50 protein-coding genes (2 of these 50 cut by a window edge) are annotated in these 57,671 nt (G+C 42.5%); 39 read left to right on the forward strand and 11 right to left on the reverse strand.

Annotation, left to right across the window (positions count from 1 at the left end; translation table 11 throughout):
* Together BS636_RS08310 and BS636_RS08315 are read left to right on the forward strand one after the other, a co-directional pair.
* Window positions 1–1,090: the 3' portion of an NADH:flavin oxidoreductase/NADH oxidase gene (locus BS636_RS08310; RefSeq protein ID WP_099338332.1), read on the forward strand. The gene continues 35 nt to the left of window position 1, outside the view; 1,090 of the gene's 1,125 nt are visible here — the last part of the coding sequence; the start codon falls outside the window, past its left edge; the stop codon is at window positions 1,088–1,090.
* An 80-nt stretch (window positions 1,091–1,170) separates the two neighbouring features.
* Window positions 1,171–2,106 carry an AEC family transporter gene (locus BS636_RS08315; protein WP_099338333.1) on the forward strand — a complete coding sequence of 312 codons (936 nt, stop codon included), beginning with the start codon at window positions 1,171–1,173 and terminating at the stop codon, window positions 2,104–2,106.
* Between the two features lie 48 nt (window positions 2,107–2,154).
* Here the strand turns inward: BS636_RS08315 and BS636_RS08320 are convergent, their stop codons facing one another.
* Entirely contained in the window at window positions 2,155–2,973 is an 819-nt protein-coding gene (locus BS636_RS08320) for a tetratricopeptide repeat protein (RefSeq protein WP_099338334.1), read from the reverse strand.
* 227 nt (window positions 2,974–3,200) lie between these two features.
* Between BS636_RS08320 and BS636_RS08325 the strand changes: the two genes are divergently transcribed.
* Complete coding sequence (locus BS636_RS08325) at window positions 3,201–3,452, forward strand: hypothetical protein (RefSeq protein ID WP_099338335.1); 252 nt, start codon at window positions 3,201–3,203, stop codon at window positions 3,450–3,452.
* 43 nt (window positions 3,453–3,495) lie between these two features.
* On the opposite strand, the gene BS636_RS08330 is transcribed toward BS636_RS08325, so the two are convergent.
* Window positions 3,496–4,221, reverse strand: coding sequence for a YgfZ/GcvT domain-containing protein (locus BS636_RS08330; RefSeq protein ID WP_099338336.1), 726 nt, complete (start codon window positions 4,219–4,221; stop codon window positions 3,496–3,498).
* Between the two features lie 116 nt (window positions 4,222–4,337).
* Complete coding sequence (locus tag BS636_RS08335; RefSeq protein WP_099338337.1) at window positions 4,338–6,485, reverse strand: multicopper oxidase family protein; 2,148 nt, start codon at window positions 6,483–6,485, stop codon at window positions 4,338–4,340.
* Between the two features lie 760 nt (window positions 6,486–7,245).
* On the opposite strand from BS636_RS08335, the gene acnD reads away from it, so the two are divergent.
* The 16 genes from acnD to BS636_RS08415 all read left to right on the forward strand — a co-directional run bounded on the left by acnD (window position 7,246) and on the right by BS636_RS08415 (window position 21,049).
* Window positions 7,246–9,852: a Fe/S-dependent 2-methylisocitrate dehydratase AcnD gene (acnD, locus tag BS636_RS08340; protein WP_099338338.1), complete on the forward strand. Its 2,607-nt coding sequence runs from the start codon at window positions 7,246–7,248 to the stop codon at window positions 9,850–9,852.
* Window positions 9,853–9,949: 97 nt separating this feature from the next.
* Window positions 9,950–10,843, forward strand: a complete 894-nt coding sequence (locus BS636_RS08345; protein ID WP_150128995.1) for a hypothetical protein — start codon at window positions 9,950–9,952, stop codon at window positions 10,841–10,843.
* Window positions 10,844–10,954: 111 nt separating this feature from the next.
* Entirely contained in the window at window positions 10,955–11,089 is a 135-nt protein-coding gene (locus BS636_RS16475; RefSeq protein WP_228206890.1) for a zinc ribbon-containing protein, read from the forward strand.
* Between the two features lie 125 nt (window positions 11,090–11,214).
* Window positions 11,215–11,793, forward strand: a complete 579-nt coding sequence (locus BS636_RS08355) for a DUF4126 domain-containing protein (protein WP_099338341.1) — start codon at window positions 11,215–11,217, stop codon at window positions 11,791–11,793.
* Window positions 11,794–11,980: 187 nt separating this feature from the next.
* A complete protein-coding gene (locus tag BS636_RS08360; RefSeq protein ID WP_099338342.1) occupies window positions 11,981–12,193 on the forward strand; it encodes a hypothetical protein in 213 nt (70 codons plus the stop codon).
* A gap of 143 nt (window positions 12,194–12,336) precedes the next feature.
* Entirely contained in the window at window positions 12,337–13,035 is a 699-nt protein-coding gene (locus tag BS636_RS08365) for a hypothetical protein (protein ID WP_099338343.1), read from the forward strand.
* Window positions 13,036–13,163: 128 nt separating this feature from the next.
* Window positions 13,164–13,421 (forward strand): hypothetical protein, encoded by a 258-nt coding sequence (locus BS636_RS08370; RefSeq protein ID WP_099338344.1) that lies wholly within the window; start codon window positions 13,164–13,166, stop codon window positions 13,419–13,421.
* A gap of 544 nt (window positions 13,422–13,965) precedes the next feature.
* Window positions 13,966–14,205 carry a DUF6868 family protein gene (locus tag BS636_RS08375; protein ID WP_099339633.1) on the forward strand — a complete coding sequence of 80 codons (240 nt, stop codon included), beginning with the start codon at window positions 13,966–13,968 and terminating at the stop codon, window positions 14,203–14,205.
* A 139-nt stretch (window positions 14,206–14,344) separates the two neighbouring features.
* Window positions 14,345–15,058, forward strand: a complete 714-nt coding sequence (locus BS636_RS08380; RefSeq protein WP_099338345.1) for an SIMPL domain-containing protein — start codon at window positions 14,345–14,347, stop codon at window positions 15,056–15,058.
* A 740-nt stretch (window positions 15,059–15,798) separates the two neighbouring features.
* Window positions 15,799–16,257 carry a hypothetical protein gene (locus BS636_RS08385; protein ID WP_099338346.1) on the forward strand — a complete coding sequence of 153 codons (459 nt, stop codon included), beginning with the start codon at window positions 15,799–15,801 and terminating at the stop codon, window positions 16,255–16,257.
* A 90-nt stretch (window positions 16,258–16,347) separates the two neighbouring features.
* Window positions 16,348–17,013: an RluA family pseudouridine synthase gene (locus BS636_RS08390; protein WP_099338347.1), complete on the forward strand. Its 666-nt coding sequence runs from the start codon at window positions 16,348–16,350 to the stop codon at window positions 17,011–17,013.
* Between the two features lie 588 nt (window positions 17,014–17,601).
* Window positions 17,602–18,534, forward strand: a complete 933-nt coding sequence (locus BS636_RS08395) for a DUF4041 domain-containing protein (protein ID WP_099338348.1) — start codon at window positions 17,602–17,604, stop codon at window positions 18,532–18,534.
* A 258-nt stretch (window positions 18,535–18,792) separates the two neighbouring features.
* A complete protein-coding gene (locus BS636_RS08400; protein WP_099338349.1) occupies window positions 18,793–19,179 on the forward strand; it encodes a ribonuclease E inhibitor RraB in 387 nt (128 codons plus the stop codon).
* A 244-nt stretch (window positions 19,180–19,423) separates the two neighbouring features.
* A complete protein-coding gene (locus tag BS636_RS08405; protein WP_099338350.1) occupies window positions 19,424–19,762 on the forward strand; it encodes a zinc ribbon domain-containing protein YjdM in 339 nt (112 codons plus the stop codon).
* A 139-nt stretch (window positions 19,763–19,901) separates the two neighbouring features.
* On the forward strand, window positions 19,902–20,264 hold the full coding sequence (locus BS636_RS08410; RefSeq protein WP_099338351.1) for a 5-carboxymethyl-2-hydroxymuconate Delta-isomerase: 363 nt from the start codon (window positions 19,902–19,904) through the stop codon (window positions 20,262–20,264).
* A 314-nt stretch (window positions 20,265–20,578) separates the two neighbouring features.
* Window positions 20,579–21,049: a YybH family protein gene (locus BS636_RS08415; RefSeq protein ID WP_099338352.1), complete on the forward strand. Its 471-nt coding sequence runs from the start codon at window positions 20,579–20,581 to the stop codon at window positions 21,047–21,049.
* Between the two features lie 102 nt (window positions 21,050–21,151).
* Here the strand turns inward: BS636_RS08415 and BS636_RS08420 are convergent, their stop codons facing one another.
* On the reverse strand, window positions 21,152–21,922 hold the full coding sequence (locus BS636_RS08420; protein ID WP_099338353.1) for a hydroxymethylpyrimidine/phosphomethylpyrimidine kinase: 771 nt from the start codon (window positions 21,920–21,922) through the stop codon (window positions 21,152–21,154).
* A 93-nt stretch (window positions 21,923–22,015) separates the two neighbouring features.
* Between BS636_RS08420 and BS636_RS08425 the strand changes: the two genes are divergently transcribed.
* The 5 genes from BS636_RS08425 to BS636_RS08445 all read left to right on the forward strand — a co-directional run bounded on the left by BS636_RS08425 (window position 22,016) and on the right by BS636_RS08445 (window position 32,555).
* Window positions 22,016–22,663: an HAD-IA family hydrolase gene (locus BS636_RS08425; RefSeq protein ID WP_099339634.1), complete on the forward strand. Its 648-nt coding sequence runs from the start codon at window positions 22,016–22,018 to the stop codon at window positions 22,661–22,663.
* A 545-nt stretch (window positions 22,664–23,208) separates the two neighbouring features.
* Window positions 23,209–25,947, forward strand: a complete 2,739-nt coding sequence (locus BS636_RS08430; RefSeq protein ID WP_099338354.1) for a GA-like domain-containing protein — start codon at window positions 23,209–23,211, stop codon at window positions 25,945–25,947.
* A gap of 416 nt (window positions 25,948–26,363) precedes the next feature.
* A complete protein-coding gene (locus BS636_RS08435; RefSeq protein WP_099338355.1) occupies window positions 26,364–27,605 on the forward strand; it encodes a carbohydrate porin in 1,242 nt (413 codons plus the stop codon).
* Window positions 27,606–27,769: 164 nt separating this feature from the next.
* Window positions 27,770–30,172, forward strand: a complete 2,403-nt coding sequence (locus BS636_RS08440; RefSeq protein WP_099338356.1) for a glucose/quinate/shikimate family membrane-bound PQQ-dependent dehydrogenase — start codon at window positions 27,770–27,772, stop codon at window positions 30,170–30,172.
* Window positions 30,173–30,422: 250 nt separating this feature from the next.
* Window positions 30,423–32,555, forward strand: coding sequence for a TonB-dependent receptor (locus BS636_RS08445; RefSeq protein ID WP_099338357.1), 2,133 nt, complete (start codon window positions 30,423–30,425; stop codon window positions 32,553–32,555).
* Between the two features lie 109 nt (window positions 32,556–32,664).
* Here BS636_RS08445 and arsH read toward each other — a convergent pair whose 3' ends face one another.
* The 3 genes from arsH to BS636_RS08460 are packed head-to-tail and all read right to left on the reverse strand — an operon-like array spanning window position 32,665 to window position 34,742.
* A complete protein-coding gene (gene arsH, locus BS636_RS08450) occupies window positions 32,665–33,369 on the reverse strand; it encodes an arsenical resistance protein ArsH (protein WP_099338358.1) in 705 nt (234 codons plus the stop codon).
* 4 nt (window positions 33,370–33,373) lie between these two features.
* Complete coding sequence (gene arsB / locus BS636_RS08455; protein ID WP_004814591.1) at window positions 33,374–34,414, reverse strand: ACR3 family arsenite efflux transporter; 1,041 nt, start codon at window positions 34,412–34,414, stop codon at window positions 33,374–33,376.
* A gap of 10 nt (window positions 34,415–34,424) precedes the next feature.
* Window positions 34,425–34,742 (reverse strand): metalloregulator ArsR/SmtB family transcription factor, encoded by a 318-nt coding sequence (locus tag BS636_RS08460; RefSeq protein WP_099338359.1) that lies wholly within the window; start codon window positions 34,740–34,742, stop codon window positions 34,425–34,427.
* 83 nt (window positions 34,743–34,825) lie between these two features.
* On the opposite strand from BS636_RS08460, the gene arsC reads away from it, so the two are divergent.
* A complete protein-coding gene (gene arsC / locus BS636_RS08465; protein WP_099338360.1) occupies window positions 34,826–35,254 on the forward strand; it encodes an arsenate reductase (glutaredoxin) in 429 nt (142 codons plus the stop codon).
* Between the two features lie 106 nt (window positions 35,255–35,360).
* On the opposite strand, the gene BS636_RS08470 is transcribed toward arsC, so the two are convergent.
* The 3 genes from BS636_RS08470 to BS636_RS08480 form a co-directional block, all read right to left on the reverse strand.
* Window positions 35,361–36,644 carry a ribonucleotide-diphosphate reductase subunit beta gene (locus tag BS636_RS08470; RefSeq protein ID WP_099338361.1) on the reverse strand — a complete coding sequence of 428 codons (1,284 nt, stop codon included), beginning with the start codon at window positions 36,642–36,644 and terminating at the stop codon, window positions 35,361–35,363.
* Window positions 36,645–36,942: 298 nt separating this feature from the next.
* Complete coding sequence (locus BS636_RS08475) at window positions 36,943–37,209, reverse strand: hypothetical protein (protein WP_099338362.1); 267 nt, start codon at window positions 37,207–37,209, stop codon at window positions 36,943–36,945.
* A 384-nt stretch (window positions 37,210–37,593) separates the two neighbouring features.
* Complete coding sequence (locus tag BS636_RS08480) at window positions 37,594–40,425, reverse strand: ribonucleoside-diphosphate reductase subunit alpha (protein ID WP_099338363.1); 2,832 nt, start codon at window positions 40,423–40,425, stop codon at window positions 37,594–37,596.
* Between the two features lie 554 nt (window positions 40,426–40,979).
* Between BS636_RS08480 and bfmR the strand changes: the two genes are divergently transcribed.
* Both bfmR and bfmS read left to right on the forward strand, forming a co-directional pair.
* On the forward strand, window positions 40,980–41,696 hold the full coding sequence (gene bfmR / locus BS636_RS08485; protein ID WP_004891693.1) for a response regulator transcription factor BfmR: 717 nt from the start codon (window positions 40,980–40,982) through the stop codon (window positions 41,694–41,696).
* A gap of 41 nt (window positions 41,697–41,737) precedes the next feature.
* Window positions 41,738–43,405, forward strand: coding sequence for a sensor histidine kinase BfmS (gene bfmS, locus BS636_RS08490; protein ID WP_099338364.1), 1,668 nt, complete (start codon window positions 41,738–41,740; stop codon window positions 43,403–43,405).
* Between the two features lie 91 nt (window positions 43,406–43,496).
* Here bfmS and BS636_RS08495 read toward each other — a convergent pair whose 3' ends face one another.
* Entirely contained in the window at window positions 43,497–43,853 is a 357-nt protein-coding gene (locus BS636_RS08495) for a hypothetical protein (protein WP_099338365.1), read from the reverse strand.
* A gap of 402 nt (window positions 43,854–44,255) precedes the next feature.
* On the opposite strand from BS636_RS08495, the gene ndhC reads away from it, so the two are divergent.
* From ndhC to nuoM, 12 genes are all read left to right on the forward strand, one after another.
* Window positions 44,256–44,801 carry an NADH-quinone oxidoreductase subunit A gene (gene ndhC / locus BS636_RS08500; protein ID WP_099338366.1) on the forward strand — a complete coding sequence of 182 codons (546 nt, stop codon included), beginning with the start codon at window positions 44,256–44,258 and terminating at the stop codon, window positions 44,799–44,801.
* Between the two features lie 6 nt (window positions 44,802–44,807).
* Window positions 44,808–45,488: an NADH-quinone oxidoreductase subunit B gene (locus BS636_RS08505; RefSeq protein WP_099338367.1), complete on the forward strand. Its 681-nt coding sequence runs from the start codon at window positions 44,808–44,810 to the stop codon at window positions 45,486–45,488.
* An 88-nt stretch (window positions 45,489–45,576) separates the two neighbouring features.
* Window positions 45,577–47,364 carry an NADH-quinone oxidoreductase subunit C/D gene (gene nuoC, locus BS636_RS08510; RefSeq protein ID WP_099338368.1) on the forward strand — a complete coding sequence of 596 codons (1,788 nt, stop codon included), beginning with the start codon at window positions 45,577–45,579 and terminating at the stop codon, window positions 47,362–47,364.
* A gap of 14 nt (window positions 47,365–47,378) precedes the next feature.
* On the forward strand, window positions 47,379–47,888 hold the full coding sequence (gene nuoE / locus BS636_RS08515) for an NADH-quinone oxidoreductase subunit NuoE (RefSeq protein ID WP_099338369.1): 510 nt from the start codon (window positions 47,379–47,381) through the stop codon (window positions 47,886–47,888).
* Window positions 47,885–49,216, forward strand: coding sequence for an NADH-quinone oxidoreductase subunit NuoF (gene nuoF / locus BS636_RS08520; protein WP_099338370.1), 1,332 nt, complete (start codon window positions 47,885–47,887; stop codon window positions 49,214–49,216). The genes nuoE and nuoF overlap by 4 nt, the downstream gene beginning before the upstream one ends.
* A gap of 11 nt (window positions 49,217–49,227) precedes the next feature.
* Entirely contained in the window at window positions 49,228–51,906 is a 2,679-nt protein-coding gene (gene nuoG / locus BS636_RS08525; RefSeq protein WP_099338371.1) for an NADH-quinone oxidoreductase subunit NuoG, read from the forward strand.
* A gap of 3 nt (window positions 51,907–51,909) precedes the next feature.
* Window positions 51,910–52,920: an NADH-quinone oxidoreductase subunit NuoH gene (gene nuoH, locus BS636_RS08530; RefSeq protein WP_099338372.1), complete on the forward strand. Its 1,011-nt coding sequence runs from the start codon at window positions 51,910–51,912 to the stop codon at window positions 52,918–52,920.
* Window positions 52,921–52,938: 18 nt separating this feature from the next.
* Window positions 52,939–53,481 (forward strand): NADH-quinone oxidoreductase subunit NuoI, encoded by a 543-nt coding sequence (nuoI, locus tag BS636_RS08535; RefSeq protein WP_099338373.1) that lies wholly within the window; start codon window positions 52,939–52,941, stop codon window positions 53,479–53,481.
* A complete protein-coding gene (nuoJ, locus tag BS636_RS08540; protein WP_171266078.1) occupies window positions 53,481–53,999 on the forward strand; it encodes an NADH-quinone oxidoreductase subunit J in 519 nt (172 codons plus the stop codon). The genes nuoI and nuoJ overlap by 1 nt, the downstream gene beginning before the upstream one ends.
* The gene (gene nuoK / locus BS636_RS08545) at window positions 53,999–54,307 is read left to right on the forward strand and encodes an NADH-quinone oxidoreductase subunit NuoK (RefSeq protein ID WP_004814693.1); all 309 of its coding nucleotides are present in this window, start codon (window positions 53,999–54,001) and stop codon (window positions 54,305–54,307) included. The genes nuoJ and nuoK overlap by 1 nt, the downstream gene beginning before the upstream one ends.
* A complete protein-coding gene (gene nuoL / locus BS636_RS08550; RefSeq protein WP_099338375.1) occupies window positions 54,304–56,193 on the forward strand; it encodes an NADH-quinone oxidoreductase subunit L in 1,890 nt (629 codons plus the stop codon). The genes nuoK and nuoL overlap by 4 nt, the downstream gene beginning before the upstream one ends.
* A gap of 1 nt (window position 56,194) precedes the next feature.
* On the forward strand, window positions 56,195–57,671 hold the 5' portion of the coding sequence (gene nuoM, locus BS636_RS08555; protein WP_099338376.1) for an NADH-quinone oxidoreductase subunit M. 137 nt of this gene lie beyond the right edge of the window; the window shows 1,477 of its 1,614 coding nt (coding positions 1–1,477); it begins with the start codon at window positions 56,195–56,197; the stop codon falls past the right edge of the window.

Consider the following 57,671-nt stretch of genomic DNA (forward strand, 5'->3'; position numbering starts at 1 on the left):
ACTGAAACTTGATAACAAAATTGTAATCGCTCCGATGTGCCAGTACTCTGCAACCGAGCAGGGCGAAGTTACCTATTGGCATGAGCAGCAATGGGCCAATTATGCCTTGTCTGGCGCCGGCTTATGTATTGTGGAAGCAACTGCTGTACAACCAGAAGGCCGGATTAGCTATGCAGATTTGGGATTGTGGAATGATACCCAGGCAGCGCAGATCAAGACTTTACTTGAAAAGGTAAGATCTCTTTCTCCAATGCCTTTTGCGATTCAGCTGGCACATGCCGGACGCAAAGCCTCTACAGATAAACCTTGGGAAGGTAAGGGGCAGATTGCGCCAGATCAGCCTTTAGGTTGGCAAACTGTTTCTGCCAGTGATATTCCTTTTCAAGCACATGAACACCCACCGAAATCATTGAGTATGGATGAAATCCAGCAAGTCATTCAGGACTTTGCTGCCAGCGCCACACGTGCTGTGGAAGCAGGATTTGAGTTGATCGAACTGCATGCAGCACATGGTTATTTGCTGCATCAGTTTATGTCACCTCTGTCGAATCAGCGCGAGGATCAATATGGTGGTTCATTCGAAAACCGGATTCGCCTGACATTAGAAGTTTTTAAAGCAATGAAAGATGCAGTGCCAGAAGGCTATCCAATTGGTGTACGTATTTCTGCAACGGACTGGATGGATGGTGTAGAAAGCTGGGATGTAGACTCTTCTGTTGAACTATCCAAAGCACTAGAAAAGCTGGGCGCAGTCTATATTCATGTTTCGAGTGCGGGTTTGCATATCGATCAAAAAATTGATGTGCATCCGAATTATCAAGTTCCTTTTGCAGAAGCGATTAAAAAGGCAGTCAATATTCCAGTGATTGCAGTTGGATTGATTACAGAAGCGCTGCAGGCAGAAGGAATTCTGCAATATGGACAGGCGGATGCTATCGCAGTTGCTCGTGCCATTTTGTATGATCCACGCTGGCCATGGCATGCAGCTGCGACACTCGGTGAAACTGTAGAAGTGACCCCTCAGTATTTGCGTTGTCAGCCACATGGTTTGCGCGATCTGCTTAAGCCTTTCTCCTCAGGGCATAAATAAAATTGCTTTATAAGAGTGGAAGTTAATCGTTCAGGGATGAACATATCAGGGAACCATGCAGTATAACTGCAGACAATTTAATGTTATTCAGTATTCTATTTCCAATTTGCGCAGTGGTATTTTTAGGTTATATCGCTGCACGTACCCAATTTATTACACCATCACTGATTACGGCGATGAGTCAGTTTGTGATGAAGATTTCCTTGCCGGCTTTTCTGTTACAAGCCTTGGCGAGCAAAAATCTTAGCGATATCTGGAGTCCGCAGTATTTTGTTGCCTATGCAGGTGGTTCACTGCTGCTGTATGCACTGGTATTTTTCTGCTGCCGCTATTTCTTTAAAGCATCTCTCACTGAGTCTAGTGTACTTGCCATGGGCGGTTCCATGTCCAATACCGGATTTATCGGCACAGCGATTCTGACCTTATTGATTGGTTCGCATTCAGCAATTTATCTTTCGTTGACTCTTATTGTCGAAAACTTGCTGATCGTGACCTTGATGCTGGTTCTGGCTGAACGTGGTCTACAAGCACCGGGTACAGCTGGTAAAAGTATCCTGACCGGAACACTACTACGGATCTTCAAAAATCCGGTGATCCTTTCAATCATGCTGGGGATTCTGTGCATATTATTAAATATTAAACTGCCAGAATTACTGACCTATACTTTGAAAATGCTGGGACAAACTGCATCGCCACTAGCCTTATTTGTGATTGGCGGAAGCCTGATTGGCATGAATCTAAGATCACTTACGACCTTTAGCTGGTTCCTGACTACAATGAAAGTCATTGTGATGCCTTTGCTGATTTTCAGTTTATTATGGGCTTTTGATGTCAGTCGAGAGATGCTCTTTATCGGCACATTGCTGGCTGCTTTACCCATGCCAATAGCCTTTGGGATCTTTGCACAGCACTATGGGGTGCAAGAAAAAGCGCTGCCGCCATTGGTACTCAGTACCTTAATGGGATTTATTGCGGTGGCCGTCATCCTGACCCAATCGGAATATTATCTGAATTAAAAATAGCAATAAAAAAGCCCCTAATTTGGGACTTTTTTATATTCGAACTTAGCTTTTCTTTTGCGCCGTTGGTTGGGCAGGTTTCTTGCCTTGTTCCGCAATCATTTTCTCTACTGCTGCCAAAGATTCTTTGGCTTGAGGAATGTTTTCCTGCGCTAAAGCACTAAAGATCTTCTTCGCTTCAGGCAGGTTTTGCGGCACGATATTGCCATTGGCAAACATATTCGCCACGGCCATCAGGGCAGGGATATAACCTTTCTTGGCAAGATCCTGAATCGAGCTTAAGCCTTGTTGAATGGGCTTCTCATCTTTATTTTTAAAGCCTAGGCTGATGTCATACAGGGCTTTGGCATGAACTGCCTGAAAATTATCTTTTTTGATCAATGGCTGGAGTTTTTTCAGCGCTTGCTGGTCAGAAGCAGGTTTTCCTTCAGCAAAAAGTAACACTGCCAGATCCACAGTGGCATCATCAAAACCTGCATTGGATGCACGTTCCAAATATTGTTTAGCTTTGGTCAGATCCTGTTTCAGACCAAGTGTACCACCCGCATAGTTTTTACCTAGTACGTAGTTGGCAACAGGATAGCCCTTGCTTGCCGACTGTTCATATAGCTGTATTGCTTTTTTCTCATTCTTCACTGTACCTTGGCCAGTCTGTGTTAAATAGCCTAAGTTATACATGGCTTGAGCATTGCCTTTTTGGGCTAGCTCATTGAGTAGGGTGTGAGCACCTTTAAAGTCATTGGCTTTGACTAAGGCTTCAACCTTGGCAAATTGAGGATCGACTGCTTCAGCTTTGGTATCTGCATTAGCAAGTGCATATTGAGATGAAACCGCGAGCATCGCAGCAAATATTATTTTTTTCATGGTTCCTGGACCTTGTTGTATGCAACACCTGATTCCGTGGTGTTTTTTAAATTATTACAGCTACATCATAAGATGATTTTATACTTTGTAAATATCCTAATTGTCACGAAATACAAATATAATTGATGATAATGAAGAGAAAATGAAGACTGTCTTGACAACAAAACTTTGAAATTCTCTCAATCTCTGATTAAATCCGCGTTCGAGCCATGAAGAAGGGTTAAACAATGTTTATTAAAGGCATTAAACGTGCATACGATCAAATCAGCAAAGATGAGAGCATCGCTGATGAAGATAAATTTGATGCGTTACTCATACGATTGGGTCAAAACTTTTTAGTCAGCAATGAAGACCGTGTATATATTTTCGAGCATGAAGGTAAAACTGCACGTTTCGATGCAAAACATGCGCGCGCTTTTCATTTTAAAGATTATGTGATTAAAGACATGAATAAACTGTTTCATGACTTTAATCTTTAATAAAAAAATCCTCCACTTAGGAGGATTTTTTTATTAAAGTGGATTACTGAGGACGAGCTACATCACCACTGAGTGCCTCAGGTAGATCAAGTACAGTTAGACCTAATTCAGTAATCGCTTCAGGTTTGGCAACCACCAGCGCTTTAAAGCCGCCCTCAACATTCACACTATTTACGACCTCTACATCATTATTCAGCTTGCTTGCGACAGCAGGTGCTTCACCTGTACCTTGAACCAGATGCAGCCAGTGTTTTGGTTTAGCTTTAAACCATAAACGTGCAATGACTTCCTGACCCAGATAACAACCTTTATCATAATGTACGCCTTCACGTTGATGCAGGCGCAGTTCCTGTGGCTGGAATTGTTCCGCAGTTGCTGCCTGAACCCAAGCCTGACCTGATTCTATTGCAGCAAGTTCCCACGCCTGAATATCCGTTGTTTCAGGACCAAACTCGGTATGAATGCCTGTAGCAACTGGATAGACTGGACCAGCTTCTTCCAGCTTCATTTTCGAGAAAGCACCAAACTTGCGAATGTGCTTGGCAAAGTCTTCGGCCTGATCAGCAGTCACAACAATTTCAAAGCTTTCAGAATCAATTTTTTTCAGCCATAAACCAAACTGAATACGTCCTTTTAAGCTACAGATCGCAGTATAACGCGTCTGATTTTTAGCCAAAGCTTCAGCATTTAAAGTCACTTGACCTTGCAGGAATTTTTGCGCATCTACACCCTTTAAAGTGAATGATGTAAAAGCAGTAGACGTTGCCATGATAAGCCTCAGTTTTAATACCACAAATCAATCAGACTATTGTGCAGCAAGGCTTATCATGAGGCAAATAAAAAAGCCCGCAATATCAATTACAGGCTTTTAGTCAAACGAGAGGATTAATGATGACTGTGATCATCACCATGGTGATCCGGTAAAGGTGAATCACAAGGAAATTCACCACCACAGACTCGTACATATTCCATCATGCCCTGATCTTCATGATCGAGGATATGACAATGCTGTACGAAGTCACCTTCAAACTTTTTATAGTGGCTCCGAACGATAACTTCATAACCCGGCTTAACAAAGATCGTATCTTTAAACTGTCCTTTTAAGCCCCGATATTGGACATCGTCCAGACCATTTGGATCTGATACAGATGCAGATATTGGCTCACTAACATCCTTTTTATCAAGATTTAAAATTTTAACAATCTGGAATGGATTGACATGGATATGGAAAGGATGTCCTAAGTTTGCACTACTAAGTACCCATTCATCGACTTTTCCTATTTCTAGCTTCCGCACATATTTTCCGCCTACGACACTGGCTCCCTCAAATGACTCACCAAAACGATAGATACCAGAATGATCACTATGACGGTAACCAAATCTAGGATTTGCGCCAAAAGCAGCATCAAAAGTAGAGAGTTGTTGAGGTCTATCCTTAATTAAATTATCTATTTCTTTAGTCATCAGTGATGAATGATCAGTAAAAGCAGATAAATCAAGTTGAGCTAATTGGTTTTGAACCTCTTTACTTAAGCCGATTTTTTGTGCTTGATCTTTTAAAAACTGAGCAGCAGTTTGGGCCTTTGATTTAGTAGATTTAACATTTACCCAGCCAAGCAGTTGCGCATTTAACTCGCTGTTAGGAGATAATTGCGGAGTGATTCTGCCAGGAGTTCCAGTATTAATTTCATCATCAATATTTAATCTTGAATCAAAAATGCAGTACTTGTTGGTCGTTGGAAAGTTGACCATAGCATCATGACGATAGCCTGGCTGGAACACGGAAAGTGTACGGGTCTGAGCCTTAGGCATAGTCAAACCATCTTGAGCAATAGTGTGTACTGGCAGGCTGGTCAGTTTATCAAACGCAGCTTTTGTGGCTGGAATGAGTGTATCTCCTTGATAGGACAGGCAAGCGTCAACCGTTTGTTTCGCAGTATATTTGCTCGAGTTAGGTAATTCTTTAATTATTAAACCAATGGTGTCCCTGACACCGCCATGAATCATACGCCAACGATTAAATTCATTTTGATTGACCTGAATTTCACCCAATACTTTGCCATTAATTGAAGTGTAATAGTTATTAATCCCCCAAGAGTTGAAGCTATTTAAACCGACGTAGTCTTCCATAGTTCCTACGCCTATACCTTTACAATTATTGGTGTTTAAAGAATCTCCTTTTGCATCAGTACAATCATACTGAATTTGCTGAAATACAAGAATGTTTTCATTAGGGTAACTGTTTTTAGCTTTATCTTTCCATAAGATATCAATATCACCTGTATCAGTGACCTTACCATTCTTAACTTTAGGGACACGGCTACCCTCTACAATTAAAGGTCCTGCCATACCACTAGATACCTGGATCGCAGTTGAACCATGTAAATGCGCATGGTACCAGTAGGTGCCCGCCGGATGACTTGGCTCAATTTTATATTGATAATCAAAATTTGCCTGTGGTGCAATTTTCAGGAATACATTGTCGCTGTTGCCTTGAGGGCTAACCCAAAAGCCATGAGTATGTAAATTCGTTGTATTAAAACAATGAGGAATATTTGGGTCGGAATTTGTAAGGCAGCTGTCTAGTGTTTCATCTGGTAACTGGTTATTTAAATTAATCGATAAGGTTTCACCCTGTTTAACCCGAATCTGTGGGCCAACCAGTTCATCGACAATGCCTGTTTCCCTAGACGCTTTTTTGTTGAATAAACTGGCTTTGGTTAAGTAGCCCCTAACCAATAATTGATCCCATTGATTTTCTCGAGGATTATAAATCTTATTAGTTTTATAGGCTGCGACCAGTTCGTATTTACCTTTGGCTCCTTTCTGCAGTAATGGTGGATTACTAATGAGGGAATCCGAGCCACCCTGTTGTGGAGGAGAAGGGGGAGAAGGTGTTTCCGGCTTGGTAGGATGAGTAGGAGTAGGTTTAGTCGGATTGTATGGATCGGAAGGTTTTTTCCCTCCATTCCAACTGGAAACCAAAATTGCTACGACAGCAGTAATGATTCCAATAATGGCGATCTGCAACATGTTATTCACCTTTATTCATTTTTTTATGTTGTATGTTGTTGTTATGAAGCAATTACTGCTTAGGTTTACTGAAATGTTTTAAGGCTGAATATCACCAAATTGGGATATGTAGATGGATGGCAATGAAAGATCAAAACTAATCAAGCAATAAGTCATAAATAAGATGTATTAAGCTTTTGAATTCATGACTATGTTTAAAATAATTTTCAAAAAATCATGGGTTGTAAAAAAACTTAAAAAAAGTAAGGGATTTTAATCTGGTTACTTTAATTTGCAGAATCTTAGGTACCAAGCTCATATTGTGTTTCTCTAAAAAATAAAAAGAAACGAAGTGAAAGCTGGAAAATTTATAGGTGGTGCTGTTCATTTTAGATATATAGAAAAGAGTCAAAATGATCTATTGGGCCGTCCTATTTCAGCCAAAAGATTAAGGACATTTAAAATTGTCTTTTCCATCTAAAGTATAAAAAAGGCCATACCACTAATCGTAAATAAGCCTATTTTTTGATCTAAAAAGCTATTCTCATACTAAAGAATAAGAAGGATTTTCCCTGTTTTTTCTAAAAAATAAGGATTTAGAGCATTTATTCCAAAGAATATGTAACTAATTTTTGCAAAATTGCTGATTTTTATATGTAAGTTTATGAAATATAAAAGATTTGGGAAATGGCTTTTCAACAGTGTACTATGCCTGCAAACGATGTGAAACATCGATAACAAGTATGCAGTAAAGAAGAACGATTCAAGAGGCAGGTAAGCTATGAACAACAACTACCGTAAACCGCTGCAAGGTACCCAGCTAGAATATTACGATGTGCGTCAAGCCGTTGAAGATATTCAGCCAGGCGCATATGCCAAACTTCCATATACCTCCAAAGTGCTGGTAGAGCAGTTGGTGCGCCGTTGCGAGCCTGCGATTTTAGAACAGTCTTTACGTCAGCTGATTGAACGTAAACAAGAACATGATTTCCCTTGGTATCCAGCGCGTGTGGTGTGTCATGACATCTTGGGGCAAACGGCATTGGTAGATCTTGCTGGTCTGCGTGATGCGATTGCTGATCAGGGCGGTGATCCATCCAAAGTCAATCCAGTAGTACCGACTCAGCTGATTGTTGATCACTCGCTAGCAGTAGAATATGGTGGTTTCGATCCGAATGCATTTGAGAAAAACCGTGCGGTAGAAGACCGCCGTAATGAAGACCGTTTCCATTTTATTGAGTGGACCAAAACCGCTTTTGAAAATGTCGATGTGATTCCAGCTGGTAACGGCATCATGCATCAGATCAATCTGGAAAAAATGTCACCCGTGATTCAGAACCGTGATGGTGTCGCATTCCCGGATACCTGTGTGGGTACAGACTCTCATACCCCACATACCGATGCATTAGGCGTGATTTCAGTCGGTGTCGGTGGTTTGGAAGCTGAAAACGTTATGCTGGGCCGTGCATCGTGGATGCGTCTACCAGATATTATCGGTGTCGAACTGGTAGGACAACGTCAGCCGGGCATTACAGCAACGGATATTGTATTGGCTTTAACTGAATTCCTGCGTAAGGAACGTGTGGTTGGAGCTTATCTGGAATTCTTCGGTGAAGGCGCAGACAGCATGTCAGTCGGAGATCGTGCCACGATCTCCAATATGACTCCAGAATATGGCGCAACTGCGGCCATGTTCTATATCGATCAAAACACCATTGATTATCTGACCCTGACTGGTCGTGAGTCTGAGCAGGTGAAACTGGTTGAAACTTATGCCAAGGAAATTGGTCTGTGGTCATCTGAAATGACTCAGGCAGAATACCCACGTGTACTGCGTTTTGACCTATCTACCGTAACTCGTAACATCGCTGGTCCTTCAAATCCGCATGCGCGTGTATCAACGTCTGACCTGAAAGAAAAAGGTATTGCGGGTGTGGTAGAAAACCGCACTGATGGCTTGATGCCAGATGGTGCAATCATTATCGCGGCAATTACCTCGTGTACCAATACCTCAAACCCGCGTAATACTGTGGCAGCGGGCTTATTGGCACGTAAGGCCAATGAGTTAGGTTTAACCCGTAAACCGTGGGTGAAATCTTCATTTGCCCCGGGTTCTAAAGCAGCTGCTCTTTACCTGGAAGAAGCCAGCGTACTGAAAGATCTGGAAAAACTGGGCTTTGGTATTGTGGCTTATGCTTGTACCACCTGTAACGGGATGTCGGGTGCACTTGATCCGAAGATTCAGCAAGAAATTATTGACCGTGACCTGTATGCGACTGCGGTATTGTCGGGTAACCGTAACTTCGATGGCCGTATCCATCCTTATGCGAAGCAGGCTTTCCTGGCATCTCCACCGTTAGTGGTGGCGTATGCGATTGCCGGTACGATCCGTTTTGATATCGAGAAAGATGCCCTAGGCACAGACAAAGATGGCAATCCGATTTACCTGAAAGACATCTGGCCATCGGATGACGAAATTGATGCACTGGTAAAAGAGTCAGTGAAACCAGAACAATTCAAGAAAGTTTATATTCCAATGTTTGATCTGGGTGAGCGTGAGCAGGCTGCAAGTCCGCTGTATGATTGGCGTCCGCAAAGTACTTATATCCGCCGTCCGCCATATTGGGAAGGGGCATTGGCTGCACCGCGTACCCTTGCAAATATGCGTCCGTTAGCAATCCTGGGCGATAACATCACCACTGATCATTTATCTCCATCGAATGCGATTGTGCGTGATTCGGCAGCGGGTGAATATCTGGCGAAAATGGGTGTGCCTGAAGAAGACTTTAACTCTTATGCAACGCACCGTGGTGATCACCTGACTGCGCAGCGTGCAACTCTGGCGAATCCGAAGCTGTATAACGAGATGGTGGTACGTTCTGACGGTACCATTAAGCAAGGTTCTAAAGCGCGTGTAGAGCCGGAAGGTGAAGTGATGCGTATGTGGGAAGCGATTGAAACCTACATGAACCGTAAGCAACCACTCATCATTGTTGCAGGTAAAGATTATGGTCAGGGTTCAAGCCGTGACTGGGCTGCGAAAGGTGTGCGTCTTGCAGGTGTTGAAGCGATTGTGGCTGAGGGTTTTGAGCGTATTCACCGTACGAACTTGGTCGGTATGGGCGTGCTTCCGCTTGAGTTTAAGCCGGGTACAGACCGTAAGACCTTAAAGCTAGATGGTACTGAGCTGTATAGCGTAATTGGTAATATTGCACCACGTTCGACTTTGACTCTGGTGATTGAGCGTTCAACCACTGATGGTAAAAATGAAGTGGTAAAAGTGCCTGTAACTTGTCGTCTGGATACCGAAGAAGAGGTTTCTGTGTATGAAGCGGGTGGGGTATTACAACGCTTTGCACAGGATTTCTTGGAAGGGAATGTAGCTTAACTTTTCTAGTTACTAGTAAAAATCTCCCCTAACCCCTCTTTAGAAAAGAGGGGGAACTCCCTCCTTTTAAAAGGAGGGTTGGGGTGGATTAAAGTTATTGAAATTGTTTAAAAAAGATCCTAGTTTTTTTAAGGATCTTTTTTATTGTTTATCGAAAATATTTACTATGAAGAGAAAAATAGTTGTATTAAACACAGCTAAAGAATTATTTGAGAAAGTTTCTTTAGACTATCAAAATTTGTATGTTGAATATGAAGATAATATTGAATTCGAACAATATTTTGAATTGTCTCCTGAAGATTATTTGAAGTTTGCAAAACAGGATTTGAAATCTAAGGATAATAGAGGACATATCAATGCTCTATCTAATGCTAAAAGAGCAATTGATTGTTTAGTAGAGAATGTGCTGAAAAATTTTGAAATTAATCCTAAAAAAATTAATAAAGTGGCATTGGATTTTTGTGAAGAGGTATTAGGAGAGGAAGCAAAAGAAATAAACCCTCAATCTTTACGTCTTTTTACTGCCTTGGGATTATCACCAAGTCTGTTAGTAACTGAAACAAGAAATTTAAGAAATAAAGTTGAACATGAGTTTAGCGATCCTAATTTATCTGATGTAAAGAGGTCTTTTGAGGTTGCTGAATTGTTGATTAACAATTTGAAAGCTAAAGAACTCTATTCTTGTTCAATAGATTTATCTGATATTCACAAAAATGGAAATACACAGTATGGAGAAATTACCGGAATTAGGTTTGCTTCACGTGTTTGGGCAGCAACTAAGACAAATGGAAGGTTTGAATTATCTTTTTATGGTATAAAAGAAAATGTATATATCTACGTTTTAAATCAAGAAGATAAAATATTTTATTATTATTTAAGAGCTATGTTTATGGCACGTTTCGATTTAGATGATTTTGACCTTTGTATAAAAAAAATTATAAAAGAATTAAATCCTGATCTAAACATAGATAGCTTAAAGATCAAATTTTAAAATATAGCTTCGCCCATCTGCCAAAAATCTGTAACAAAAAGGACAATCCTCATTCGCAAGTTGAGGACTATACTTTGTTTACCACTTTCTAAACACTCATGGAGAACAAAGATGGTTATGGCTGGCTCTAAACCCGGAACAGGCTTCTATTTTTGTGCACAGTGCGGCAAACGCACTTACTTAGAAATTGGTACAGATCCTTTACCCCCATGTACCAAATGCCTCTGCAATCAATTTAAAAAATAATATTGCAAACGCTAAAAACTAAAGCAGACACCCTCTGTTTTAATAAAAGCCCTATTACTCCATAGGGCTTTTTTGTTAGCTTATAAAAGTGGCAAGATAATGCAAGCAACAAAAGGAAAGCCAGTATGGAAACAATATTAGGATTATGTATTGGCATTGGACTCAGTGCAGCGTGTGGCTTTCGTATTTTTGTGCCTTTGCTGGTGATGAGTATCGCGTGTAATCTGAACTGGTTTGAACCGATCCAGGGTTTTGGCTGGCTGGCATTGCCATCGGTATGCCTGACACTAGGCATCGCGACCTTGTGTGAAATCGCCGCTTATTATATTCCCTGGGTAGACAATATTCTCGACACCATTGCAACTCCCGCAGCTGTAGTTGCCGGAACAGTATCCACAATGGCGGTGAGTAGTGGGGAAATGTCGCAGTTTGTGGCTTGGGCAACGGCACTCATTGTGGGTGGGGGAACTGCCGGAGCCGTGCAGTTTGGTACTGTGGCACTACGAGGATTATCGACTGCTACCACAGGCGGGGCGGGTAATCCGGTTATTTCTACGGGGGAATGGATCAGTGCAGTCTTGATCTCGATATTGTCATTTTTGGTACCTGTATTGATGGTTGTGGCATTTATTATTGCTGCCATCTGGTTCGTACGCTGGTTTAAACAGATCAAGAAAAATAAGTCCGATCCTGGTATTGTTTAGATCATCTAAGTCGCTGTTCTAACAGTCTAAAATTAAATAATGAGTTCATGAAAAAGAGCAAAAAAACGCTATAAGATGATTGATTTTTGTTCATATAAGGCATAATTTCAGTATAGGATTAATAAACACATACTTTTATTATGGTTTTAATTCTTACCTTGATAAAAACGAATATGGGGGAGTTTGCATGGAGATGATCAAGTTTGTGATTGATGAGCATACGACGGACAATGGTGCACATCTGATCCATAATTCAACAATGGGGTGTGAAGATTTACCTGAGACTGATGCTCAGATTCTGATTGGTTACTTTGCCAATTATGATCTGGCCTATAAGCGTGCACGCATGAACTGGCCCAGAGAAAAGGTGACCGGTTGTGAAAAATGCTGTAAAGCTTAAATTTAGGAATCAATCCGTAATTAAGATTCTAAGACATTGAGAGTTTTGATCCTACCATCGTGTAGGGTCATTTCATTTATGCTTTCATGTTTTTGTGTTAAAAATAATAGCTAACATGTGCCAATACATATGGGATCAGGAAAATGAAAATCGCAAAACTTGCAGTTTTATGCAGTGCAGTAATGTTGATTTCTGATGCAGTGGTGGCGCAAGAAGCATTAACGCCGAAGCAGCGCCAATCACAACAAAATGAAAAAACCTTTCAAGCCTATATCCCTCAACATTATTCATTCTTTGAAGCGGTCAAAGGTGACTTAAATAAAGATGGCGTGCAGGATGCTGTACTGATCGTTAAAGCCACAGATCCCAAAGCATTAGTGGAAGATGAATACCGCGGTACATTGGACCGAAACCGCCGTGGGATCATTGTCCTGCTGGGTCAGAAGGGCAATAGCACCTATAAACAGTTCCTGCAAAACCTGAACTGTTTCAGCTCAGATCAGGAAGATGGTGGGGTGTATTATCCACCTGAGCTGGTGCCAGAAATTAAAAAAGGACTATTAGAGCTGAATTATCAGCATGGCCGTTATGGCTATTGGGTTTATAAATTCCGTCTTCAGAATCAGGATATGCGACTGATTGGCTATGACCAGTTTTCTCATAGTGGGCCATTGCTGGAGTCAAAAACCAGTATCAATCTGCTGACTGGCAAACGCATCTACAGTAAGAACTTAAGCACAGATCCGGAAGGAAAACCAAAATTTAAAGAAACCCATTCAATTCATCAGCAGGCACCGATTTACTTATCAAAAGTTAAAGATTTTGATGAACTGACATTTTAAATATCCAACTGCTTGAAATTGGCGCACATTTTGCAATTTATTTAGCCTAAGGAGGCAAAGCTTCATCTATTGGTAGGGCTTTGACTTATTACAGTGCAATTTATGCATCATAAAGAGGGCAATCGAGTATGGATATCACCAATCACGTTTCTGAATCCCCGAAATTATCGCTTTCTGCACATGCCTGTGCGGCATGGTCGCTGATCTTTGTGCCTTTTTGTGGTGCAATTGGCCTAGTCTATTTTGCGCTGGCTTATCTGATTAACCTGAAAGTTCTGACCTCTGAATTAAGCAAAATGAATAAAGTGCTGGCAGTGATTATGTCCGGGATGTGCGCAATGAGTGGCTGGTGGTTTACCGCACAATGGTTACAGGGCACTTTTTAAGGTAAAAAAGAATAAAAATGACCGTAAATAAATTCCGATAAAGCTCATTTTTACAGAATAAAACGTCATAAAAATGAGCCAATGAGATTTATTTCTCTGATTTATATTCTAGGGCGGAATAATTTTTCAAAAATTAAAAAAAAGAAGAAAACATAGGAAATTAATCCCGTACGCTCAAGGCTAATATATGCCTCAAGGGTGTGACGGGATCGGAAAGAGTAGCATGCTGTGAGCGGCGCAAAACGCGAGAGCAGTACTTACCCAAAAGGTCTTGATCCGGCTTAGGACGCTATGAACCAGAAGTTTGTAGGCTATAAGATCAATTCTTACAAAGATTGATAGTTGAAGTAAACCATCACGAGTTTTCCCAACACCCTAAAAAATTCTCCAGTAAAGCCAATCAGAAAATATAAAAACTAATAAAAATCTTCCTAATTTATTTTCCTCCAAATCCCAAGATCGTATTACATCAGCCATGTCTTTTCATTCAACCAATTTATGTTAGTTTATTATTTAAACGATATCCTTTAGGCAGGGAATCATGATGGAAATTGATTTCTGGCGGCAATTTTTATTGTATGCATTGCTTATTAACTACAGCATATTGCTGCTGTGGTTTCTGATGATTATTTTTACCAGGAATTGGGTCAAACAGTTGCATGGAAAATGGTTTCAGCTATCGGATGTGACTTTTGATGCCATTCATTATGGTGGTATGGCATTCTACAAGATCGGCATTCTTCTGTTTAATCTCACACCTTTGCTGACCTTATATTTGATGTAAATTCAGCAGGAAATATAGGTTGGAAACTTTCAAGGACATGCTTTCAACCAGTGGTCAAATAGTGATATCAAGGCCAAATTCAACCAATTAAAATTGTAAAACTAACAATAACAAGATCGCTAAAAAGGAGTTCAGGCCAATGAATCAGTTCAAACCCGCCCTGATTTTAGGTGCATTCATCGGCTTAGGGATGATTATTGCCGGATGGATTCTGGGTAATAGTGCCGTCAAGATTAAACAGTATGAGCGGATTGTCTCGGTCAAGGGACTATCAGAACGTGAGGTCAAGGCAAATGTGGCAGTCTGGCCGATTCGCTTTAGTTCCGCTAGTCAGGATCTGACTCAGCTGTATGACATGATGGAATTGCAAACCCAGCAAATCCAAACTTTTCTGAAAGGTGAAGGCTTTAAAGCTGAGGAAATTACCACAGGCGCACCCGTCACCACCGATAAATACGCGCAGCAATATGGTGGCGATGCCAATGTCGCACTACGTTATACCGCGCATCAAACCATTACTGTTTATACCCATAACATTGATGCAGTACGGGCAGCACAAACCCGTTTGGCGGAACTAGGCAAAAAAGGCATTGCTTTCGGTGGCGATGATTCTGGACAACGCACTGAATATCTCTTTACTGGCTTGAATGATATCAAACCGGCCATGATTGAACAGGCAACCCAAAATGCGCGTAGCGTGGCAGAAAAGTTTGCAGCCGATTCACAAAGCCGCTTAGGGAAAATCAAAACTGCCAATCAGGGCCTGTTTAGTATTGAAGACCGTGACAGTAATACACCGTATCTTAAGAGGGTTCGCGTGGTATCTACAGTCGATTACTATCTGGCAGATTAAATTACGCTAATGAGGGTGAAAAGAAGTCTATAGAAATTGCTCATCAGTATAAGATCAGGATGGATATAATTCTCATAAATTCTGTTTTAATGGCAATAAAAAATCAGGTTTATAGCTTAAAAGATAAAATATTCTTTAATTAAAACTGTAGAAGAAAAAATTTCCTGCAAAGAAGTGAAAATAAAAAATCTTAGGGAATTAATCCCGCACGCTCAAGGCTACTATATATCTCAAGGGTGTGACGGGATCGGAAAGAGTGGCATGCAGTGAGCGGCGCAAAACGCGAGAGCAGTACTTACCCAAAAGGTCTTGATCCGGCTTAGGACGCTATGAACCAGAAGTTTATAGGCTATAAGATCAATTCTTACAAAGATTGATAGTTGAAGTAACTTCCCCATACCCTAAAAAATTCTGCATCGAATAAAATATAAAAATACTTTTGAATGAGTTGATTAATCCAGATAAAAAGCTTTTCTTACACTCCCTTTGATTAAAAAGACTTCTCTTTTTTCATACTTAAAACTTTCTCTTCTTCTATTTTAATTATCCTGAAATAGCGATAAGTCTCAATATTTGCTGAAATTCGCAGAGATATACTTAGATTTTCTAGATTCTGTGAAGCAATTCTATAATTTTTATTTCTTACAAATATGCTTAAAATTTAATCATTTTAAAATTAAATAATAAAAATCATATGTTAATGATAGTATAAAATTTGATCAATTTTAGATAGGCCGCTTATGACGAATTATGAAGTAGAGATAAGTTATCCTCACCAAGACAGTAGCAGTAATGGCTTACAAGTCGAGACTTTAGCTTCTGAAGAGGTACTGGCTAAATTTAATAGCATGAACTGGAACCAGTTATTGATTCTACAACTGCAAATGCAAACAGGTAAGACCACTTTTACTGTGACGAATACAGATTCAGGACAATCGATCCAGATTACCTTGAATGAATTGTCTAATTCCCAACAGCTCGAATTTAAACTTGAAAGTGATATTCAGGTTGAAGGGGTGAACAAAAGCTTGTTCGGTTTTCTTGGCTTTAAGGGCAAGAACTACGTGTCTTATAGAGAACTGAACTTGAAACAGACACAGGCGATTCTCGATCATTTTGTGACTGGCAATATAGAAGCGATCAAACAGCAGTATCAGAGCAGCTTGAATCAGGTCAGTCAAATAGCAAGCCGAGCATAATCTTCCGAATCAAATCCCTGTAAAAGTTCAGATTGACACACTAGATTGACATTGTTATTTTGCGCATCTTTCTCCTCATGCACTTGCACCATGCCACTGAACGACGACTTTGTTTACTGTCCACCTCAAGATCCATTAAAAATTCTCTATGAAGATGATGATCTAGTGGTCATTGAAAAGCCTGCGGGTTTATTGTCGGTACCCGGTCGTCTGCCAGAGCATCATGACAGTGCTTATTTACGTGTACGTGAGCAGTTTCCAGAAGCACGAATCACTCATCGTCTGGATATGGCTACTTCCGGGATTCTGATGTTTGCCAAGCATCGTGATGCGGAAGTGGCAGTCAGTAAAATGTTTCAGGCGCGAACCGTGAACAAGCATTATATTGCTTTGGTACAGGGGAAACTGGTAGGTGAGGGTGAAGTCAATGCACCGCTGATCACGGACTGGGAAAACCGTCCACGTCAGATGGTACATACGGAATTGGGCAAGCCGTCTAAAACACTGTATCAGGTGTTAAATTATGACGCGGCACAAGATATTAGTCGTGTATTACTGACACCGATTACCGGACGCTCACATCAATTACGTGTGCATATGATGCATATTGGACATCCCATTACCGGTGATAAAATCTATCATCCTGAACCACAGCGTAGTCCACTACAACGTATGGCACTACATGCTAGTTATCTTGCTTTTACCCAACCTTTAAGTAATCAGCCAGTAGAAATACATGGTATTGTGCCTTTCTAATAATTTTTCATATACAAGTATATGTTTTATAAGGCTATATTTAATTTTGGAGTGGATGATCATTTACCCATTGATGTGACTAAAATGTGAGAAAATATTTCAGAACTTATTGTTTTAAGGGATAAAATCACTGTTATTTTGATCTAAAAATACTGTATGTAACAATAGTTATCTGCTTTGTTAAATTATGTAAATTAATTAGATTATCTATCTTAATATTGCTTTTTAGAGAAAGTAAAAATTTAAAAGATGATCAAAAAATGATAAATATAAGTAATTGTTATTAAAGTGTATTTATTTTAAATATTATTTTTAATATTGGGTTAATTAAATTTTGTAATTTAAATCAATAGGTTATTATTTATCATTTATAGCTAATAAATACTTAATACTTTTTATGCTCCCATTGGTGCAAAACTTCAAAGGATATAACGGTAAAATTCAACAAAATATTTAATATTATTAAGTATTTATTCTTGAATTCTGGTGGTAGGATTTTTACACGAATCAGGGCAAAATACTCTTCTTAGAATAAAAATTTTGAAGCACTTTTTTCTTTTTTATATTTTTCTAATTAGGGCATGGACGATGTTGAGTATTGTTTTATTAGTTCTGGTGGGGATGTTATCTGGCGTATTAGTGGTCACACTAAACAAATTAAAATCCTTGCGCGGAAACCTCGATGTTTTACAGGACAATCTGGATCATGCACGTCATAAGCTGACTGAGTATGAACAACAGGTAGAAGATAGTGATTACGAGCTGTCTCAGTTACGTGTGCAGGTGAGCGGTTTGCGCACTACCTTGGATAAATATAAGAAATATCAAGAAATCTGCGAAATCGAACAATATGTGATTAACCGTACTTTGCAGGCAGAAAATTTTGTTGAAATGACCAAGGTCGATGCTTCGATCATGGTCGATGACATCAAAGGCTATATTGAGCGGGTTAAGGCATTTGTAGAAGATTATCAGACTAAGGCCATTCAGAAGGTAGATCAGCAGGCAAGAGAGAAACTGCAACGCTACTACAAACAGGCAGAACAAGAATATCGCCTGCAGGATGTTGTCAGTGCCTTGGAGCATAAAATTCATGGTTATCAGCAAGGATTCTCGCTGGCAGCTAGAGATGTTTTGACTGAACTAATTGATGGCTATCAGGAGCAGGATGCTGCAAGACAGTTACAGGAGATTCGTCAGCAGATTGAGCAGGCGGCTCAAAATAAAAAAGTTGCAAAGTGTAACTATGTCGATGAGGATCGCCGCAATACCACTATTGATATGATCAGTCTGGCATTTAACAGTCGTGCCGATCTGTATTTGTCCCGTTTAACTATAGATAACCTGGGGCTGATGCTGCAAGCACTGCAAGATGATTTTCATTTGATTAATTATAAAGGGCAGGATCTGAGTCAGGCCAGTATTCAGCAATCGTATCTGGATCTACGCTTGCAAGAACTGAAATTCGCAGCCTTGCTTCTAGAATTAAAAAAAGTACCAGTACTCACTGAAGCTATTTAAATAACTGAGTCAACTAAGTCAAAAAACTTATGCTGACAAATAGGGGATGAAAGCATCTCCTAGATAAATAGTTAGAGTGCATTTACCTGGAACAAAGAGAAAAATACTTTCAAGTATCTAAATCCAATTTGATATATAAAATCAGTCGGTTAAAAAAACAAGAAGAATAAAAAAATATCATTCTCCCTATCGTATCCTGTATAAAAATCAGCTAATCTAATTTGTATAATAAAACGGCAGCATAATAAGGACAGCCCTATGTCACGTGATTATCAGCAGTTCCCCGATGATGAAAATGGCAATGTACTCTGGCAGATGTTTCAGGATGGTGATGATCTGACTGAGGCACATGAAATTGAGTTTTCGATTGCATTTAATGAAGAATCCCAGGCAGATCGCTGTGCCTTGCACCTGTTAAAAGAAGAACAAAAAATCAGTCTGTTCCAGGATGAAGAAAGTGACACACTCGAATGGGTGATCACGATTTTTGTCTACATGGAACCGAGTTACGAGGATATTGTCGATCTGGAGCAATGGTTTACCAAAATTGCCAGTGAATTCGGTGGTGTTTACGACGGCTGGGGCTGCATGGCCTATGTTTATGATGACATCGATGATGATGAAGATACGCCTTTAAGCAGCTAAAACTAAGGCGAATTTCTAAAGCTAATTGAAGATCATAAAGCTCAGCTATGCTGGGCTTTTCTTTATATAGATCAAAAAATTTTCCAGTTTCTTAATGAAAAAATTCCAAAGAGGAATTTAAGTTAATATTGTTTGGATTACTGAGAAAAAATCGCATAAATTAAATCCATATAAAAGATAATGTATAAAATGCTATAATGAGTTTTTGATTTATTCATTTCTTATTTTTATTTTTGAGGTTCTTATGAGTCTACCCCATTGTCCTAAATGCCAGTCTGAATACACTTACGAAGATGGGGATTTGCTGATCTGTCCTGAATGTTCGCATGAATGGAAAGAGGGTGAGGACACAGAAGAGCAGGTCGTGATCAAGGATGCTAACGGTAATGTCCTTGCTGATGGTGACAGTGTAACAGTGATTAAAGACCTGAAAATCAAGGGTTCATCATCTGTTGTGAAAGTTGGTACCAAAGTAAAAAGTATTCGCCTATTGCCAGATGCAGCAGATGGTCATGATATTGACTGTAAAATTGACGGCATTGGCGCAATGAAGCTTAAATCAGAATATGTGAAAAAAGCATAATTCGGTCCTGATCTGCTTCATCTAAATAAGGTTAGAACCAGAATGGCGGTTTAAAAATAAGCCGTCTTCACCTAGCTGGGCTTACATTTCATTTTACTCAGGGCATAATGAAGGAAAAACACCGAGTCAATAAAATCTCATGCCTCATCTTCATATTGAATATTCAGACAATATCCAGAACCTAGATGTCAAGCCAATGCTACTTGGGATTCATCAGGCCTTATGTGCTGCAAATTATATTCAGAATCCGAATGATCTAAAGAGTCGGGCAATTTGCCAGCAGGATTATGTGATAGGAGTAGATCTAAATACTACCCAGGCCTATGTGCATGCGAAAGTATCTTTATTGTCAGGTCGCAGTTCTGAGTTGAAACAGGCAATTTCCCAGTGCGTATTACAAGTACTGCAACAGCATGTGCCGGTACAACCAGGTTTAACTGTACAGCTTTGTGTAGAAATCCTAGATATGCCAAAGGACTGCTATAGCAAAGCTATTATTTAACTTTAGTTCAAACAATACTTGTATACCATTGGAATTATGAGTATTGTTTTTCAGAATTGTCATCGTGTGGCAATAATTAGAATTTAAAAGTTAAAAATAACTTCGCTAAGATCGAATTGACTGAGTCCATCTGCATGTTTTACGGAAGGTAGTTTGCTAAATAATAAATTGAAATCCAAAAATGGACTCTAAGAGTCTTTTTATAATATTTAATGATTTTCGCCAGTAAAAGTTTTAGTGCTGTAACTTCAAGGGGTTCTATTGAGTAGCTTACAGTGATTGTTTGACCATTTAAAAAATATAAGAGAATAAGGATGAAAATAATTGGGGATCCATCTTTAGGTAAAGAAATTGTAGCTTTATTACATGAGTGGGATGGGGCTATTACTTGCTTAGATATTCAAACTGCGCTTAAGTTGTGTGCGCCAGATGTCAGGTTTTTTGATTTAAGTACAGAAGTTCATGGGCTGGAAGCTTATGAACAGAAATGGAATCTCTACAAGCCTTATATGCTTCATGGAGTGACCATACAGCGGCATGATGTGACCATTCATGTAGAACCTAATTTAGCTTTCATTCATGGTTATGTAAAACTTACACCAGAAAATGCTGAAAAAATCCAATGGCTTCCCTCAGTGAAGTGGTGTCGTACTAGCTTATGTTTGAGAAAAGAACAAGGTCAGTGGAAGATGGTACATCAGCATATTTCTGTGCCAGTAGAAATTCAAACAGGAAGCATGCAGGTTTTGGATTTAGACGTAGAAAAGAAAGAAGCTATCGTCTAGTTCAAGAATTTTAAATCTTTATTAATATTTAATCTGTGCGTGCCATAAACCAGTTCTCAAGAAAAAGGCCTAAATGATTTAGGCCTTTTTATATGACTCGGATTAACCAAAACGTTTTGGAATCTTCTGACCATTCGGTACCGGCGTTTCGGCATTTTTCAAGACACCAAATAGCCAGGTTTCTGCATGCTGTACTGCGGTTTTGAGCTGATCACCTAGTGCTAAACGACCAGCAATAAAACTTGCCAATGAACAGCCAGAGCCGTGGTATTCACCTTCAAGGCGGGCACAACGGGTTTGATTCACCAGCTCACCCTGAATATATAAACTGTTCTGGATATAGTCTAGAGTATCTTCATGGCCACCTTTGACCAGCACTGCTTTTGCACCCATGGCAAACAATTTCTGGGTGGCAAGTTCCAGATCCTGCTCACCGGTCAACGCACGTAATTCCACTGTATTTGGTGTGATAATCGTGGCATGCGGGATCAGTTGAGTAAACGCTTTAACTAAAGTTACCTGATCTCCCAGTGAGCCACCGCTATTCGCGACAAGTACTGGATCAAGTACATAAAAATATTCAGGATGTTCAGCTAGAAATTCTGCCAGAGCTGCAATATTGTCAGTAGTACCAAGCATACCGGATTTAACACCACGGATAGGTAAATCACCGACCACTGCATGTGCTTGAGCTAGAAGCAAACTCTTTGAAGTTGCTTCGAAACCAAACACCTGTTGTGAGTTCTGAATGGTCAGTGCGGTACAGGCGATTGCAGCATGCGCACCGCTTTGGCCAATCGCTTCAATATCAGCCTGGAGACCTGCTCCACCTGAAGGATCCAAACCTGAAAAGCATAGTACTGTAGGGCGCAAAACGATGTCCTTAAACTCTAGATTTGCGTTAGTATAGGCAAAATTTCATGAACACTCGATACCAATTTGCATCGAAGTAGCCGGAGGACTGTGGTGATTCAGAATATCTTGATTGATCTGGATGGAACGTTAACTGACCCTAAAGTAGGGATTACCACTTCGGCGCGTTATGGCTTAGAAAAAATTGGCCATCCGATCAGTCCTGATATCAATATTGACTGGATCATTGGCCCCCCTTTAAAAGCTTCACTGGCAAAAATTCTGAATGTAGAGACTAATCATGTACTGGCAGAGCAGGCACTGGAAGGATATCGTGAACGCTTTGCAGTAAAGGGTTTATATGAAAATAAAGTTTTTCCAAATGTCGCAGAAACCTTAGCTAAACTCAAGCGTCGCGGATATCGACTGTTTCTTGCAACTGCTAAACCAACTGTTTATGCACGACAAATTTTAGAGCACTTTGTGCTGGATCAATATTTTGAAGGTATTTATGGCAGTGAGCTAAATGGTGATCGAACTAACAAGGGCGATCTGATTGAATATATCTTGCAGAAAGAGCAGTTAGATCCGGCTACCTGTATTATGGTGGGCGATCGTGAGCATGATATTTTTGGTGCCAGACGTAATGGTATAGAAACTATTGCAGTCACCTATGGCTATGGCTCACAGGAAGAATTTGCTCAAGCTAAGCCAAAATATCAGATTCAAGGCTTTAATGAAATTTTTGAGTGTTTGGTTTAAATAGATTTATTTATTCTAAACTTGCTGTTAATTAGATATTAAAATTAATCTTGATTTATATTATATAGGTCAAGATTAATAATATTGTGATATTTTAATTGATATATTTATATAAAAAATAAATTAAATATAAAATTATCTTATTGGGTTTTAAGGGTTAAGCAGTCGCAGGGTTGGGAAATTTTACATTTGTAATTCATGTGTTAAATCACACAATTCATTTGTTAATAGGTGTAAGTAATTTACAAATTTATAATAAAATATTTCATTTATTTTTAAAATTAATCTAAGCTTATGAAATATATATTAATTAATTTTAATTTAAGTATTTTAATTTCTTTAGTAGTAAAATTTATAAAAATATAAATCAATGGGTTGTGTATGTTTTCTATTAATAATAATAAATTTCAATTTAAATTGATTAATAATTCAAATAAATTCTTATTTTTTTTATGGTTTTAACTTCGAATAACTCCTGATATGAAGAATTGGTTGGAATTCATACACATCTAAACTCATCATAAAAATATTCAGGAGTTTCTCTCATGGCTAACATCGAGATATTAGCTAAGGATAATGGACAAATTATCCAAAGTTTAAATGCGGATTCAGTAGTATTAAATCAAAATTCAATAGTTAAAGTTGGCGCTAAAATAGAGGATGTTGCCAATATTACCCGTGAAGGTAATGCCGCGATTATTACACTTAAAAATGGCGAAAAAATTGTTGTAGAAAACTATTTTGATCCGGCAGTGAATGAAAGTTTACTTGCCTTTGAAGGAAATAATGGTGAATTGTATTGGGCGGAATTTACGGATAGCTCAGGTCAATTATTGGATGTAATTAAGTACAACCCGATTACTGAAGAAGCTCTCCTGGGCGGAGCAGCAAGTGAATTACTCCCTTGGATTGGAGGAGCAATCGCAGTTGGAGGTATTGCAGCGGCTGCGAGTTCTGGCGGTAGTTCAAATAACGGTGGTGGCTCGCCTGTTACTAATCCGGTAGATGCAGCAGAAGCATTAATTAAAGATGCAGAAGACAAGCAAAAAGCTGCAGAAGACTTGCTCAATGAATTACAAAAAGATGGTTTGATCACTCCTGAAGAGCAAGCACAGATTCAGGATGCTGTGGATGCGGCAGCTGCAGCCAAAGACAAAGCACAGGATGCTGTTAATGCATTACCAGATGGCAGTGATAAAGATCGTCTGCAAGATCGTCTAGATGATCTCAATGACCCAATCATAGTTCCACCAGTGAATGATGCTGATGCTGATGGTGTAGAAGACACAGTTGAAGAGCAAGCAGCAACAGCTTTGGTGGAAGAGGCGGAAGCAGCACAAAAAGCTGCAGAAGACTTGCTTGCTGAACTTCAAGAAGATGGTTTAATCACTCCTGCTGAACAAGCGCAGTTACAAGCAGCAGCAGATGCTGCAGCAGAGGCAAAATCTGTAGCGGAAGCAGCGGTGAATGACTTGACAGCAGGAGGTGTCCGTGATGCGCTGGAAGGTCGCCTGGATGTTTTAACCCCAATCACGATTCCACCAGTGAATGATGCCAACGAAAACGGCATCGATGACAGCACCGAAAATCCATTGGATCTTTCCAATGACCTGGTTGATGCAGCTGAAGCAGCCTATCAGGCAGCTGAAGATGCACTGGCAGATGCCATTACAGATGGTCTGATCACTCCAGAAGAACAAGCGGCATTAGAAGATGCATTAGCAGATGCACAAGATGCGAAGGATCTGGCACAAGGCGCAGTAAATGCATTGCCGGTTGGTACTGAAAGAGACGGCTTGCAAGATCGCCTAGATGCTCTTATTGATATCGTAGTTCCACCGATTACACCTTCTAACATTGATGCCTTTGATGATGAGTTTGAATTGGACCTAGGGCAAGAAACCCGATTAGAGCGTAATGAAATTACCGCTGAAAATGTAGCTATCCTAGATATTCTAGGCGGCAATATTTCTACTACTACCTTTACGGTGCCAGAAGGTGCGACAAGTAATATCTCAGTTACAGTACAACAAGATAACCTCATTTCAATTGGTGAAGCTGTTCAAGTTGTGATTTATCAACAAACTGAAAATGGATCTGTTGAAGTTGCACGTGGTAATGCACAAGCTGGCGTAGTTACTGTTGGCGGTGTCAATTTGCTGGGTGTGGTAGGAGATAATAATTCGATTACGCTTAATCTCTCTGATTTGCCTGAAGGGGATTATGTCGTAGCCGTAGAAGCTTATGACAGTGTCTTAACAAGCTTAGTTAAGGAAATTGCTATAAGCGATTTGGGTGGTGAAGGTGCAATTCTAGGTGCATCGAATCAAGCTGCAATACTGGGCGCAATTAATACAGTACTTGGTGATAACCTTGTTTCTCAAGCCCTTACAACAACTGTTGCAGCTATCTTGTTACCAGTCAATGTTATAGGTTTGCCATTATCTAGTGTGGTGAATGAATTATTAGATGCTTTACCGACAAATGTGTTGGATTATATTGTTGATCAGGCAGTTGCTCCTCTTTTGTCGAATTTATTGACCGCTTATGAGCGCGTGGATATTAGGATTAATGGTACAGATGAAGTCTTTGCGAACTATGAGGTGAAAGGGAATATCTTTGCTGACAATAGCAATGGTGCAGACATTTTAGATGGTGCGACAGTGACCGAAATTGATGGTCAATTAGTCACGGATCCTGTCATTATTGAAGGTGAATACGGTAATTTAGAAATTGATCCAGTAACTGGTGAGTTTACATATACTGTAACAGTGGGTGAAGCTGCAATTGGTCAGACCGAGATATTTGATTACACATTATCTAATGGCATTAGTAGTGATAGCGCTCAATTAAAAATTGAAATTTCAGGTATCCCTGCAGATCCAAGTGATTTACTGTTAGCTGATTATATTGATCAAATTGTTGCTAACGTAAGTGGAGAGAGTAACGATAGCTTTACTGGTAGTTTAGGTGCAGATACTGTTATTTATAATGTACTGGAAGGTGCAGAAACAGATGCAACAGGCGGAAATGGTACAGATATCTGGACTGATTTCAGCTTGACCGAAGGTGATGACATTGATGTAAGTGCGTTGTTAACAGATACAACTGCAGAGAATATTGATGAATATATTTCTGTAGAAGTTAGCGATAACAATACGATGATATCAGTTGACCATGATGGAGCTGGTACACAGTTCCAGGACAAAGTTGAACTCATTACTTTTGAAGGGGTAAATACGAACTTGGAAGAATTGCTTTCTAATGGTCATATTATTTACTAATACCTTATTCTAGAAAATAAGAACTATGAGGAGACTCTTAGGAGTCTCTTTTTAATTCTTTTCTCTCTTTGATAATAAATATCTACTTATAATTCCTTTGCTATTAACCAAAAATGTTTTTAAATTCGACTATTTCCTAATATAAAAATTAAATATAAGAAAATTAAACCAATTTTGACCATTTGGAAAAATTAAAGAGGCTTTTTGATTCAACTTGGTAATCTATGATTATTTTAAAATATTTATATTTATTAAGTATTTGAGTTAATATTTTACTTTCTTGTTATTGCTGTAAATGCTTGGGTGAAAAATAGTTTTCTTCACATTATTAATACCTTTCATCTATAATTTGAAACAATAAGTTCAAAAAGGTGGATTATATTCACCTTAAACGTGTGATTAAGGTAACACATTTCATGTCTCTTTCTCCTATATCTAAGGCTGTATACGCGTCCTTGGCTGCTTTGCTATTTGTAAATACTACCCATGCCGCTGATGCATTTAGTGCAGACAGTCCGTGGATGTTTGGTGACTGGAATGGTCAGCGTACTCAACTCCAACAACAAGGTTACGATTTTAGCTTTGGCTACACTGGCGAAATGGCTACCCTGATTGATGCTAAAAAATCATCAGACCACGGTACTGAATACGCGGATCAGTTTGCGATCGGGGCACATCTGGATTTGGAAAAAATTGCCGGCTGGAAAGATACTGAAGCACAGATTACCGTGACTGAACGTAATGGTCGTAACTTATCCAATACTTCTGAAGCACTCAATGGGCATTTAAGTTCTGTTCAGGAGGTATGGGGACGTGGTCAAACCTGGCGTTTAACTGACTTCTGGATCAAGAAAAAATTCCTGGACCAAAAACTGGACATCAAAGTAGGTCGTTTTGGTGAAGGTGAAGACTTTAACAGTTTTGACTGCGATTTCCAGAACCTGGCGCTGTGTGGTTCACAAGTCGGTAACTGGGTCGGTGACCAATGGTATAACTGGCCAGTATCACAATGGGCAGCGCGTGTAAAATATAACGTGACTCCTGAAGTCTATACCCAAGTTGGTGTTTATGAATATAACCCTGAAAATGCTGACAATCGTGGCAAAGGTTTTAACCTGAGCACAGATGGTTCAAAAGGGGCAATTATCCCAGCTGAAGTGGTCTGGACACCAAAACTGGGTGATCAAAAACTTCCAGGTGAATACCGTGCCGGGTATTACTACAGCACAGCTGAGGCGGCCGCAATTAATGATCCTAATGAAACCGATCATCACCACGGCGGTTGGGTTGTGGCTAAACAACAACTGACTGCACATCAGGATGATGCATCTCGTGGTTTAAGTGGCTTTGTGAATCTTACTGTTCATGACGCTAAAACTAATGAAAAAACCGATATGCAAAACATTGGCCTTGTTTACAAAGGCGCAATGGATGCCCGTCCAAAAGATGAAATCGCTGTCGGTGTCGCTCGTATCAACATGAACAATGATGTCTTGGGTGACCGTAGTGAAGAAATCGATGCAGAAATCTATTATGGATTGCATGCCACTAACTGGCTGACCATTCGACCAAACCTTCAGTATGTTCATCATGTCGGTGGAGATAAGAATGGAGAAAACGTCTGGGTTGGCGGTATCAAATTTAATACATCGTTCTAAGCAGAGTTTTTAGTTGCAAATACACAATTGATTCTTCCACTACTTTGGGGCATTGATAAACAGATGCCTCAGGTACTTATGTATTTAGAACTAAAAACTTAACAATATGGTGTTCATGCATTCAAGTTGCATGGACGAAAAGAAATCTTACAAAGGTGTTCAATATGAATACTTCGTCTTCAGGTTCAGTACTGAAAACGATTATGGCAGTCATTGCTGCTATTTTCGGTTTAGTACTGCTGATCGGAGGGATTTATCTGGCAACGCTTGGTGGGTCTTGGTACTACATCATTGCCGGTATTTTCTTTATTGCGACCGCAGTTTTATTATTCAAACAGAAAAGTACAGCACTTATCGTATATGCCGTGCTGGTTTTAGGAACAGTGATCTGGGGCCTGTGGGAAGTTGGTTCTGACTTCTTTGCACTTGCACCTCGTTTAGATATTTTAGGCCTGTTCGGTTTAGCACTTCTAATTCCAGCAGTGACACGTGGTTTTGCAGATACGAAAGGTGCCAAAATCGCACTAACCAGTACCTTGGCCATTACCATTGCAGTGATGATCTACTCTGTGTTTAATGACCCGCAAGAAATTCGTGGTGAATTAAAGTCCCAGCAGCCTGCAGTACATCAATCTATTCCGGGTATTGCTGATGAAGACTGGCCTGCCTATGGCCGTACTCAATCTGGCCTACGTTATTCTCCATTGAAACAGATCACTGCAGATAATGTGAAAAATCTGGAGCTGGCTTGGGAATTCCACACAGGCGATGTAAAAACAGATAAAGATTCTGGTGAAACTACCAATCAAGTCACTCCGATCAAAATCGGAAACAACCTGTTCATGTGTTCAACTCACCAGCAGCTGATTGCTCTTGATCCTGCATCTGGTAAGGAAAAATGGCGTTTTGATCCGAAGGTGAAATCGGACAATACTTACCAGCACTTAACCTGCCGTGGTGTATCTTATTATGATGCCAATAATACTGTAGGTTTTGAAAGCAGTCTGTCTGCGCGTTCAACGACTTCTGCTGAATGTCCTCAAAAAGTCATTCTGCCAGTCAACGATGGACGCCTAGTAGCTGTGAATGCGACGACAGGCAAGGTATGTTCTGACTTCGGTACCAATGGTGAAGTCGATCTGCAAAAAGACATGCCATTCCCATATCCAGGCGGTTATAACCCAACGTCACCTCCAGTTGTGACAGGTACAACCATCATCATCGCAGGTTCAACTACAGATAACTACTCAACTGAAGAACCTTCAGGCGTGATTCGTGGTTATGACGTGAATACTGGTGATTTGTTATGGGTATTTGATACTGGCGCGGAAGATCCAAATGCGATTCCTGCTCCGGGTCAGAAATTTGTACATAACTCACCAAACGCATGGGCACCTTTGGCTTATGATGCGCAGCTGGACATCGTCTATGTACCAACTGGTGTAGGTACACCGGATATCTACGGTGGTCACCGTACTGAGCTTGATGAGCGTTATGCGAATTCTATGCTGGCATTGAATGCCTCTACCGGTAAATTGGTATGGAACTTCCAGACCACCCATCATGATCTTTGGGATATGGACGTACCCGCTCAGCCAACATTGACTGAGATCAAAGACAAAAACGGGAATGTGGTTCCAGCGATTTATGTGCTAACCAAAACCGGTAATGCCTTTGTATTAGACCGTCGTACAGGTGAAGCGATTGTTCCGATCACTGAAAAACCAGTTCCACAATCTGTGAAACGTGGTCCACAAACCAAAGGCGAGTGGTATTCAAAAACTCAACCATTCTCTGATTTCAACCTGGCACCTAAAGATGACTTAACTGATAAAGACATGTGGGGCGCCACTATGTTTGACCAGTTGATGTGTCGTGTATCATTCAAGAAATTGAACTATGACGGTATTTATACGCCCCCATCTGAAAATGGTACTTTGGTATTCCCGGGTAATCTAGGTGTGTTCGAGTGGGGCGGTATGTCTGTCAATCCAGACCGTCAGATCGCATTGACCAATCCGATTGGTTTGCCATTCGTGACTCGCTTGATTCCACAAGATCCAAACCGTGAGCAAACTGCCAAAGGTGCAGGTACTGAAGCCGGTGTACAGCCAATGTATGGCGTACCTTATGGCGTAGAAATCAATGCCTTCCTGTCTCCATTTGGCTTGCCATGTAAACAGCCTGCATGGGGTTATGTGGCGGGTGTAGATCTGACAACTCATGAAATCGCTTGGAAACGTCGTATTGGTACGATTCGTGACAGTATGCCGGGTATCCCATTGCCACCGTTCAAAATGGGTGTGCCAATGCTGGGTGGTCCAATTTCGACTGCGGGTAATGTGATGTTCGTCGGCGGTACTCAAGACAACTATATCCGTGCTATTAACGTTAACAATGGTGATGAGTTATGGAAAGGTCGTCTGCCAGCAGGTGGTCAGGCAACTCCAATGACTTATGAAGCCAATAGTAAACAGTACGTTGTCATCATGGCCGGTGGTCATGGTTCTTTCGGTACCAAAATGGGTGATTCTTTAGTTGCCTATGCATTACCGGACAACAAGTAATTAAGTTTTATACTTAGTGTAAAAAAGCCTGATTCGTCAGGCTTTTTTATGCAAAATACCAGCTGTTATGAGAATAAAGCTTTAATAAGCAATGATGATCTTATTTCAGGTTTATTTAAACAAGCATCTTTTAAGATCGATGTATCAACCTGACTGATCATACTGATGATTCAAGCATCAGCAAAAAACACTTTAAAAATATTTTGGCTCCCCTGGCATGAACAGATGCCAGATATCAGGAATATTAGCTATGCACCTTCATACCACGCGGTTGCCGATGAAATCGACTTTGTCCTGTTTGATTGCCTGTATTAGTCAGGGAATTTATGCAGAAGAAACGGTGAAAGAGGTGCAACAACTTGCGCCGATTGTAGTGGAAGCGACCCGTACAGACCGTGCTGTTCTCGAAACACCGGCATCTGCTTATTATCTGAATCAGCCAGAACAGCAAAGCATGAATGTAAACCTGTCTGAAACTCTAAAAGGTGTGCCGGGTTTGCAGCTGAATAACCGGGAAAACTATGCCCAGGACCTGCAAATTTCCATGCGCGGTTTTGGAGCACGCTCGACTTTTGGTGTGCGTGGAGTACGTTTATATGTAGATGGGATTCCTGCGACTATGCCGGATGGGCAGGGACAAACTTCTAATATTGATCTGAACAGTCTGGATCATATCGAAGTATTAAGCGGACCATTTTCATCACTGTATGGCAACTCATCTGGCGGCACCATTCTGACTCAAAGCCGTGAAGGGCAAGGACCAGATTCAGTGACCCTGGGATACTCAGGTGGTAGTCAAAATAAAGGACAAACCAATCTGGTGTTGCAAGGTGGTTCAGAGGATGCCTCTGAGCCAAGTTATGTCATCAGTTCATCTTATTTTGATACCGATGGTTTCCGTGACCACAGCAGTGCGCATAAAGTCTTGAACAATGCCAAACTGACTTGGGACCTGGAAGACGGAAGTAAGATTAATTGGGTCAATAACTACGTCAAAATTGAAGCCGATGATCCAGGTGGTTTAACTCGAGAGCAATGGAAAACCAACCCTAAACAGGTTGCCAATAATGTTCTGCTTTATAATGCAAGAAAAGAGATTGAGCAGTTTCAAACAGGATTAACCTGGAATAAGCCAATCAATGATCAGCATGAACTGTATGGAATGGCATATTGGGGGCAGCGTGAAGTTACCCAGTATCAATCTATTCCAAGCACTGCCCAAGGTGGTGTGAACCATGCGGGTGGGGTAATTGATTTTGACCGTCAGTTTTATGGGGCTGACTTGCGTTGGACAGGCAAGGACATTCTACCTAATACCAAACTGATTGCCGGTGTCGCCGTAGATGGCATGACTGACGATCGTAAAGGCTATCAGAACTTTGTCAGTGATGTGTTGGGTATTAAAGGTGAACTTCGCCGTAATGAAGACAATACACTTTGGAACGCCGATCCATATTTGCAAGCTTCTTATAACTTTGCTCCAGACTGGACTTTAGATGCGGGGCTACGTTACAGCAATGTGCATTTTAAAACTGAGGATCATTATACCGTCGGGGAAAATGGCGATAACTCTGGTAAAACCACTTATGAAAAGCTTTTGCCTTCAGTCGCTTTAAGTTGGAAAATTATTCCTGATGCAATGATCTATGGTAGCTATGCACAAGGTTTTGAAACACCGACGTTTACGGAAATGGCCTATCCGGCAGATGGCAGTAATGAAACATTGGGCTTAAAAGCAGCAGAAAGTGAAACATATGAGATTGGCCTGAAATCAGATAACCAATTTGGGGAATTTGCGGCTGCAGTTTTTTATACCGTGACTAAAGATGATATTGTTCCTTTGAGAAATGTGGGTGGTAAAGCAACATTCCGCAATGCAGATAAAACCTTAAGAAAAGGGTTAGAACTTTCCTGGAGTAAAGACCTCTGGCATGATCTCACTGCTCAAGCCAGTTATAGCTATATCGACGCCACGTTTGATGCAGATATTTCTGAAATTCTAAATCAGAATGGTAGTATTGCAGTGTCGAGAGTTGAGGCAGGCAACTATATTCCCGGTATTGCCAAAAATCAGGCTTTTCTTGCTTTAGGCTGGAAACCTGAAAATGGCTTAAGTGCGGGTATAGATGTGCGTTACTCAGACCGGATTTATGTCAACGACATTAACTCGCAATATGCACCAAGCTATACCGTTGCTGGTGCAAACGTGGGTTATAACTGGTCCGTAAAAGACTGGTCCATGAAGACCTTTGCCCGTGTAGATAACCTATTTGATAAAGACTATTCAGGTTCAGTGATCGTCAATGAAAGTAATGGGCGCTTCTATGAGCCAGCAGAGGGGCGAAACTGGAGTGCCGGATTGAGTATAACCAAAGCGTTTTAATTAAAATAATTTGTGGCTGCTCAATTTTCAAAATAAAAAATCCCGCTTCTTGAGTGGGATTTTTTAATATTTAAGCTTTGAAAAGTTGATCAGAGGATTTGAGATACAACTAGATCGTTTTCTGATTCACCCGTTTCGATAATTCTTCGGCACTTTCCACCCGTTCAGAATATCGGTCGGTGAGATAAGCAGATTGACCGCGGGTGAGGAGAGTGAACTTGTAGAGTTCTTCCATCACATCCACAATGCGGTTGTAATAAGGCGATGCTTTCATTCGACCATCTTCTTCAAATTCGAGAAAAGCTTTCGGTACAGAAGACTGATTTGGAATGGTGATCATCCGCATCCAGCGCCCTAAAACACGCAACTGATTCACCGCATTAAAGGATTGCGAACCACCACAAACCTGCATCACGGCCAGTGTCTTGCCTTGGGTCGCACGAATTGCACCGGCTGCCAGAGGAATCCAGTCAATCTGGGCTTTTAAAATCGAACTCATCGAACCATGACGTTCCGGTGAACACCAGACCATGCCTTCTGACCAGGCCAAAAGCTCATGCAGTTCTTTTACCTTAGGGTGACTCGTATCTGCATCCTCCGGTAAGGGTAATCCTTTGGGATGGAAGATGCTGACCTCAGCGCCAAAATATTCCAGTATCCGGCCGGCTTCCTGAACGGCCAGTCGGCTGTAGGATCTGTCACGGTTTGAACCATACAGCAGCAGAATGCGAGGTGGATGATCCAGCGCTTTAGCCTGAACTTTGTCCAGTGTTGGTGTTTCTAGCAGATTCACATTGATATTCGGGAGATCCATCGGGTTATGCCTCTTTAAACACTTTTTTTCTTAGCCATAATGAAACGCTGACCAGCGCAATCAGAACCGGAACTTCAACCAAAGGGCCAATCACGGTGGTGAATGCCACAGGGGACGCGAGACCAAAAGTGGCAATCGCAACTGCCAGCGCCAGTTCAAAATTGTTGCCCGCTGCGGTGAAAGAAATAGCCGCAGTTTTAGGATAATCATTGCCCATCCACTTGCTCATAAAGAAGCTGATAAAGAACATCACTACGAAATAAATGGTCAAGGGAATGGCAATTCTGAGCACATCCAGTGGCAGGCTGACCACATCACCGCCTTTAAGGCTAAACATGGCAACAATGGTAAACAACAGGGCCAGCAGGCTGAGCGGACTGATTTTTGGAATAAACTGTGTTTGATACCATTCCAGACCTTTTTGCTTGACCAGAATCAAACGTGTCAAAAAGCCCAGTAAAAATGGAATACCCAGATAAACCAGAACTGCGTGGGTAATCGTCCAGAAGCTGACATCAATTACCTGTGCTTCAACACCAAAATAAGGTGGCAAGAAAGTCAAAAATAGCCAGGCATAAGTACTGAAAAATAGGATCTGGAAAATACTGTTAAATGCCACCAGTCCGGCCACATACTGGTTATCGCCACACGCCAGACCATTCCAAACCAGCACCATGGCAATACAACGCGCCAAGCCGATCAGGATGACACCCGTCATATATTCAGGATAGGATTGCAGGAAAATCAGCGCCAATGCAAACATCAGGCAGGGTGCAATCAGCCAGTTTTGAACCAGAGACAGGGTGAGGGTGCGTTTATCCTTAAATACCTGCGGCAAGGTGGCATAGTCCACTTTGGCAAGTGGCGGATACATCATGATAATGAGACCGATGGCAATCGGAATATTGACCGAATCAATACTCATGCGGTCTAAGGCAATCGACGCCTGAGGAAAGAAAACCCCAATCCCGATCCCCAGCAGCATGGCGATAAAAATCCATATGGTCAGATTTTTATCTAAAAATGACATTTTTGAAGCAGACATGATATTGGGCTCAGGATAATTCACAAGATGTTGAAATGGTGGATTTTAATTTTTGAATTTCCGGATCTTGTGCGATGACTTTTAACACTTCATTTGCCCAGACCGGCAACTCAGGATTTAAACGGTAATAAACCCATTGCCCTTGGCGTTGATCCAGCAACACACCCAGATTTCTCAATAAAGCCAGATGGCGGGAAATTTTGGGTTGGCTCAGATTTAATTGCTCTGTGAATTCACAGACGCAGACATTCTGTTTGGCCATGACCAGCTTTAAAATATCTAAACGTGTTGAATCGGCAAGACATTTGAAAAAATCGGTCTGATGCATCGCGATATCCTGATATATTTACTATTGCGAATATACGGATATCCATATATAAAAGCAATATTGTTTATTTACTGAGAAAAGTCATGTCGCAAAAGATCAAGATTTATCATAATCCCGAATGTGGAACCTCTCGAAATACCTTGGCCCTGATCCGCAATACCGGTGAGGAACCACAGGTGATTGAATATCTGAAAACACTACCAACCAAAGAAGAACTGATTCAGTTAATTCAGGATGCGGGTCTGTCGGTACGCGAAGCGATTCGTAAAAACGTGAAGCCTTATGAAGAACTGAATTTGGAAAGCAGTGATTGGACAGATCATCAATTGATTGATTTCATGCTGCAACATCCGATTTTGATTAATCGTCCATTTGTGGTGACTGAACTGGGTGTGAGATTGTGCCGACCATCAGAAGTTGTTTTAGATATTCTTTCCGCTCCGCAGCGCGCAGCTTTTAACAAAGAAGACGGAGAAATGATCATTGATGAAGCAGGGAAGCGGTTGAAATAAATCGTGGGATTTAAAGTCGATCGCTCAGATCACAAAAAAGCCACCGCAAGGGTGGCTTTTTATTTAAAGCTAAAATGACAGATATCGGGTCATTTTAAGCTAAACCTTACCAGCTTAACGCACCGCCAGTTTGGTAATCTGTTACACGCGTTTCGAAGAAATTCTTCTCTTTACGCAAGTCCATCATCTCTGACATCCACTGGAATGGGTTATTCACACCAGCGAACTGTTCAGGCAAGCCCAACTGTGCCAGTCGACGGTTCGCAATGAACTTCAGATATTCTTCCATCATGCCAGCATTCATACCAAGTACACCGCGTGGCATCGTGTCACGTGCGTATTCAATTTCCAGCATGGTGCCTTCAAGAATCATCTGGATGATTTCTTCCTGGAACTCAGTTGTCCACAGGTTCGGGTTCTCGATCTTGATCTGGTTGATCATGTCGATACCGAAGTTCAGGTGCATAGACTCATCACGCAGGATATACTGGAATTGCTCAGCAACACCATTCATCTTGTTACGACGGCCCATAGACAGGATCTGACTGAAACCACAGTAGAAGAAGATACCTTCAAGTACACAGTAGAATGCGATCAGGTTGCGAAGCAGGATCTGGTCGTTTTCAGGAGTACCAGTTTTGAAAGTAGGATCACTTAAAGACTGAGTATATTTCAGTCCCCACGCAGCTTTACGTGCAACTGACGGTACTTCGCGGTACATGTTGAAGACTTCGCCTTCATCCATACCTAAAGATTCGATACAGTATTGGTAAGCATGTGTATGAATCGCTTCTTCAAATGCTTGACGCAAGATGTACTGACGGCATTCAGGGTTGGTAATGTGACGGTAAATCGCCAATACCAGGTTGTTTGCTACCAGTGAGTCAGCAGTCGAGAAGAAACCAAGTGAACGCATAACGATGGTACGCTCATCTTCAGTCAAGCCATTTTCAGACTTCCATAACGCGATGTCGTGGTTCATGTTCACTTCTTGTGGCATCCAGTGGTTTGCACAACCGTCTAGATATTTCTGCCAAGCCCACTCGTATTTGAATGGTACAAGCTGGTTCAAGTCCGCACGACAGTTAATCATTGCCTTGTCGTCAACTTGAACTCGTTGCGCGCCCATTTCAAGCTCTTCCAAGCCTGGAGCAACATCAAGTTGTTCTAGGGAAGCAGATGCTCTTGCCAGCGAATCGGTTGGATTTGATCCTCTGTTTTGAGTGGCTCTAATGGGTTGTGCAGCTGCCACATTCGACGATGCGTTGCTTGCATCAGATACCATCTGTGGATTAGTCGCTTTTTGCGGCTCGACGGGCGCAGGCTGCTGTGTTTGTGCAGCTGGTTTTTGCGAATCATCTTCGAAATCGTCCCAACTTAGGATAGACATATCAGTTCTCTCTTCGATGCTTATATCTTTTATTAGACATTCAGCCTCGCTGAAATGTCCTACTATACGCTCAATTTATGTAAGCAAAATTAAGTTTTGTCGATGACTGCTCTGCTTTTGTACGGAAGAGCAAATATCCCCACTACTTATTTTGCTTGCGCGATTTATGAGCCTTTAGCCAAAAATAGGCAATTGGCAAATAAAAGGTCAATACAAAGGAAATGACCAGTGCCACAAGTCCTAACATGTAATCGTGAGTCATATGCGGCATGGTGGTTTCCTTTATTTATAAACATATTTAAATATGTTTATTTATCCAATCACAAGCTTCTTTAGAAAGCCAACCTGAATGGTTTTTTGAGGCTTCCATTACTAGAATCCTGTCATTTTTATCCAGATATTTCTTAAGTATTTCATAAACTTGGTTTGCTGTTTTATTAGAACAAATTAACCAATAGGATTTCATAGGATTACACCAACCATCAAACTTTTTAAGCTCTTTGATTAGCCCATCATAATTTTGTCCTGATTTATTTAAGTCATAACTTATAGAATAAACTGTCATTTTGCTTTACCTCGTATATATGTTGGACAGTTGTTACTTAAAAGTCCTTGACGATATTGCGAGATCAGGCGATTATTTACCTGCTTTTTGCGAAGCAATATGTCGAAGAACTCGCTTCTTAGACTGGAAAGGGGATCTGTTGGAGGATTCCCTTTTTTTATGTCTAAAATTTAACTCATAAACCTTGCAGTTGGAGTTGCTTAGTTTTTGAGAGCTATGACTATTGGAATAATCATCGCTAAATTTCTTTCAAATTTTTTAATCCCCCTCTTGCGCAGCAGTGCTGCTCACCTTTTGCAAAGGGGGACTTGCATCCCGCCATTTGCTTCGAAGAATCTCCCTCCTTTGAAAAAGGAGGGTCGGGGTGGATTAGAAACTCACCAATTATTGGCAAGCCTCACAATCAGGGTTGTCAATTGAACATGCCATTGGCACTGGTGCTGCTTGAGCAAACCCTTCTTCCTCTGCAGGAACTTCAGGTTTTTCTTCAACGACTGGTGCTGCAACAACAGGGGCTGCAACCGTTGCAGGTTTAACTGCATTCAATGCGCCAGTGTTAATTGTAGATTTCTCAGCAGAAGTTGCGCCTAATGCACGTAGGTAATAAGTGGTTTTAAGACCACGTAACCAAGCCATCTTGTAAGTGATGTCCAGTTTCTTACCGTTTGCACCAGCGATGTAAAGGTTAAGAGACTGAGCTTGGTCGATCCATTTTTGACGACGTGACGCAGCATCTACAATCCAGCGAGTTTCAACTTCAAACGCAGTCGCGAAGATCGCTTTAAGCTCTTCAGGAATACGAGAAATCTTCTGAACAGAACCTTCGAAGTGTTTCAGGTCGTTGACCATTACCGCATCCCAAAGACCACGTTCTTTCAACGCACGTACCAGGTACGGGTTGATTACTGTGAATTCACCAGAAAGGTTAGATTTCACATACAAGTTCTGGAATGTAGGTTCAATAGACTGAGACACGCCACAGATGTTTGAAATTGTTGCAGTCGGAGCAATCGCCATTACGTTCGAGTTACGCATACCGTCTTTTTGAACTTTGGTACGTAATGTGTCCCAGTCCAGACGTTGAGTGCGGTCTACTTCGAACATGCGTTCTGGACGAGTTTTCGCAACCAGGTCAAGTGAGTCGATTGGTAAAATACCTTGATCCCACAATGAACCTTTGAATGTTTCATACGTACCGCGTTCAACAGCAAGGTCACTTGAAGTTGAAATCGCGTAGTAAGAAATCACTTCCATTGATTCATCAGCAAACTCAACCGCAGCTTCAGAACCATAAGCAAGGTTCATTTCGTATAAAGCATCCTGGAAGCCCATGATACCCATACCGACTGGACGGTGTTTCAGGTTTGAGTTGCGTGCTTGAGGAACAGCGTAGTAGTTGATGTCGATCACATTGTCGAGCATACGAACAGCTGTTTTCACTGTACGAGCAAGTTTTTCACGATCCAGCTTGCCGCCTTGAACGTGTTGTACCAGGTTGATTGAACCTAAGTTACATACTGCAATTTCTTCTTTGCTAGTGTTCAGCGTAATTTCTGTACACAAGTTAGAAGAGTGAACTACACCCACGTGTTGTTGTGGTGAACGCAGGTTACATACGTCTTTGAATGTGATCCAAGGGTGACCTGTTTCGAACAGCATAGACAGCATTTTGCGCCACAAATCTTTTGCACGGATTTTCTTGTGCAACATGTTTGTTTCTTTGGCAATGCTTTCGTAGTAAGCATAACGCTCAGCGAATTCTGCACCAGTCAAATCATGTAGATCAGGCGTTTCAGAAGGCGTGAACAGTGTCCATTCAGCATCTTCAAATACACGTTGCATGAACAGGTCAGGAACCCAGTTCGCAGTGTTCATGTCGTGGGTACGACGACGGTCATCACCAGTGTTCTTACGCAGTTCCAGGAATTCTTCGATATCCAAGTGCCAAGTTTCAAGGTATGCACATACTGCACCTTTACGCTTACCGCCTTGGTTCACCGCAACTGCAGTATCGTTCGCTACTTTAAGAAATGGAACAACACCTTGAGATTTGCCGTTAGTCCCTTTGATGTAAGAGTTCAAGGCACGAACTGGTGTCCAGTCATTACCTAAACCGCCTGCCCATTTAGACAGCATTGCGTTATCACGCATCGCGCCATAGATGTCAAACAGGTCATCATCAATAGTTGTTAAGTAGCAGCTAGACAACTGTGGACGTAGCGTACCTGAGTTAAACAGGGTCGGCGTAGATGCCATGTAGTCGAAGCTAGACAATAAGTTATAGAACTCGATTGCACGCTCTTCACGGTTTTCTTCATTGAGTGCAAGACCCATTGAAACACGCATGAAGAATAATTGCGGCAATTCGAAACGTACGCCATCAGAGTGGATGAAGTAACGGTCAAATAATGTTTGCAGACCTAGGTAAGTAAACTGGTTTGAACGTTCAGGTTGAATCGCTGCAGCTAGTTTAGCCAGATCAAAGTTTAATAATTCAGGTGAAAGAAGTTCTAGCTCAATCCCTTTTTTCAGGTAAGTTTCTAGCGCTTCGCCTTCCACTGTATCTGCAGGTAGACCCAAGAATTCTAAACCAGTTGCCACCAGGTCATTACGTAATAGACGCGCAGTCACGTAAGTATAGTTTGGTTCTTGTTCGATACGGGTACGTGTCGCCATCATCATTGTTGTAGAGATGTCTGACTCTTTTACGCCGTTATATAGGTTTTTCACGGTCTCATCGACAATCGCCTGAACGTCGATGCCTTCGAGGCCTTCAGCAGCTTTAGCAACAGTTGCAGTCAGTTGGCTCAGGTCAAGCGGTTTGAGCTTGCCAGCGGCATCCGTGATTTGCAGGGTAGGGTGATGGTTAGCACCCAGTTGCTTACGAGCGTCAGAACGTTGTTCGCGATAGATGACATAGGCACGCGCAACTTTTTGTTCGCCAGTACGCATAAGCGCAAGTTCAACCTGATCCTGGATTTCTTCAATGTGAATCGTCCCACCAGAAGGCAAGCGACGTTTGAAAGTGTTCATGACCATTTCCGTCAGCTGCTCGATACGATCGTGGATACGGCTCGAGTCAGCACTTTGTTGGCCTTCAACAGCCAAAAAAGCCTTACCAATTGCGACAGAAATTTTTTCTGCATCAAAAGTGGCAACATCACCGGTGCGTTTAATCACCTGAAGTTGACCAGGAGTTGAAGTAATTACGCTCATTTTAGCATAGCTCCATTGTCATCTATTTTTATGTTTATGGACCATTTGAACCGGGCAATTTCTATGCCACAGTGTTTGAGGAATAAACACAATACCTAGTGGTTTAAAAATTAATTGAACACAAGATACGGGAAAATTTAGGGTAGATCAATATTGACATTTTAATAAATATTTTAGTGAAACAACCTGAGAAACTTTATTAAAAAATCCTTTTTTTTATCATCTTGGTGCAAGCCTTATTTGGCAAGGCATAGCATAACAAAGCTGGCAAAAAGTGCTTATAGATAACATTGTGGATAACTTTTTTTGAGCGAATTGGAAGCTATTTTTTATTCAGATAAACGGTTGCCTAGCTCAGTTTTGACCCTCGTTCTGTATAAAAAATGTCGCTAACAGAAATATCTGCAAAAAAATATTACAAAATGCTACTTTGATGTATCAGTTTGGTGAACGCTATCTTGTTTACAATGTAAACGTGTGTATATTGCTTGCTATATCCACCGTATCTATCAGATTTCAAAAGGATACGTCCATCGAATAAAGGTGCACAATATATGAGCCAAGAAGAAAAGTTACCCAAAATTCTAATCGTTGAAGATGATGAGCGTCTTGCTCGTTTAACTCAAGAATATCTTATTCGTAACGGACTTGAGGTAGGGGTAGAGCCCGACGGTAATCGTGCGATTCGCCGCATTATCGCCGAGCAACCAGACATGGTGGTTTTAGATGTCATGTTGCCAGGTGCTGATGGTTTGACCATTTGTCGTGAAGTTCGACCACATTATCATCAACCAATTTTGATGTTGACTGCACGTACTGAAGACATGGACCAGGTATTGGGTCTGGAAATGGGTGCGGACGACTATGTCGCTAAACCGGTTCAGCCACGTGTACTATTAGCGCGTATCCGTGCTTTATTACGCCGTACAGATAAAGTGCCTGAAGATGAAGTGGCTCAGCGCATCGAATTTGATGATCTGGTGATCGACAACGGTGGCCGTTCTGTGACCTTAAATGGTGAGCTGGTGGACTTTACCAGTGCAGAATATGATCTGTTATGGTTGCTTGCATCAAATGCAGGTCGTATTCTTTCCCGCGAAGATATTTTTGAGCGTCTGCGTGGCATCGAATATGATGGCCAGGACCGTTCGATTGATGTCCGTATTTCGCGCATCCGTCCGAAAATTGGTGATGATCCAGAAAACCCGAAACGTATTAAAACAGTGCGTAGTAAAGGTTACCTGTTCGTTAAAGAAACCAATGGCATGTAATGCATGCCATTCCTAAGCTGAATAAGCGGGAAAGCTTATAAGTGTTTAAGCACAATATATTTTTGCGTATTTATGCAGGACTGGTCATTCTGGTTCTCCTGGTGACTCTGTTCGGCTATCTGTTGGTACAAATTATTAACTACCAGCGGGCGCAGGTATATCGTGAGTCCTTGACTGATGGTATGGCCTATATCATGAGTGAAGGGGTTGCGCGCCAACCAAATACCCAGCAGAAACTCGACTGGATCTCGGATGCTTCAGATTTGCTGGAGCTTCCCATCTATTATGTTGAAGCTGAAAAAGTTGATCTGACTCGTGCAGAGAAACGCCGGATCGAAGACCGTAAAGCGGTGGTGCGTTGGGATGCACAAACCTCGGTGGCTTATGTGGTTATTGGACTGCGTGATGATCCCAAGCATTTCCTTTATATAAAGGCAGACAATATTACCGAGCGCCAGATGAAGGCGCTTCCGGTGTTTATTCTGGACTATCTGGTGTATTACCCAGGTCAAGAAAAACAATATCTGGAAAAAATCCAGAACTACTTCTCTTATCCAATCAGTATTCAAGATGTACAAAGTCTGCCGCTAGATTCAGAGCAGATTGGTCGTCTACGTCTAGATCACAGCATTATTCTTTATCGTGACAGTGCCACCATTCGCGGTACGACCATTTCGATTGTTTCACCAATTCCAAGCTCAGTATCTGAAGTGCTGGTCATGGGTCCAGTGCCACTGTTTAACTGGATGCCATTCCAGTTAGCAGCCGGGATTACCTTGCTGAGTATGTTTGTACTGAGTTTGGGGGTTTATGGTCTGCTGGTGCCGATGCAGCGCAAACTGCGTGAAGTTAGCTATGCCTTGAACAAGATGAAGTCCGGGAACATGTCGGTGCGTCTGGCGATTGATGGTAAGGATGAAATGGCCTTGCTGGCATCCAGCTATAACGCTATGTCGGATCATATTCAGCGTCTGATCGAAGCACAGCGCGAGCTGATGCGCGCGGTGTCACATGAATTGCGTACACCGGTGGCACGTATCCGTTTTGCCATGGAAATGCTGGCAGATGAAGATGACTATGAATATCGTCTGCAACAGATGGAGCAGATCGATAAAGACATCGAGGCGTTGAACAAGCTGATTGATGAGATCATGACTTATGCCAAGCTGGAGCAGGGCACGCCTTCACTCGATTTCGAGAAGGTGAATCTGTATGAAGTGCTGGATCAGGTGGCAATTGAAACTGAAGCACTGAAAACTGGCAAGAAAGTCGAGCTACATCAGGTGCCGATGGATGTAGAAGTTGAAGCTGAACGTCGTTATCTGCATCGTGTAGTCCAAAATTTGGTGGGTAATGCTGTGCGCTATTGTGATGAAAAAATCATTATTAGCGGCGGTGTCGATGCCAATAACCAGGCTTATATCTGTGTAGAAGATGATGGTCTAGGGATTCCGGAACAGGATCGTGCCCGTGTCTTTGAAGCTTTCTCACGTCTGGATGATAGTCGTACCCGTGCCTCTGGGGGTTATGGTCTAGGCCTGTCGATTGTCAGTCGAATTGCTTTCTGGTTTGGCGGTAAGATTGAAGTGGATCAAAGTCCTGAGTTGGGTGGTGCACGCTTTACCATGACTTGGCCGGCACAGCGTTATAAGAAAAAGTCCCGCTATAAGGCAATTGAAGAATCTAAAGATGACCTCGGTTCTTTATAAAAGGTTTCTGTAAACAATAAAAAACGATGCTGATGCATCGTTTTTTTATTGTCTCTTATAATTAAATAAAAATGAGAATCTATGACATGTCTTATTCGTGGATCTTGGCATCTGGTTCAATAATCGGTTTGCCTTCACGTAAGCTTTTTGCCGCTTCTGGATTCAGGTTTACTAGAAGATTATTGTATTTTCCATCGATGCTATAACCTTGAATCAGCTTTTGGTCACCATGTAAGGTTTCTACCCGATATTCATCCGCAATATTTAAAATGCCTTCCAAGTTTATTGAAGCAGAGGCGAAATCTTTGCCAAACAGCTCATAAATTTTCTGTAAGTTGAGATTGGGATTGTTTTCCTCAGGATGCTTCACGATATAGTTTTCAAGATGGCGAACAAACAGCTGGGCGTAGAGAAAATAGTCAGGTTTATGGGTGAACTTTAGACTCATATATTCAATCCTTATTCTTCATTTTTAAGCTCTTTATAGAGATATCACAAAGCCTGCAGGGGATGAAGTTATACTGCTATGTGGTTGCAAAAAATACACAATTCGCAGCCAGTAATTGTGTTTCAGTAGAATCATCCATTAAAACAATTAAACTGATTTTGGAAAAAATAATGAAATTATTGTTTTTGATTTGTTAAAGCGATTATTTCGCAACATGGGCGATGGAACCCAGAAAAATCGCGTATTTGCCCAAAAAATCATCCAAAAGACTAAGGCTTATAAACTAGCAAGTGAAATCCAAAATCAGGTACAATTGGCGGGATTAATTTTGTGTTTGGTGTATTTGAAGGCCAATACATACATTCTTTGTTAATACATAGGCCTGCCAGGAGTTATCCCCGCATGAGTGCCATTACTCCATACGATTGGGCAATTATTGCCTTCGTGATCGGCGTTACATTTTTATGCGTCTTTATGCTCACTGTCCCATTACTCCTCGGGGGTAAATCATGGGGCCGTGCTAAGCAGGAGCAGTTTGAGTCAGGCGTAGTCAGCGCAGGTGGAGCTCGTATCCGCTTGTCTGCGAAATTCTATTTAGTTGCAATTTTCTTTGTTGTTTTTGATATTGAAGCACTTTATCTCTATGCATGGTCAACTTCAGTGCGAGAGGCAGGGTGGTTTGGTTTCACTACTGTAGTTATTTTTGTGGTCGACTTATTGATTGCATTGGTATACGCAGTAAAAGTAGGTGCATTGAACTGGTCACCAACAGACAAACGCAAAGCTGCTGGCAAAGTATTTAAAGCTGGCACACCAGATATGGATATCGCAGAAATCACTCGCTTCAATTCAATTGAAGAATTGGTTGTAGACCCGACTGGTCAAATTCCAGCTCAATCATCTGGTCGTGTGAAAGGTTCACCGGCTCCATTATCTAATAAGGAGTAACCCGGAATGAAATACACTTTAACCCGTGCGAATCCGAATGCTGATGAATATCCACTTCAGGAACGTATCGTTGTAGAAGATCCGTTACTACAAGAAGAAGTGAATAAAAATGTGTTCATGACTCGACTAGAGGATGTAATGCATACAGCAGTCAACTGGGGTCGTAAGAACTCCGTTTGGCCGTTCAACTTTGGTACATCTTGCTGCTACGTAGAATATGCAACGACCTTAACTGGCGTGCATGACTTGTCACGTTTTGGTGCCGAAGTTATCCGTGCTTCACCGCGTCAGGCGGACTTGATGATTGTTGCAGGTACCGTATTCGTGAAAATGGCTCCGGTTATTCAACGTCTGTATGAACAGATGCTGGAACCGAAATGGGTTATTTCAATGGGCGCATGTGCCAACTCAGGTGGTATGTACGACATCTATTCAGTTGTACAAGGTGTGGACAAGATTATCCCGGTGGACGTTTATGTCCCAGGCTGTCCGCCACGTCCTGAAGCATTGATCCAGGCATTAATGCTATTGCAAGACCAGATTCAACTTGAGCGTCGTCCGCTTTCTGCGGTAATCGGTGATGATCTTCAGCCAGTGTATAAGCCAAAGATGATGCCAGAACGTGACCGTAAGAAAGATCAGCGTATTGCTGTGAAAAATCTGCGCTCAATGGATGAAATTAAATAATTTAAGCGACAAATTTTTTGATGCACCCGACTTGGGTGTAGTTGTCGTTTAGGTTGACTGAATTTGTATTAAATAGGAAGCCAAGCCAATGGCTGAAACTGACATTGCTATGCCAGAATCAACATCTGTTGATTCCCGCCCTGCATTTGCAATTGTGGAAGAGCTCAAAACCAAATTTGGTGAGAACTTCTATGTGCAAACAACTTTCGAGGATTTCCCGACAGTTTGGGTTGAGCGCGCACGTGTACAAGACGTTTTAATGTTCTTGCGTACAGTGTCACGTCCATACGTGATGTTGTTCGACTTGTCAGCGGTAGATGAGCGTCTACGTACGCACCGCGACGGTTTACCTGCGTCTGACTTCACAGTGTTCTATCACCTGTTGTCGCTAGAACGTAATACGGATATCCGTATTAAAGTTGCATTGAGTGAGAGCGATCTCAATATCCCGACTGCAACGAATATCTGGCCAAATGCCAACTGGTACGAACGTGAAGCCTACGATATGTTCGGCATCAATTTCGAAGGGCATCCAATGCTCCGTCGTATTCTGTTGCCAACTTACTGGGAAGGTCACCCACTTCGTAAAGAATATTCTGCACGTGCGACTGAATATACGCCGTACCGCCAGAACCAGGCGAAGCAGGACTACGAACAGGAACATCTACGTTTCGTTCCTGAAGACTGGGGCATGAAACGCGGCACAGCCGACGAAGACTTCATGTTCCTGAACTTAGGTCCTAACCACCCGTCTGCCCACGGTGCATTCCGTGTGATTTTGCAGATGGACGGTGAAGAAATTAAAGACTGCGTACCAGACATCGGCTATCACCACCGTGGTGCGGAAAAGATGGGCGAGCGTCAAACCTGGCACTCTTTCATTCCGTATACAGACCGTGTTGACTACCTGGGTGGTTGCGCTCAGAACATGCCGTATGTCATGTCTGTAGAGCAGATGGCAGGTATCACTGTGCCAGACCGTGCACAATGTATCCGTGTCATGATGTCGGAACTGTTTCGTATCAATAACCACTTGCTGTATATCGGTACTGCGATTCAGGATGCCGGCGGTATGACCCCAGTATTCTATATGTTTGCTGACCGTCAAAAAGTTTATGACATCGTAGAAGCAATTACTGGTTACCGTATGCACCCAGCATGGTTCCGTATCGGTGGTACTGCACACGACTTGCCAAATGGTTGGGAAACACTGGTTCGTGATTTACTCGACTGGATGCCGAAACGTCTGAACGAGTATTACACTGCAGCGCTGAAAAACTCTGTGTTTATGGGTCGTACCCGTAACGTGGCTCAGTACGATGCAAAATCTGCATTGGCTTGGGGTGTCACTGGTACAGGTTTACGTGCAACAGGTATTGATTTTGACGTTCGTAAATACCGTCCATATAGCGGCTATGAAAACTATGACTTTGAAGTTCCGTTAGAGTACGAAGGCGATGCATATGCACGTGTTCTCGTTCACTTCCGTGAAATCGAACAGTCATTGAAGATCATCAAGCAGTGCTTGGACAACATGCCTTCTGGTGCATACAAAGCAGATCACCCACTGGCTGTTCCACCGCCGAAAGACAAGACTTTACAAGACATTGAAACTTTGATTACGCACTTCTTGAGCGTATCTTGGGGTCCTGTAATGCCTGCAGGTGAAGCATCTGTTATGGCGGAAGTGGTGAAAGGGGCGTCGACTTATTACTTGACTTCAGACAAGTCAACCATGAGTTACCGTACCCGTATTCGTACACCGACCTTCACGCACTTGCAGCAAATGCCTTCCGTGATTAACGGCAGTCTGATGTCTGACTTAATCATTTATTTAGCGACAATTGACGTCGTAATGGCTGACGTGGATCGCTAAGGGGTAAACGCTTTATGATGATTTTGACTGATAAAAAGCCACGTGTGAATGTTGAAGGGATTTTGACTTCGGAAGAAATCCACGAGATTGAACATCACATTGGTCACTATCCGTACCCACGTGCAGCGTGTCTTGATGCGTTGAAGTGTGTACAGCGTCGCAATGGCTGGGTAGATGATGCGCAGATGAATGCCATCGCGCAGATGCTGAGCATGAGCCTTGCTGACCTTGAAGGTGTTGCGACTTTCTATAACCGTATTTACCGTCAGCCGGTAGGCCGTCACGTAATCTTGTTATGTGACTCTATTGCGTGCTTCTTGATGGGTGCGGAAACTTTAGCAGAAGCTTTTCAGCGTGAATTGGGGATTTCGTTAGGTCAAACAACCGCTGATGGTCGTTTCACTTTGCTGCCAATCTGCTGCTTAGGTAACTGTGACAAAGGTCCAACCTTGATGATTGATGAAGATACTCATGGTCTGGTTGAAGTGACCTCAATTAAACAGTTATTGGAGAAGTATGTATGAATACTGAACCAAAACCAATTTATGGCGACGGTAATCCAGAAACTCATCCACTGACCTGGCGTTTGAGCAAACAAGCCAATGTTCGTAGTGCTGATGACTACGAAGCTTTAGAAGGTTATGCAGGCTTTAAGAAAGCTTTGACTATGCCGCCTAAAGATGTGCTTGAGATCATTAAAGCTGCGACAGTTAAAGGTCGTGGTGGTGCAGGCTTCCCGGCAGGGATCAAATGGTCTTTGATGGCACCAAACGACAACTCAGGTCCACGTTACCTGATTTGTAATGCCGATGAAATGGAACCAGGTACGTTCAAAGACCGTCTGTTGATGGAAGATCTTCCTCATCAGCTGATTGAAGGTATGTTGATTGCAGGTTATACGCTTGAAGCAACCCATGGTTATATCTTCATCCGTGGTGAATATATCGAAGCTGCGAAATACCTGAACCAAGCGTTGGAGCAAATCCGTGCTAAAGGTTATCTGGGTGACAACATCCTGGATTCAGGCTGGAGCTTTGATTTACACGTGCATACCGGTGCGGGTCGTTACATCTGCGGTGAAGAAACTGCATTGATCAACTCGCTTGAAGGTCGCCGTGCAAACCCACGTACTAAACCGCCATTCCCACAGGTTGCAGGTGCTTGGGGTCGTCCTACGATTGTCAACAACGTAGAGACCTACAACAACTTGCCAGCAATCATGCTGCGTGGTCCTGAATGGTACATCGGACTGTCTGCAGGTAAATCGAAAGATCCTGGCACAAAAATTTATGGTGCTTCAGGTAAGGTGAAATTCCCAGGTCTATGGGAACTGCCCTTCGGTACAACTGCACGTGAAGTGATTGAAGACCATGCTGGTGGCATGCGTGATGGCTTGAAGCTAAAAGCATGGTTACCAGGCGGGGCATCAACTGACTTCCTGGCAGCTGAGCATATCGACCTTCCAATGGATGCGGAACACATCATGAAAGCAGGTTCACGTTTAGGTACGTGTTTGCTGATGGTGGTTGATGAAACCCAATGTATGGTTTCAGCAACACGTAACCTAGAAGAATTCTTTGCGCGTGAATCATGTGGCTGGTGTACACCTTGCCGTGATGGTTTGCCTTGGGCGGTTAAAGCGCTTAAAGCACTTGAAGACGGTACAGGCAAGAAAGAAGACATCGATCACTTACAAGAGTTAACTCGTAAGCTTTGGATTGGTAAAACTTTCTGTGCTCACGCACCAGGTGCGATGGAACCGTTAATGGGCGCACTCAAACATTTCCGTGGCGAGTTTGAAGCGAAAGTGGTGAATGCCGCAGCTCAGACTAGCAACGTAGAACAAGCTTAAGGAATTCGACTATGGCTACAATTCATGTCGATGGAAAATCGTATGAAGTCAACGGCTCAGAGAACTTGCTACAAGCATGTTTGAGTCTTGGCATCGACATCCCATACTTTTGTTGGCATCCATCCTTAGGTTCTGTCGGCTCTTGCCGTCAATGTGCTGTGACTCAATACGCGAATCCAGAAGATACGCGTGGTCGTTTGGTCATGTCATGTATGACGCCTGCGTCTGACAATACCTACATCTCGATTGAAGACAAAGAAGCAAAAGATTTCCGTGCTTCTGTTGTTGAATTCTTGATGACCAACCACCCGCACGACTGTCCAGTCTGTGAAGAGGGTGGTCACTGTCACCTGCAAGATATGACAGTGATGACACAACACGACCGCCGTCGTTACCGTTTCACTAAACGTACGCACTACAATCAAGAACTTGGTTCGTTTATTGCGCACGAGATGAACCGTTGTATCGCGTGCTACCGTTGTGTTCGTTACTATAAAGATTATGCTGGCGGTACTGACTTTGGCGTATATGCCAATGCATCACGTGTTTACTTCGGTCGTCCAGAATCAGGTACTTTAGAATCTGAATTCTCAGGTAACTTGACTGAAGTATGTCCGACTGGTGTATTCACCGATAAGACTCACTCAGCTCGCTATAACCGTAAGTGGGACATGCAGTATGCGCCTAGCGTGTGTCACGGCTGTTCTTCAGGTTGTAACATCTCTCCGGGTGAACGTTATGGTGAACTGCGTCGTGTAGAAAACCGTTTCAATGGTGATGTTAACCAGTACTTCCTATGCGACAAAGGTCGTTTCGGTACAGGTTACGTAAACCGTGAAGATCGTCCACGTCAGCCACAATTCCGTACTGGTTCAAATGTAGAAACTGTTTCAGTAGATACAGCGCTGGATACTGTGATTGCAAATATCCAAGGCAAAAAAGTGCTGGGTATCGGCTCTCCACGTGCATCACTTGAAACCAACTATGCATTACGCGAGTTAGTCGGTCAGGACAATTACTCAACTGGTATGTCTCAAAAAGAGCAAAATCTGGTTGAACTAGCGGCATCGATCATGCAAACCGAGGGTGTTTATAACCCGAATATGCGTGAAATCGAAAGCTATGATGCTGTTCTGATTCTGGGTGAAGACTTAACTCAAACTGCGCCACGTATGGCTTTATCTGTTCGCCAAGCTGCGAAGAATAAAGGTAAAGAAATGGCGGCTGAACGCCGTACTCCAGACTGGTTGGCTGAGCCTGTACAACGTATTGCCCAAGATGCGAAATCTCCGATTTACATCCTGGCTGCAACACAAACTCGTTTAGCGGATGTAGCAACTGGTGAAGTAGTTGCATCTCCAAACGACATCGCGCGTTTAGGTTTTGCCATTGCTGCTGGCGTGAAAGGTGAAAGCATTCTTGGTTTAGATGACGATGCCAAAGCATTTGCACAAACCATTGCAGATACGTTGAAAGCTGCGAAGAAACCACTGATCATCTCTGGTACAAGTTTACAAGATGCTGCGATCATGGAAGCTGCTGCACAAGTTGCACAGAACCTTGGTAATGCAGGCTTGACATTGACTGTTCCTGAAGTGAACTCAATGGGCTTGGCAATCTTCAGTGGTAACAGCCTGGAGCAAGCATTTGCTCAGGACTACGATACTGTTGTGATTGTTGAAAACGACCTTTACCGTCGTTTACCAGCGGCTCAGGTTGATGCTGCACTGGTAGGTAAAGAAGTGATCGTACTTGATCATTCTGAAACTGAAACAGTGAAGAAAGCCAATATCGTACTTTCTGCTGCATCATTTGCTGAAGGTGACGGTACTGTCGTTTCGCAAGAAGGCCGTGCACAACGTTTCTACCAAGTGTATGACCCAAGCTACTACAATCCTGAACTGGCAATCAAAGAATCTTGGCGCTGGTTGCATGCCATTGAAACTGGTGTGAAAGGTCAGCCAATTTCTTGGACAGTACTTGATGATGTCATTGATGCAGTAGCGAAAAACGTTCCTGCACTTGAAGCGATTCAAGACGTTGCACCTGACGCGGGCTTCCGTGTGCATGGTCTGAAAGTTGCGCGTGAACCACGTCGTTACTCAGGTCGTACTGCAATGCGTGCTCCGCTTTCTGTACACGAGCCGAAACAGCCGACTGACCAAGACACTGCATTAACATTCTCTATGGAAGGTTATGTGGGTGATCAAACTCCATCTCCATTAGTACCATTCGCATGGTCAGCGGGCTGGAACTCTCCACAAGCCTGGAACAAATTCCAGGATAAAGTGGGCGGTCATCTGAAAGGTGGTGATTCTGGTATCCGTCTGTTCGACGTATTACCAAAACGTCCAGCGCGTACTTTCGTTGCGCCAGCACCTGTGCTTGTGAACGCTGAAAGCTTCCGTCTGGTACCGATGCATCACATCTTTGCGTCTGGTGAATTCACCATCAAAACACCTGCAATGGAATCACGTATTCCGGATGCGGTATTTGCAGTGGGTGAACAGGATGCTACACGCTTGAACTTGCAAGACGGTCAGAAGATCACTGTGAAAGCAGGCAAGACTTCAATCGTGCTTCCTGTACAAGTGATTGAATACTTACCAACAGGTTATATCGGTTACCCAATTGGTCTAGCACCGACGGTATCTCTTGCAGAGCCTGTTTCAGTCGCGGTAGGAGTGTAATTCATGGAACAAGAATTGATCCGTCAGACGCCGCTGTGGGCTGAAAACTGGCCGATTGCCTATTCAGTACTTCAAGCAATTGTGATCTTACTGGTTGTGGTATTGATCGCAGCGTTGATGTCATTCATTGAACGTCGTTTGCTGGGCTTGTGGCAGGACCGTTACGGTCCTAACCGTGTAGGTCCGGGTGGTATTTTCCAGATCGTTGCAGACATGCTGAAAATCATGTTCAAGGAAGACTGGACACCAAAATTTGCTGACAAGCTGACTTTCCGTATGGCTCCTGCAGTTGCGATGGCAACTGCGGTGCTGTCGTTCATGGTCATTCCTGTTTCACCTTACCTCGGTGTAGCAGACATGAGCATCGGCCTGCTGTTCTTTATGGCAATGGCGGGTATTGCAGTTTACGCGGTGTTATTTGGTGGTTGGTCTTCTAACAACAAATACGCATTGCTCGGTGGTCTGCGTTCTGCAGCGCAAACAATTTCTTATGAAGTGTTCCTGGGTATTTCGCTGATGGGTGTAGTGGCAATCGCTGGTTCATTCAACATGCGTGAAATCGTAGAAGCACAACAAGACGTATGGTTTGTGATTCCTCAGTTCCTTGGCTTCCTGATCTTCGTGGTTGCGGGCGTAGCGGTAACTCACCGTCACCCATTCGACCAACCAGAAGCGGAACAGGAACTGGCTGAAGGTTACCACGTCGAGTACGGCGGTATGAAATGGGGTATGTTCTTCGTTGCAGAATACGTGAACGTAGTTCTGATCTCTGCACTGATCGTAACTCTATTCTTCGGTGGCTGGTTAGCACCATTCGGTCTTGATTTCCTACCACCAGCATTCTGGTTCATTATCAAAACAGCATTCTTTGTAATGATGTTCGTATTGGCACGTGGTTCATTAATGCGTCCACGTTATGACCAGGTGATGAACTTTGGTTGGAAAATTTGCTTGCCATTGGCGTTGGTTAACCTTTTGGTGACTGGTGCTGTGATTCTGATGAATCAGGCCTAAGACAGCAGGGAGAACAAAATGTTTAAATTTCTAGCTGGATTCGGGTCAATCGTTCGCACGTTGTTCATGGTCTTTACCCATGCAACGCGCAAACGTGACACCATCTTGTACCCAGAAGTACCAGCCGAGGAAATCGTGCCACCACGTTTCCGTGGCCGTATTGTATTGACGCGTGACCCAGATGGCGAAGAGCGTTGTGTTGCATGTAACCTGTGTGCGGTTGCCTGTCCGGTAGGCTGTATCTCTCTGCAAAAAGCAGAAAAAGAAGATGGTCGCTGGTATCCGGAATTTTTCCGCATCAACTTCTCACGCTGCATTTTCTGCGGTATGTGTGAAGAAGCATGCCCAACCACTGCAATTCAAATGACACCTGATTTCGAACTCGGTGAATATGTTCGTCAAGACTTAGTCTATGAAAAAGAACACTTGCTGATTTCTGGTCCTGGTAAATATCCTGACTATAACTTCTACCGTGTAACAGGTATGGCTGTAACTGGTAAAGATAAAGGTCAAGCACAGCGTGAAAGTGCGCCTGTTGATGTACGGAGTCTATTACCATGATGTGGCCGTTTTATCTGATGGCGCTTGTGGCCATCGTCTCTACGGTTCGTGTTGTTACTAATGCGAACCCGGTACATGCTTTATTAAGCCTGATTGTTTCACTGTTGGCTGTTGCCGGTATTTTCATGATCGTAGGAGCGCCGTTTGCCGGTGCTCTTGAGATCATCGTTTATGCAGGTGCGATCATGGTTCTGTTTGTCTTCGTTGTGATGATGCTGAACCTGGGTGAACAAACCGTTGAGCAGGAGCGTAAGTGGTTAACTTCAGGTGCTTGGGCTTACCCGGCACTGATGAGCTTCCTGATCGGCTTGATCCTGGTTTGGGTGCTGAACTCAGACTACGCTCAGCCGTCTCTGGTGATGGGTGCTGAAATTGTTGGCCCTAAAGCAGTTGGTCAAACGCTCTTTACACAGTACTTACTATTGGTAGAAGTTGCTGCGATGTTACTGTTAGGCGCACTTGTTGCGGCTTACCATCTTGGCAAACGTGAACCAGGTGCAGAAGAGGACAATAAATAATGGGCAACATCCCTTTAGAGCATGGTTTGATCGTTGCATCCATTCTTTTTGCACTGGGTTTTTACGGTGTAATGGTGCGACGCAACCTGCTATTCATTCTAATGAGCCTTGAAATCATGATGAACGCTGCTGCTTTAGCGTTCGTCCTGGCAGGCAGTGCCTGGGCACAGCCAGATGGTCAGATCATGTTCATCTTTATTCTGACGCTGGCTGCGGCAGAGGCGTGTATTGGTCTTGCGATCGTCCTTCAGTTCTATCATCGCTTCCATCATCTGGATGTGGATGCTGCTAGTGAGATGCGCGGATGAGTTACTTATATCTAACAATTTTATTCCCGCTCATTGGTTTTGTCCTTTTAGCGGCAGGGCGTAACAAGCTTCCTGAATCTGTTGCAGCCATTATTGGTGTGGGTGCCGTCGGTCTGTCTGCATTATTTGCACTGATCGCGGGTATGGACTTTACGGGTAACGGTTCAGTTGCTCAAGTTCAGCATCTTTGGACCTGGTTCAGTGCCGGTAACCTGGCACCAAGCATTAGCCTGCATCTGGATGGTCTGTCTTTATTAATGACAGGCATGATCACTGGCGTAGGTTTCCTGATTCACATCTTCGCGTCATGGTACATGCGCGGTGAAGAAGACTTCGCACGTTTCTTCTCTTACTTCAACCTGTTCGTTGCAAGCATGCTATTGCTTGTACTGGGTGACAACCTGGCGTTATTGTTCCTGGGCTGGGAAGGCGTAGGTCTGTGTTCTTACCTGTTGATCGGTTACTACTACGAAAACCCGAAAAACGGTTTAGCTGCAATCAAAGCATTTACTGTGACTCGTGTCGGTGACGTATTCCTGCTGATCGCCATGTTCCTGATCTTCCAGCAATTCGGTACGCTGAACACTCAGTACATCGTAGAAAATGCTGCGAATGTGATGACTCAAAGTTCTTCACTGACTATCTGGACTGCATTAATGTTGTTCCTGGGTGCTGCTGGTAAATCTGCGCAAATCCCGTTACAAACATGGTTGGCAGATGCGATGGCTGGTCCTACACCAGTTTCTGCATTGATCCACGCTGCAACAATGGTAACTGCGGGTGTTTACCTGTGCTGCCGTCTGTTTACAGTATTTGAACTTGCGCCTGAAGTGATGATGTTCATCTCAATTACTGGTGCGGTGACATTACTTGTAGCTGGTTTCGCTGCGCTGGTACAAACAGACATCAAACGTATTCTTGCTTACTCTACGATGAGTCAGTTGGGCTACATGTTTATGGCTGTGGGTGCTGAAGCTTACCAAGCAGGTCTGTTCCATATGCTGACACACGCATTCTTCAAGGCATTATTATTCTTGTCTTCTGGTGCGGTGATTCTGGCTTATCACCACGAACAAAACATCTTCAAGATGGGCGGTCTGTTCTACAAGAACAAATTCCTGTTCGCTTGTTTCGCGATTGGTGGCGGTGCATTGGCTGCAATTCCATTCATCACTGTGGGCTTCTTCTCGAAAGATGCGATCCTGGGTGCGCTATGGGTACAAGGTCAATCAGTTGCAGTGTATAACTCACTGTACTGGGTAGGTGTTGCAGGTGCGTTCCTGACTTCAATCTATACCTTCCGTCTGATCTGGGTTGTATTCTTCGGTAAAGAAAATACGCCTTATCACGAAATCAAGGGTGTGACTTACTGGGGTCCATTGGCGATTCTTGCGGTTCTTTCTACTTTTGTTGGTGCAGTACTGAAAGCACCTGTAGAAAGCATCCTGAATTCAGCTAAAGTTCCTGCATTTGATATTCCTGAAGCACTTGAGCATGGCATGCATACTGCAGAATACACTGCGGTGGGTATTGCACTGGCTGGTCTTGCAATTGGTGTAGTGCTGTTTGCTTTCGCTTACAACGCTGTGAAATCTTTTGCTCGTACTTCACTGGGTGCTGGCCTTGCGAACATCTGTCGCAATGCACTTGGTTTCGATGCACTGTATGACCTGATCTTTGTGAAGCCTTATTTATTCTTCGCGAAATTGTTCGGTCGTGATCCAATCGATGGCTTGTGGTTAGTATTGCCTGCACTTGTTAAAGGTGGTCACAGCTTTACCAGCTCACGTCAAACTGGTTCACTGCGCGAATACGCATCTAGTATGGGGCTCGGTGTCGTTGTCCTACTGATGATCTTGCTCGTGATTCAGGTAGTGGGGAAATAAAATGGAAGCTCCAAACAACATGATTTTGCCGGCTCTGATCCTCATTCCGTTCATTGCAGGTTTTGTATGCTGGTTGGTCGACAAGCTCGACCAGTCTCTACCGCGTTATATCGCGTTAATCGGGATGCTGGTAACACTGGTATTAACCGTGGTTCTCTGGCAGAACGGTACTTATGTTTATGAATTAGGTGGTAACACGCCAACGTGGGCTGCTGAGTTCAAATTGCCTTGGATTCAAACTCTGGGCATTAACATTCACTTAGCGGTGGATGGTTTATCTTTACTGATGGTTGGCTTGACTGCATTACTTGGTGTATTGGCAGTTGGCTGTTCATGGGGTGAGATTCAGAAAAATGTTGGTTTCTTCCACTTAAACCTTTTATGGTCTTTGGGTGGCGTAATCGGTGTATTCCTGGCAATTGACCTGTTCCTGTTCTTCTTCTTCTGGGAGATGATGCTGGTGCCGATCTACTTCCTGATTGCCCTTTGGGGTCATAAAGGGGCAGAAGGCAAGTCACGTGTATATGCTGCAACCAAGTTCTTCATTTATACACAGGTTGCTGGTCTGGTGATGCTGATTGGTATCCTGGGTCTGGTGATTGCTGGTTACTCAATGTCTGGCGAAATCCGTTTCGACTACAACTTCCTGTTAGGTGTTGCAAATACTCTGGATACGCAAGTTCCAGCGTTGGCTTATGCCTTCATGGTATGTATGTTCATCGGTTTTGCAGTAAAACTTCCAGTTTTCCCACTGCACGGCTGGTTACCAGATGCGCATGCGCAAGCACCAACAGCAGGTTCTGTTGACCTTGCAGGTATCCTGATTAAAACAGCTGCGTACGGTTTACTCCGTTTCGTTATGCCGTTCTTCCCAGCAGCTTCTGCACAGTTTGCCGACATCGCGATCATTCTTGGTCTGATTGGTATTTTCTACGGTGCATGGTGTGCTTTCCAGCAAACAGATATGAAACGTCTGTTGGCGTACACATCTATTTCACACATGGGCTTCGTTCTACTTGCACTTTATGCAGGTAACGTACTGACTTTCCAAGGCCTGATGATCATGATGCTGGCTCACGGCCTATCATCTGCAGCCTTGTTCATTATGTGTGGTCAGGTGTACGAACGTGTTCACACACGTGACATGCGTCTGATGGGGGGGATGCGCGGTCAGTTTCCATACCTGGCATTCTTCCTGATGTTCTTCGTAGCAGCGTTGGTGGGTATTCCTGGTCTAGGTAACTTCATCGGTGAATTCCTGATCCTGATGGGTGCATTTGGTCAATATCCGACTTATACAATCCTTGCTGCAATCAGCTTGGTGTTTGCTGGTCTGTACGGTCTGATCATGATTCACAAGTCACTGTTTGGTACGCCAAACGAAGAGCAAAAGCAGCATTACACGAATCCGCTGAAAGATTTAAATGCGCGTGAAGTGGTAATCCTGTTGATCTGTGCGTTTGGTCTGTTATGGCTTG

The sequence above is a fragment of the Acinetobacter sp. LoGeW2-3 genome (assembly GCF_002688565.1).
Lineage (GTDB): Bacteria > Pseudomonadota > Gammaproteobacteria > Pseudomonadales > Moraxellaceae > Acinetobacter.

Coding starts and splice junctions, on each gene's coding strand:
- BS636_RS08505 (WP_099338367.1), top strand. CDS start 44,808: ATGAAATACACTTTAACCCGTGCGAATCCGAATGCTGATGAATATCCA.
- BS636_RS08355 (WP_099338341.1), top strand. CDS start 11,215: ATGGAAACAATATTAGGATTATGTATTGGCATTGGACTCAGTGCAGCG.
- arsB (WP_004814591.1), bottom strand. CDS start 34,414: ATGTCTGCTTCAAAAATGTCATTTTTAGATAAAAATCTGACCATATGG.
- BS636_RS08405 (WP_099338350.1), top strand. CDS start 19,424: ATGAGTCTACCCCATTGTCCTAAATGCCAGTCTGAATACACTTACGAA.
- nuoE (WP_099338369.1), top strand. CDS start 47,379: ATGATGATTTTGACTGATAAAAAGCCACGTGTGAATGTTGAAGGGATT.
- BS636_RS08410 (WP_099338351.1), top strand. CDS start 19,902: ATGCCTCATCTTCATATTGAATATTCAGACAATATCCAGAACCTAGAT.
- bfmR (WP_004891693.1), top strand. CDS start 40,980: ATGAGCCAAGAAGAAAAGTTACCCAAAATTCTAATCGTTGAAGATGAT.
- BS636_RS08440 (WP_099338356.1), top strand. CDS start 27,770: ATGAATACTTCGTCTTCAGGTTCAGTACTGAAAACGATTATGGCAGTC.
- BS636_RS08360 (WP_099338342.1), top strand. CDS start 11,981: ATGGAGATGATCAAGTTTGTGATTGATGAGCATACGACGGACAATGGT.
- nuoI (WP_099338373.1), top strand. CDS start 52,939: ATGTTTAAATTTCTAGCTGGATTCGGGTCAATCGTTCGCACGTTGTTC.
- BS636_RS08325 (WP_099338335.1), top strand. CDS start 3,201: ATGTTTATTAAAGGCATTAAACGTGCATACGATCAAATCAGCAAAGAT.
- nuoK (WP_004814693.1), top strand. CDS start 53,999: ATGGGCAACATCCCTTTAGAGCATGGTTTGATCGTTGCATCCATTCTT.
- BS636_RS08370 (WP_099338344.1), top strand. CDS start 13,164: ATGGATATCACCAATCACGTTTCTGAATCCCCGAAATTATCGCTTTCT.
- BS636_RS08375 (WP_099339633.1), top strand. CDS start 13,966: ATGGAAATTGATTTCTGGCGGCAATTTTTATTGTATGCATTGCTTATT.
- BS636_RS08335 (WP_099338337.1), bottom strand. CDS start 6,485: ATGTTGCAGATCGCCATTATTGGAATCATTACTGCTGTCGTAGCAATT.
- ndhC (WP_099338366.1), top strand. CDS start 44,256: ATGAGTGCCATTACTCCATACGATTGGGCAATTATTGCCTTCGTGATC.
- BS636_RS08495 (WP_099338365.1), bottom strand. CDS start 43,853: ATGAGTCTAAAGTTCACCCATAAACCTGACTATTTTCTCTACGCCCAG.
- nuoJ (WP_171266078.1), top strand. CDS start 53,481: ATGTGGCCGTTTTATCTGATGGCGCTTGTGGCCATCGTCTCTACGGTT.
- nuoF (WP_099338370.1), top strand. CDS start 47,885: ATGAATACTGAACCAAAACCAATTTATGGCGACGGTAATCCAGAAACT.
- BS636_RS16475 (WP_228206890.1), top strand. CDS start 10,955: ATGGTTATGGCTGGCTCTAAACCCGGAACAGGCTTCTATTTTTGTGCA.
- BS636_RS08330 (WP_099338336.1), bottom strand. CDS start 4,221: ATGGCAACGTCTACTGCTTTTACATCATTCACTTTAAAGGGTGTAGAT.
- nuoH (WP_099338372.1), top strand. CDS start 51,910: ATGGAACAAGAATTGATCCGTCAGACGCCGCTGTGGGCTGAAAACTGG.
- arsC (WP_099338360.1), top strand. CDS start 34,826: ATGTCGCAAAAGATCAAGATTTATCATAATCCCGAATGTGGAACCTCT.
- arsH (WP_099338358.1), bottom strand. CDS start 33,369: ATGGATCTCCCGAATATCAATGTGAATCTGCTAGAAACACCAACACTG.
- nuoL (WP_099338375.1), top strand. CDS start 54,304: ATGAGTTACTTATATCTAACAATTTTATTCCCGCTCATTGGTTTTGTC.
- BS636_RS08400 (WP_099338349.1), top strand. CDS start 18,793: ATGTCACGTGATTATCAGCAGTTCCCCGATGATGAAAATGGCAATGTA.
- acnD (WP_099338338.1), top strand. CDS start 7,246: ATGAACAACAACTACCGTAAACCGCTGCAAGGTACCCAGCTAGAATAT.
- BS636_RS08475 (WP_099338362.1), bottom strand. CDS start 37,209: ATGACAGTTTATTCTATAAGTTATGACTTAAATAAATCAGGACAAAAT.
- BS636_RS08385 (WP_099338346.1), top strand. CDS start 15,799: ATGACGAATTATGAAGTAGAGATAAGTTATCCTCACCAAGACAGTAGC.
- BS636_RS08470 (WP_099338361.1), bottom strand. CDS start 36,644: ATGTCTATCCTAAGTTGGGACGATTTCGAAGATGATTCGCAAAAACCA.
- BS636_RS08445 (WP_099338357.1), top strand. CDS start 30,423: ATGCACCTTCATACCACGCGGTTGCCGATGAAATCGACTTTGTCCTGT.
- nuoG (WP_099338371.1), top strand. CDS start 49,228: ATGGCTACAATTCATGTCGATGGAAAATCGTATGAAGTCAACGGCTCA.
- BS636_RS08320 (WP_099338334.1), bottom strand. CDS start 2,973: ATGAAAAAAATAATATTTGCTGCGATGCTCGCGGTTTCATCTCAATAT.
- BS636_RS08380 (WP_099338345.1), top strand. CDS start 14,345: ATGAATCAGTTCAAACCCGCCCTGATTTTAGGTGCATTCATCGGCTTA.
- BS636_RS08435 (WP_099338355.1), top strand. CDS start 26,364: ATGTCTCTTTCTCCTATATCTAAGGCTGTATACGCGTCCTTGGCTGCT.
- BS636_RS08395 (WP_099338348.1), top strand. CDS start 17,602: ATGTTGAGTATTGTTTTATTAGTTCTGGTGGGGATGTTATCTGGCGTA.
- BS636_RS08315 (WP_099338333.1), top strand. CDS start 1,171: ATGTTATTCAGTATTCTATTTCCAATTTGCGCAGTGGTATTTTTAGGT.
- BS636_RS08390 (WP_099338347.1), top strand. CDS start 16,348: ATGCCACTGAACGACGACTTTGTTTACTGTCCACCTCAAGATCCATTA.
- nuoC (WP_099338368.1), top strand. CDS start 45,577: ATGGCTGAAACTGACATTGCTATGCCAGAATCAACATCTGTTGATTCC.
- BS636_RS08365 (WP_099338343.1), top strand. CDS start 12,337: ATGAAAATCGCAAAACTTGCAGTTTTATGCAGTGCAGTAATGTTGATT.
- BS636_RS08460 (WP_099338359.1), bottom strand. CDS start 34,742: ATGCATCAGACCGATTTTTTCAAATGTCTTGCCGATTCAACACGTTTA.
- BS636_RS08430 (WP_099338354.1), top strand. CDS start 23,209: ATGGCTAACATCGAGATATTAGCTAAGGATAATGGACAAATTATCCAA.
- BS636_RS08480 (WP_099338363.1), bottom strand. CDS start 40,425: ATGAGCGTAATTACTTCAACTCCTGGTCAACTTCAGGTGATTAAACGC.
- BS636_RS08415 (WP_099338352.1), top strand. CDS start 20,579: ATGAAAATAATTGGGGATCCATCTTTAGGTAAAGAAATTGTAGCTTTA.